This window comes from Enterovibrio gelatinilyticus (assembly GCF_028683095.1).
Classification (GTDB): domain Bacteria; phylum Pseudomonadota; class Gammaproteobacteria; order Enterobacterales; family Vibrionaceae; genus Enterovibrio; species Enterovibrio gelatinilyticus.
Genome location: NZ_JAJUBC010000028.1, coordinates 1 through 57,671, shown reverse-complemented (window position 1 = coordinate 57,671; position 57,671 = coordinate 1). Strand labels below are relative to the sequence as shown.

Below are 57,671 nucleotides of genomic sequence, written 5' to 3'. Positions count from 1 at the left end.
AGGGCGCGCGCGGCAATGTTCAACCCACAGACTAGCCCTGGAAGGTAGACCACCCATTCGGGCTGTATGTCCCAACCGTAGCGTTCTGCCATACGAGAAACAAAGATTTCTGTCAGTGACTCAGGGGCATGGGTATAACCAAATACGCCATGTGCAACACGTTCTTGTATGGCACTGATCACTTGAGGAGGCGATTGAAAGTCACTGTCGGCGACCCACATCGGCAGAATATCTTTGCCTTTGTATTTATCCCATTTGTCGCTGCTTGTGGCAGTGCGATCGACTTCTTTGTCAAAATCGAATACAGACTGATTGGCTTCCATGTCCCCGTCCTTACGTCTTAGTGTGCTCTTGGATTATTGAGCTTAATGAAAGTGATGCTTCAAGGTAAAGGTAAATCAGTTTTAAGATATTGACGTTTAGGATAAAAAAATCGGGCTTTCGCCCGATTTTTTACTTTTGATTTAGTGTGTCACTAAAATGTGCTCTGGCATACGCCACGCGCTCTTTTGGCGTTGTTGGTGTAGCAGACGTGCCGAGATGCTCAATGTGACGCAGTCTAGGCAGTAGACCACAACCATTGGCGATTTGAATCGCTAAGCCGGGTCTAGCATTTAGCTCCAACACCATAGGGCCTTGTTCTTTATCAAGCACCATGTCGGTACCGATGTAGCCAAGCCCTGTCATTTCCCACGCACTCGCGGCAAGCTCTAGAAGTTGTTCCCAATGAGGCACATTGAGTTCACTCAATAGGCGGCCTGTATCGGGATGGTGCTCAATAGGGCGATTGAATTGAACGGCGCGGACAGCTTTGCCTGTGCCAATATCAATGCCTACTCCCACAGCACCTTGGTGAAGGTTGGCTTTGCCGTCAGATGCTGCGGTAGACAAGCGCATCATTGCCATGACGGGATAACCTTTAAACACGATAACGCGAATATCTGGCACACCCTCGAAACTGAACCCCTCAAACACATCATCAAATTGAATGAGGTTTTCAACCACGGCGACATCGTTTTTACCGCCTAAGGAGAATAAGCCTGCCAAGGTGTTGGTGATGTGACGTTCCACTTCACTTTTGCTGACTTCTGCACCAGACGGTTTTTTATAAACACCGTCTTTGTTAGAAGTAACAACCAATATTCCTTTACCACCAGAACCTTGGGCGGGTTTGATAACAAAACCTGGCCAGTTTTCTACCATTTTGTGGATAGAAGGCACACTGTGCTGCGCGTTAATGACGCCTATCAACTCTGGAACCGTGGCCCCTGCTTGTTGGGCAAGGTGTTTGGTTTTTAGTTTGTTATCCACCAAAGGAAACAATCTGCGCTGATTGTAGCGGCCGATGTAACTGATGTTACGTCGGTTCATGCCCATGATGCCGGCACGTTCGAGCTTAAAGGGTGACGTGTATTTTTTTAACCATCCCAACATGCGCTTAGTCCTTCACGAGAGGCTTAAAGCGCTTCAATTCACTCAGTCGATAACCCGTGTAGTTACCTAGCATGAGTATTAACGCCAGAATCACGAGTTGAATCCCAATGAAATTGAAGGTGATGTGGCGTACGAAATCATTGGTCATGGCAAGGTAAACCAGAACGGCTGTTAGTAGAGAGCCACCGCCTTGCACCAAGACTTCTTTCGGGCCTTCTTCTTCCCAGATAATCGACATACGTTCGATGGTCCAAGAAAGGATAATCATAGGGAAGAAGGTAATGCTTAGGCCTTCAACCAATCCAATCTTAAATGCGACAACGGTAAATACGGAGATAATCAAAATAACCGTGATGATAACGGCAGATATCCTCGCAACTAACAGTAAGTTCAGCCGTGACAAGTAACTGCGAATAACCAGACCTGTGCCGACGATCAAAAGGAAGCCAACGATGCCGGGCACAAGCTGTGTTTGCACAAAGGCAACCGCGATCAAAACAGGCATGAAGGTGCCGGAAGTTTTAAGGCCAACCAACACGCGCAGCAGCACAACGATCAGTGCGCCAATAGGCACAAGCATGATGGTTTTGAACATGGCTTGCTCTTCGATAGGCAGGCTATGGATCGAAAAGTTTAAAAGGCTTTCTGCTTGAATCTTCTCGTCGGTGGCTTGTTTGGGGCTAATGTCTTGCGAAATGATAGAGAAACTAACTTGGCTGTTAGTACCTCCAGTGACTTCTAACATTGGTGTGCCTTTCTCATTCCACAGCAGCAGATCTTGGGATGTATCTTTTGCGCCAGTTTCGAGGTTAAACAACTGCCAGTGTTCGTTGTCCCATGTTTCGACCATAGGGATAATGCTCTGGCGACGGCGTCCATCTTCCAATTGCAGTGCGCCAACGACGCGAGCATGCACATTGTCGAGTGAAAGGATGGCGACAATAGCGTCAGCCTTGCTCATCTCTTTGGTAAGCAGAGCGGCATTTTGGCTTTCGTTATCATTGAACTGTTTGATGATTTCGCGGGTCAGCGTGCTGTTATCCGCCGAACGTTGGATAGCTTGCGCCAAAATTGCATCTGCCGCCGTTTTCACGGGGCCATCAAGGGCGATAGGGGCAACGTTGCTTAACGGCGGCTCATTGGGGAATTTCGCGTTTTCATCCACCAACATTTGGTTTTTGAAGTACAAGATCTGTTGGCCACTGGCTACGCGTTTCGTCCACTCAGCGCGGCGGCCATCTTCGGTGTTAACCAGTGCAAACCCGTAACCTGGAGAGCTGGTGTTTTCGTTAATAAGCGTAAAGCCAGACTGTGTGTCCGGCGTTGCTAAAGAGACTTTAACGGGGTCGCCTTTGGCTTCAAATTCAACGCGGGCCTCAACTTCCCACACTTGGTGTTTTTGACCAGCAGTCCACGGCACACCGTAGACGTCATGACGATACATACTCATGCCCATACCAACAACAATGAGCAGGCTGATAAGCATGTAAAACGGAGCGCGTGAAGTCATTTTTTCCTCTTTCGCTTAACTGACAATGTAAAGTCAGTGGCTATTTGTTTTCGGCGACAAACTTTGGATGAACATATGATTGACTGACATCAACCACAGCAATGTCTTTAAAAAACTCTCGACCTAGCAGTACCGGAAATTCCATTTGGGAACGGTCAGCAAGCGTAAATTGTGTTTTCTCATGCAGGTCTCCCAGTCTGACACGTAACTCTACGACAGGACGGCGTTCGAGTTCGTCTGCCGATGCTTGGCGTATTTTCACCCAACGTTTGACTTGAGCCTCAATGGTTACAGGATCTGCTTCCGTTGTATCTTCTGATTTTGCGTGCGCTAAATTAAAGCGTACCCATGTCTTTCCGTCACGCTCAAAGTCTTGAATGTCTGTGGCATTGATAGACGAGGTCGTTGCACCAGTATCAACACGGGCTTTGAAGTTCTCTCCAGCAGCATCAATCCAAACCCATTCTTGTTCACCTAATGTGGTTTTGTCTTGTGTTGCGGGCACCGGTACTTCTTTCTCAACGTAGACCACTTTAGGCTCGGGGCGGTTAGCCTCGGTACGAGCTTGAGTCTGTCTTAATACTTTGAGTGTGTCAGACATCGAAAGAAGCTGTTGTTCAAGGGTTGCGATTTGCGCTTGTTGGGCAACGGCATTTTGATTTATCGCGGTTAAATCGGTCTGTATATTGGTTTCGATATCGTTGATGGCGTCCAATGTCTGCTGATGCTGCTCTTGAGATGTCAGGCTACAGCCAGAAAGAACAGTGAGAATCAAAATCAGCAATCCGCTGCGAGTTAGCATGAGGAGCTCCGTGCTGGATAGTTAACGAGTTCAATTGAAGGTACTTAGTTTACATTGAAAAAAAGGACGCGAGAAGCGTCCTTTGTCATGGGTTAGTCAGGATTTTTTGCTACTAAAATCGCGCGCTTAGGTGCGGGGTAGCCTTCTATAGTTTTCGACGGGTCATTCGCATCCAAATATTCTGGCAGTGAATTATGCGTCATCCATTCGGTCGAACGTTGTTCGTCGGTGGTTGTCGTGCACTCATCAACAATACGCACATCAACAAAGCCAACTTTCTCTAGCCATACTTTGAGCGCTTTTGCTGATGGGAAGAAGTACACGTTGCGCATTTGTGCATAGCGATCAATCGGAACAAGAACGGCATTTTCGTCGCCTTCGATCACCAATGTTTCTAAAACCAATTCGCCATTTTTGACCAATTGGTTTTTCAATTGGATCAAGTGATCTAACGGAGAGCGACGGTGATACAGCACACCCATGCTAAATACCGTATCAAAAGATTTGAGTTCAGGAAGGCGCTCAATACCCAGTGGTAGCAAATGTGCACGTTGGTCGTTGCCCATTAGGCGTCGCATGGCTTCAAACTGCACCAAGAACAGTTCTGAAGGGTCAATACCGACAGTGAGTTCAGCACCTTCGCCGAGCATGCGCCACATGTGATAACCATTGCCACAGCCGACATCCAGAACATAACGTCCTTTAAGCGGGGAAATATGTGGAAGTACACGATCCCATTTCCAATCAGAGCGCCATTCGGTGTCAATATGAATGCCGTGAACTTTATACGGACCTTTACGCCATGGGTGGAACGTACGAAGTAGGTTTTCTAATTTCGCACGTTGGCCTTCTGGGAGTTCGTTTTCCGATCCAATTTCAACGCGATCTTTTAGTTCTACCGTTGATGGGGCATCGGTAGGGATCTTTTTCAGTACGCGCATCCATTTGGGCATATCGCCATGCGGTTGGTCTTGCCATTCCGCAAGTTGCGCCGGCAAGACGTTTAGCCAGTTTTGCAGGCGGTTCTTAGCAATCAATTGGTAGAAATCAGAAAAATCGAACATGGCTTATTGGTCTGTCTGTTATGAGTCTATTTAATGTTGTTTGCTCGTTGCGAGAAGAGCGAAACTTGCTTTACCTAGGTCCTAGGCTCTCAGCTACTTAATTACTTACTTGATTGCAAACATCGAGCCGAAGTTAAAGCATTGGAACCACACGGCGATGCTACTAAAGCCAATATCGCTTAAACGTTGCTTATGGCAATCAATGGTATCGGGTTTCATCACATTTTCTAATGCACTGCGCTTTTGGCTGATTTCCAATTCGCTGTAACCATTGGCACGTTTGAAATCATGGTGCAAATCGATAAGCAGTTCATGGGCAGTTTCATCAGCAAAGCTGTATTTCTCAGACAAAATCAGAATGCCACCAGGTTTCAAACCAGCGTAAATCTTTTTCAGTAGAGTCAGACGATCATCCGGATTCAAAAACTGCAGCGTGAAGTTTAGGACAACCACCGATGCATTTTGAATATCGACGTTGCGAATATCTTCCTCTATCACGTTGACGTCTGTGTCTGAACGATAGGCATTGACGTGCAGTTTGCAGCGCTCAACCATGGCTGGGGAGTTATCAACGGCCACAATGTTGCAGTTTTCAGCTTTGATATGGCGACGCATTGAAAGGGTTGCAGCACCCAGCGAGCAGCCAAGATCATAAACGGTTGAACCGTCAGATGCGTAGCGCTCAGCGAGCATTCCAATAGCGGATATGATGTTGCTGTAACCGGGTACAGAACGTTGGATCATATCGGGAAAAACTTCAGCCACGTTTTCATCGAACGTGAAATCACCCAGTTTTTCAATTGGCGCAGCAAAAATGTTATCGCGATTGGCCATCGGAACCTGCCTTGATAGTAACAACAACATGCACTTAATGCCTTGGCATGCTGTTTCTAAATCATCTTATGCGCGGAATTCCGTCCCGCACCGAGAGGGCGCGTATTGTAGAGAATTTTACCTGCGATGTCTCTATACGTGGTGCTTTCGTCTTACCACTCTTTATTTTCTTTGGGTAATGAATCTCGTGTGTATACACGGGGCATGCTGTTTCCTCTCATTTTTCAATTGTTTGATCCAAATTTGATACACGCTTCTATACTTTAATTCATGCATGTAAGGCCATTATTTTCGACTTCGCGCAAACGCGTTTTAAGTTGGTGAACTTTTATTGGAGAGCTACGGAATGCGCAAGATGAGGGAGGCGGTATATACATTTTTTGTTCGAACAGGTATTGCCAGAGCCCTTTCATATTTCCATCGAGATAAATTAATCATCCTTTGCTTTCATTCGATGGCGTTGAAAGATGAGCATCAATTCTGGCCGGGTGTTTTCATCTCAAAGGAGAAACTCCATGAGTTGTTGGATTATCTCGAACGCTCGCACTTTAACGTGATAAGTCTCGATGACGCGGAACGCCATTTAAACGGAGAGGCACATTTCAAATACCCCGTTGTTATCACGGTAGATGATGGCTGGCGATCCAGTATTACTGAACTTTTGCCCACCTTTCAGGCGTATCAGTTTCCGTCGACGGTATATGTGACGACTTATTACTGTGACCATCAGATCCCGGTAGTTAATGTCTTAATCCAATATTGGTTGTGGCAAAAACCGACAGAAGCGTTTGATGTTGAATTTCAAGGTCAACGCTATGGGTTCACAGGAAGTGTGTCTGACATAGTAAAATTGGTAGAAGCTGCAATGGTCTCTTTTGACGACGACCAAAAAACGGCGTTTTTGTCGGCGACAGCGAGTGCGTTAGGTGTAGGCGATGATGCGATACAAGCAAAGCGCTTTCATAACGCCAATTATCACGAGTTAAACACAGCGATGGCTTCACCATTGACCAACATTCAACTGCATACACATACCCACAAATTGCCGACAGATAGCGATGCCATTCATCACGAAATAGAAACCAATCGAGAGGTCTTAACTGCGCAGATTGCCTCTCCAAAAGCGCTGACGCATTTTTGCTACCCGAGTGGGATTTGGTCACCAGAACATCTTCCAGAATTGAACGCTCTTGGCATCAGAACGGCGACCACGTTGGATGAAGGGTTGAATGCTAGAACGGAACACCCGTTGAAGTTGAAGCGCAATTTAGTGATGGATAGCCGCTCGTTAAATCAGTTTATCGTCACCCTTTCAGGTGTGGTGGACACACTACGTTGGGCAATGGGGAAAACACGTTCTTAAGCGAGGGTAAGTATTCGTGATTGAGGAAAAACATGACTGAAACGACGAACGTAAGGATCGCATACCCTTTGGATGTGGCGTGGCTGCAGCGTCGTCAAAAGAAACTGCGCCGAACCCTGAAAGCCTCGCTGACTGCGCCGCCTTTACGTGTTGCGATCTTGGGCGGCTCCACAACCAGTGAAGTGGCCAATTACATTGAACTTTTTTTGCTGAACATGGGTGTGAATGTCGAAATCTATCAGTCTGACTACAACCAGTTCTATCAAGAATCGGTATTTGACAATGATGCGCTCGACGCTTTTGACCCTCAGGTTATTTATCTCCACACGACCTGTGTGAACCTAACGACATGGCCAGCGCCTACAGATAATAACGTCGACGTTAGTGATAAAGTTGCGGATACCTATGATTACTTTCATACCGTTTGGCAGGCGTTACACCGTAAGTATCAAGCCACCATTATTCAGAACAATTTTGAACTGCCGTTTTCCCGTCCTATGGGGAACATTGATGCGTCTGCCACCGCCGGGAAAACACGTTTCACCAATGCATTGAATACCAAATTTGCAGAATACGCCGAACAGCGTGCAAATTTCATTTTGCATGACCTTAACTATTTGTCTGCATGGTTTGGGTTAGAGCGTTGGTTCAACAAAACGCAGTGGTATGCCTACAAGTATGCGATGAGTAGCGATGCGTTCCCTGAATTGGGGCACAGTGTGGCTAACCAAATTCTCGCAGTGCTGGGGTTGAGCAAGAAAGCCATCGTCTGTGATTTAGATAATACGCTGTGGGGCGGTGTGATTGGTGATGATGGCTTAAGTGGCATCCAAATCGGGCATGAAAGCGCTGAGGCCGAAGCTTACACAGAATTGCAACAATACTTGAAGGCACTTCATCAGCGCGGTGTACTTTTAACGGTTTGCAGCAAAAATGACATTGAGAACGCGAAACAAGGGTTCTCGCACCCTGATTCAATACTCATGCTCTCTGACTTCAGCGAATTCAAAGCTAATTGGGAAAACAAAGACCAAAATATTGAACAGATTGCTGAGTCACTTAATATCGGTCTCGACTCCCTTGTGTTCCTTGATGATAACGCCAGTGAGCGTGAGCTGGTCGCGAGTAATCTTTCATCGGTTGCTGTGCCCAACATTGGGCAAGATGTCACGCAATACATCACGGCTTTGGACAAAGCGGGCTTATTTGAATTGGTATCCCTCAATCCAGAAGATGTTTCGCGAGCTGCCATGTATGCGCACAATCAAGAACGCCAGCAATTGCAGCGTGAATTTGCAAACTATGATGATTATCTAAAATCGTTAGACATGATGGCGATGATCGCGCCATTCGACGATGTATCGTTATCTCGCATTACGCAGCTCACCAATAAAACCAACCAATTTAACCTCACGACTCAACGCTATAGTGCACAGGAAATTTCGTCTTTCATGCACTCTCCGCAACACCTTTCGCTGTATGGCCGATTGAAAGATAAGTTTGGCGACAATGGTATTGTGTCCGTGATTGTCGGGACCGAGCATGAACACACTCTGACGATTGATCTATGGCTAATGAGCTGCCGAGTGTTCAAAAGAAAGATGGAAATGGCGATGTTTTCAGAATTGGTTCGCCATGCGAAAGCCCGGAATGTCAGTAAATTGGTTGGTCAATATGTGCCGAGTAAGAAGAACGGTTTGGTGAGTGGTCATTACGCATCACTTGGCTTTCAGTGTCTATCTGAGAACGAAGAGGGTAGCAGCCAGTGGGAATACGTCATCGACGAACATCACGCTGAACCTGACCTCCCGCTGATGATCATGCGCCAATGAAATTGTCAGATCGAATGCTAAATAAAGAACAAATACACAACCTCAAAATAGGTTCATTACGCGGCACGATAAAGGAGCTTGTATGGATATATTGAATGCGATTTCTGAGATCATTTCGGATGTGCTGGATGAAGATGATTTAGTGGTGACACGAGATACGACGGCAGACCATGCTGAAGACTGGGATTCACTGGCACAGATACAAATCATTGATGCTATTGAAAAAGAGTTGGCGATTAAATTTAGTTTGTCGGAAATTGAACAGTTGAATCAGGCGGGTAATGTGGGCGATACGGTTGATTTAATCACTCGAAAACTTCAAGCAGCATGATCGGGATCAGATGAATGAAGCAATACGGTATTGATGACATTGATGTGGGCTTAAAACACCAATTCTCTACTGATATTACCGAGGAGAAGCTGAATGCTTTCACTTTGGTGAGTGGTGATATTAACCCGCTTCATACCAATGCGGAGCATGCAAAACGGCGAGGGCATCCTGATGTCGTCGTGTACGGCATGATGACGGCATCGTTATATTCCACATTGGTCGGTGTGTATTTACCGGGTGAAAATGCATTGTTGCAGGATATTCAAACGCGTTTCAGTCGCCCCGTTTTTGTGGGTGATGTGCTCACCGTTGTTGGAGAAGTGGTGGATGTTCACACCCTTCTAAAACGTATCGAAATCAAAGCAGTTATCCGAAATCAACACGGGCAAGTGGTATCGAAAGCGCGGATACATTCAGGGATTGATGAAAGCGAGTCATCGGCATGAGTAAAACCAGTTTAATCGTGGGAGCGAGCTCGGACATTGGCAAAGCGGTCATGTCGATGCTCGATAGCGAAGGCAATCGTATTATCGCGCATGGGTGTAATAATCTTGCTGCGCTTGAAAGTATGCAATCAAGCATGCAAAACGAGCTTCATGTACTTGGCGCTGATTTAAGTGACCCTGACAGTTGCGAGGCATTTATTTCAAACGCAATGGCACTATGTTCAAAACCTGATCATCTTGTTTTTGCGCAAGCTCCGAGACTGAAATTGACGCGGTTTAAAAAAGTATCGCGCCATCAAGTCATGGAGCAGCTCGAAGTGCAAATGATGAGCAGTATGATGATTGCGAAAGCTTTCTTACCCTCGATGGCGCAACGTGGGGCAGGGCGAGTGGTCTTCATATTGAGCAGTGTTACTTTGGGTCTGCCACCTGCTGCAATGGCTGACTACAACATTGCCAAATACGCACAATTGGGCTTGATGCGTTCGTTAGCGGCCGAATTTGGTAGCAAAGGTATTCGTGTGAATGCGGTATCCCCCTCGATGGTCGACACGCCATTCTTGCAGGATATTCCCGACAATATGGTGATTCAGAACGCGGCATCTCACCCGATGAAGCGCAATGCAACCTCAACGGAGGTAGCATCATCTGTGGTCTTTTTGCTTTCTGATGGGGCGGAATACATCAATGGCGTTAATCTACCAGTGACTGGCGGAGAGTGTGTATGACGTTGCAAACCAAGCTGAATGATCTACACGAGATGATTGAAAGCAGGCTCAATAAGCAAGTCGATACGCTATCAACGGTTCGCGAACGATATCTGTCTTTTGTACAAGATGAAATGCCCGGCCGCGCCTATTCACACTTCCCTGATGAGATGAATCGTTGGCTTGAGCAGCTATCGAACACTCATAGCAAAGACGTAGAGGCAGATATTCATCAACTCGCGCTGGTGGCTTTAATGCAGCGGAGTCTTCGCTCATTGGATTCAAGCGATCAGACCGGCCTAGCTAGTCATGATGTGACGATGCCGACAATGGTGATTGACTCTATCAAAGAGTGGTTTGAGTATTTGGCAGATGACATTGCGACGGGCAGCTATGAGCCTGATGTTCACAGCGATCTGTTCAGAAAAGACATAGCCATTAGCGCGTTGAATATGTGGCCAAGCCGTTCAATTTGCCATTATGAACCCAGACCATTACCGCGTCGATTTCTTACCGCGAATGGCATTGCACAGTTTGTTAGTGCTGCGGATATGTTGCTGAGAAAGCTGAACAACAGACAAAACATGTATGAACTTCATATGGAAGACCGAAGAACTAATCCAGACTTCCTTGAACCGGGCTGGCGGGCGTTTTATCTGGAGATCGCACAACGGCTTGAGTCAGAACCACACGTTTCAGGCATATTTGCACAAAGCTGGTTCTGGGACCCTTCGGTAATACAAGCATCATCGAAAATGGCCTATTTACGCACGCTCCCAGAGTCTGGTGGCGCGTCGTTTTATCTGCTTGAATCATGTGATGATGCAGGGCATGTTGCTTTGCAGAACAAAAAGCGTCGACGGTTGTTTGATGAAGGGAAGTACACGCCTAAAAGCTATCTAATGATTTGGCCGCGAGATGACATCGTTCGTTGGGCCAAAGCACAATAACCTATCAAAATATACTCAGTGATTGTAATAAGTCCATCTGTTAAAAGTACGGCAGATGGCTTGATGACATTACTGAGTCATCCGGTTGAACATTCTTTTGTGGTTCCTGATTTTCGACAAAAAAGCATAATGAGTCATGAGTTCTTGGCTGAATCAAAGGCGTTGTCTAGCGGAGCAACGCTAGGCGAGTGACTTCAATTTACGTGAATATTCAATGGAATGAGTACGAGAGTGGTAGATGTGATCGCATCAAAAAGTGAGGACAAGCTGCCAATCTATTTCTTATTTGTGCTATAAAAGTAAGGATCTTCTAAGGATATTCACAATGTTAGAGCAAGCAGTATCAAATTTAATCAGTGATGACGCGACGTTGAGCCGCAAACAATTGGCAATGCGAGATCGTGAGAATGAGTTGTTGCTAATAGCATGTAGCATTGTTGAAAGGGAAGGTTTTGCACAACTCAATATGGATAAGCTTGCTGCAGCCAGCTCATATTCCAAAGGTACAATTTACAATCACTTCAACAGCAAGGAAGATTTGTTTGCTGCGCTTGCGATCCAAGCGCTGAGTAAAAAAATTCCCCTATTCACAAGCGCACTCAACTTTGAAGGTTCAAGCCGTGAAAAGTTGATTGCCATGCATGCTGGTATGCATCTTTTCTCGAAACTCTCGCCCATCCTAGCGATGTGTGCATTGGTTAGTCGTACGCCTGCGGTCACTGAAAAAAGCGCCCCTGAACGCCTTGAAAAACTGAACACTTTGGAAGACCTTGTGGTGTCATTTGGTGATAAGTTCATCGAGCTTGGCCAGAGTTCTGGAGATATCATCCTCGCACCTGGCATCACGAGCGATAGCATTGTGTTTGCAAATTGGGCGATGGCATTTGGTACCAGTTCATTGGTAAATAATGCGACGCAAAGTAGCTGTGTATCTCGTCAACATGATACCAATATCGTGCTTCAGAACCTCAACTTCCTCCTTGATGGGATGCGCTGGATGCCTTTGTCTTGTGATTTTGACTACCAAAAAACATGGGAGCGAGCCGAAAAAGACCTGTTTGGCGAAGAAGTTGCCCTTCTAGAAAATCAATCATAATTGCGACAACTGACTTATTTGTGACGATTCGTCAAAATAAGCTTTAATTTGTTACTTTTTTGTACTACATTGACGTTTCGTCATTAATTGACGGAACGTCAGTTTTTTTCTGGCGATGATTTGAATTTCTAACCATGTGAACGCGTAATTTTGTTTTGCTTGAACAGGGTGAGTGACATAACCCTATGTTTAGGAAGTACTAAGCCATATCAGTTGGCTTTTTAAAGCAGAGAATTTGACGAATCGTCACAAATGGAGTGTGTGATGAAAACTGAACTATATCGAATGCCTGCGGCACGTCCTTGGCTATTTTTGATCTTTAGTGTTTTGTTTGCCGTTGTTGCGGCGATGGGTAGTCAAAACTTGTATTTTCGAGGTGATTACCAAATCTTCTTTGATAAAGGGAACCCGCAGCTTCAATCGTTCAAAGAACTCGAAGCGACATTTAACAAAACGGACACGCTTGCCATTGTGGTTGCGCCACATAACAAAGACGTGTTTACCAAAGACAACCTTTCCTTGATTCAACAACTCACCGATGAAGCTTGGCTAACACCATACGCGAGTCGCGTGGACTCCATTACGAATTATCAACATACCTCTGCGGAAGAGGATGACTTGCTTGTTGAAGACCTCGCGCCAGATTATTACGAACTTGACGATGCACGAATCGACTATATTCGTGATGTCGCCCTCAATGAACCTCGTTTAGTTAACGCTATCGTCGGTCAAACCGCGCAAGCCGCCATTGTGAATATCACTTTTCAATTGCCGGATGGTGACCAAACGGCGCAAGTGCAGGAGGTGGTCAATTTTACAAAAGATGTTCTGGCTAAAGCGCACGAAACCTATCCTGACGTAGATTTCCATCTGGCGGGCATTATCGCCATGAATAAAGCTTTTGCTGACGCTGCGCAAGCAGACAGCCAAACGCTGGTACCAATGATGTTTCTTGTTGTACTGGTGTTCCTCGGCATTATGTTGCGATCTTGGAAGTTTGTCTTGGCGACGCTGATCGTGATTGTGCTGACCATTGCAGCCACCATGGGGATGCTGGGTTGGGTAGGACACTACCTGAATAACGGTACAGTGACAGTTCCGACGTTGGTGATGACTCTCGCCGTGGCGGATTGTGTCCACCTGATCACGTCCTATGTGCATGCTCTTCGTGAAGGCAAAGACAAAAATGAGGCCATTAATTATGCGCTTAAGCTTAATTTCCTCGCGCTATTGATCACGTCAGTTACAACGTCGATTGGCTTCTTAATGATGAATGCATCGGACTCTCCGGTATTGAGAGACATGGGGAATCTCGCTGCATTGGGCGTGATGATCGCGTTTGTCTTGTCTGTCACGCTATTACCAGCATTGCTTCAATTGATGCCGTTTAAGGTGAAGCCTGCCCGGAAAAACAGTAACAAAGCGATGGGATGGGTAGCGGATACCGTGATTGCAAATCATAGGAAGATTCTGCCAGTCAGTGTCATTGTCGTGGCATTGAGTGCGGTGTTGCTGATGCAAAACCATGCCAATGACAATGCCGTTGAATACTTCGATTCTGGCAATGTTTTCCGTCAAGCGGCTGATTATATGGAAGAAACGGTTAGCGGGACAACCGCGCTCAGTATTTCCATTAAATCGGGTCAACCACAAGGTATTACGCATCCTGAGTTTTTAAATGCAGTCGAAGATTTCACCGAGTGGTTAAGAACTCAACCAGAGACTGACCATGTCGCGTCAATCTCCGACACTTTCAAACGTTTGAACATGAACATGCATGGTGATGATGAATCATTCTACGCCTTGCCTCAAGATCCTGAACTTGCTGCGCAATATTTGCTGTTGTACGAAATGTCGTTGCCGTACGGATTAGATCTAAACAACGAAGTGAACATTGATAAGTCTGCGGTCAAATTAGTACTAACCACTGACAACCTAGGCAGTGTGGATTTGATTGCGTTGGAAAAACGTATGGATACATGGTTTAAGGCTAATGCCCCTCAGTACGAGATGGCATCGTCTGGTCCGAACCTGATGTTCGCTCACATTGGTGAAACCAACATTGCCAGTATGTTGAAAACCTTGCCGATTGCATTGGTGTTGATTTCTGGGTTGTTGGTATTCGCATTACGTTCATGGCGTCTTGGTGTGATTAGTCTAGTGCCAAATTTGGTGCCAGCCATTTTGGGCTTTGGTTTGTGGGCTGTTGTGTCAGGTGAAATCAACCTGGGGCTTTCAGTTGTTATCACCTTGACCTTGGGTGTGGTGGTGGATGACACGGTGCATTTCCTGACGAAATATCGCCATGCACGTTTGCAGGGTCGCAATGTTGAAGATGGTATCCGTTATGCGTTTGATTCAGTGGGTCGCGCACTATGGATTACAACCGTGGTGCTAGTTGCTGGTTTCAGCGTGTTAGCAACATCCGGCTTCCGTCTGAATAGTGACATGGGGCTGCTCAGTGCCATCGTTATATTCATTGCTCTCATCGTGGACTTTATTCTTCTACCTGCCGTGCTTCTAGTAGCAGATAGGAAAAACTATGCCAATGAATCCAAGTCGTTGGGCGGTAAATCTGAGCCTTTGGCTGATAAATCTAAGTCGTTTAGCAAAGAAGCAACGCAGTAACGAATTCAAGGAGAGAAGAATGAAAACAATAAGAACATTATCAAAAGCCGTTGTGATTGCGTTTAGCATGATGGCGATAGCAGCGCCTGTGGTTGCCGATGAAGTAAAGGGATTGGAAATCGCCAAAGAGCGTAAAGTGCGGGATCAAGGCTGGGGTGACAGTGTGGCTGAAATGACCATGCTGCTTGAAAACGCGAACGGTGATACCAGTGATCGCAAACTGCGTATCAAAACACTTGAAGTTGAAAGCGATGGCGATAAAGGCTTAACCATCTTTGATGAACCTCGTGATGTCCGTGGTACCGTCTTTCTTAACTACTCGCATATTACTGGCGCTGACGATCAGTGGCTTTACCTTCCTGCGCTAAAGCGCGTGAAACGTATTGCATCACGCAACAAGTCAGGCCCATTCATGGGCAGCGAATTTGCGTACGAAGATTTGAGCTCGTTTGAACTCGAGAAATATACCTTTGACTTGGTGGGTGAAGAAGAAATTGATGGGCAAAATACGTTTGTGATTGTGCAAACGCCAACCGATAAGTATTCAGGTTATACCAGCCAAAAAGTGTGGGTTGACCAAGAGCATTACCGACCGCTTAAAACTGAGTTCTACGATCGCCGTAAGTCTTTGCTTAAAACATTGACGTTCAGTGACTACAAACAGTATCTGGATCAGTACTGGCGCGCGCACACGATGATGATGGTGAACCACCAGACGGGTAAGTCGACCAAATTAACCACAACAGAACTAGCGTTTAACACGGGTTTGGATGAAGGTGACTTTTCTAAATCTAGCTTGAAGCGCGCGCGCTAGGAGTGAGAATGAAACCATGGACTTCATTGGCGGCGCTGTTAGCGCTGCCTCTTTTCCTCTCACCCGCTTATGCATTTGAATTTGAAGGTGAGCTGACCTTTCAACAGCGTCAGTTTTCACAGGCTGGCGCTCAAGGTCAGGACAAAAGCCAAACGTCTATCGCCATTGAACCTGAGCTTTATTGGGAAAGTGACGAAGGGAACACGAGCTTTACTTTTTCGCCGTTCTTCCGTTGGGACTCAATGGATGACGAGCGCACGCATGGCGATGTGCGTGAAGCGTTGTTGATGCACTACGAAGATAACTACGAACTGCGCTTTGGCTTCGGTATCGTCTTTTGGGGCGTGACAGAGTCACAACATCTTGTTGATGTGATCAATCAAACTGATGCGGTAGAAGCGATTGATGGCGAGGTGAAACTGGGTCAACCCATGATGAGCTTGGGGCTAGAACTCGAATCTGGCTTGCTTGATTTATACGTGCTGCCCTATTTTCGCGAACGTACCTTTGCAAGTTACGATGGTCGTTTAGCGGTTCCTGGTGCTGGCGATGCAGATGCACAGTACGAATCTCGTCATAAAGAGTTTTACCCTGATGTTGCTGCGCGTTATGGCACCATGTTTGATGAATGGGACGTAGGTTTGAGTGTGTTTCATGGTACTAACCGAGACCCATATTTCTTCAACACCTTATCGCCATACTATGCGCTCATGACGCAAGTGGGCCTTGATGTTCAAGCGATCTACGGTGACTGGCTCTGGAAAGCTGAGGCCATTCGTCGTTACAGCTTGGAATCAAATACGGCGTTTACGGGAGGTTTTGAATATACCTATGTAGGTGTGAACGAAGGCATCACCGATCTGGGTTTTCTGATGGAATATCTTTACGACAGTCGCGATGAAGATGCCCCCGTTGCTGGCCAAAATGACCTGTTTGCAGGACTTCGCTGGGTACTGAATGATCACGACGGCACTGAGTTCTTAGTCGGGGGTACGGTCGATTTAGACGATACAGATTCGATGACAGTGCGCTTAGAGTCGAGCGGTCGTTTCTCGAATGATTGGAGCTGGACGGTGACAGGTTGGATGTTCGACTCGGACAAGGCCACCGATCCAATTTACTCCCTAAAACGTGATGACTTTGTCGAAGCGGAGGTAAGTTGGTATTTTTAGGTGTTTGGAAAGCAAGGTCCTAGGAAGAGCAGGTCCTAGGGCTTAGGAAAAGCCTTCGCTGAGATTGACGTCACTATCTGTGCTTTCCACGATCTGCCAGTACCCAGTACCCAGTACCCAGTACCCAGTACCCAGTACCCAGTACCCAGTACCCAGTACTCCGTACCTGATCTAAAGCAAACTTATTTGACTAGAAATATCTTCCGGAAACAAAGGTGCCAGAGGCGGCAGCGCGATTTGCTGAGTGAGTAAATCATAAAAATGTGCTGCTAACTCTGGCGCTTGATCGTTGTTTGCTGTGTGAATCATCAAATACGGTGTTTTCCCTTCCTCAATCCACTGCGGGATCTTTTTCTGCCAATTCGCAAAGAATGCATCGTTTCGCTCAAGTGTTGGGTCGCCAATGAATCGCACCATCGGTGTATTGCTTGTTGAGATGGCGTGCACAGGAACCGCGGGCTTTTTCTGCTGGGCATCGAGCAGTGCGTCAGTGTCTGCAGGCACGGCAAAAACAGGACGACTGTCCATAATGATGCGGTCGGCGTTGTATTCCATCAATAAGCTATTGAACGCGCGTTCGTCGTCACCTTTGGCAAAAAAAGCAGGGTGGCGCACTTCAACACCCACGTTATACGCCGTTGGCATCGCGGTGAGAAAACGTTTGAGGTCTGGCAAAGACTGTGGGCCAAAGGCTGCCGGCAGTTGTATTTTCCATAACCCAATACGTTCATGTAGCGGCTGCATTAAGGTGATAAATTCAGACACCATGGCATCTGAGTGTCGCAACATCATTTGGTGAGTGATGGGCTGAGGGAATTTAAAGGTAAACCGGAATGCATCGCTGGTGGCTGCTTTCCAATTAGCAACGGTCGCGTGTGAAGGGCTGGCGTAAAATGTGGTGTTGCCTTCTACGGTATTAAATACTTCAGCATAACGCGCCAAGCGTTCTCCGCTTTTGGTGCCAGACGGGTAAAATTTGCGTTGCCATGCATTGTGCGACCACTGCGTCATACCTAGTCGAAGTGGCGGAGTGGCCAGTTGCGAAAGCGGTGCAAGTTTTGGAATCGATGGTTGCAACGGATAATCCCTCATGTCGTCGAGTCTCTATTGTGGGTGTGTTGCGCAGTCAGCGTCAATCCTTGCTGTTTTTTTGCGCGATTGCGGTTTTTTATGGCTTTCATCTCGCTACGATTTCCCGCAACGCAATTTTTTCCTTTATAATGCTGCGTCATTTTGAGGTATTTTTACTTTGGCGTGAGTGAATACTCAGGCGGAAGTTTGCAGAACAATCTGCACAACCATATTTGTAGCTTTGCGCTTGTCGGCGCAATAGGACAGTCAGTAACAGATCGGGAAATTCATATGCGCACCCAATATTGTGGTCACCTGAACAAAGCCCTAGTAGGGCAAACTGTAGAACTTTGCGGCTGGGTAAATCGCCGTCGTGATTTAGGCGGTCTTATCTTCATTGATATGCGTGACCGTGAAGGCGTGGTTCAGGTGGTGGTTGATCCGGATATGAAAGACGTATTCGAGATCGCTAACAAACTGCGTAACGAATTCTGTATCAAATTCACGGGTGAAGTGCGCGCTCGTCCTGAAAGCCAAATCAACAAAGACATGGCGACAGGCGAAGTAGAATTGCTAGCGACTGGTTTGGAAATTATCAACCGCGCTGAGCCATTGCCATTGGACTTCAACCAAAACAACTCTGAAGAACAACGTCTTAAGCACCGTTACCTTGACTTGCGTCGTCCGGAAATGAGCGATCGCATCAAGCTGCGTGCAAAAGCATCAAGCTTTGTTCGTCGTTTCCTTGATGATAACGGCTTCCTAGACATCGAAACGCCAGTACTAACAAAAGCAACGCCAGAAGGCGCACGTGACTACTTGGTACCAAGCCGTGTTCATAAAGGCAGCTTCTACGCATTGCCACAATCACCACAGCTGTTCAAACAGCTTCTGATGATGTCTGGTTTTGACCGTTACTACCAAATCGTTAAGTGCTTCCGCGATGAAGACTTGCGTGCTGACCGCCAGCCTGAATTTACCCAAATCGATATCGAAACTTCGTTCATGACCGCAGATCAAGTGCGTGAAGTGACTGAAAACATGGTTCGCGATATGTGGCAAGAATTGTTGAACGTGGATCTGGGCCAGTTCCCAATCATGACGTTTGAAGAAGCTGCGCGCCGTTTCGGTTCAGATAAACCAGACCTGCGTAACCCGCTAGAAATGGTTGATGTTGCCGACCTTCTAAAAGACGTTGAATTCAAAGTCTTCTCTGGCCCAGCGAATGACGAAAAAGGCCGTGTTGCTGTTATTCGTGTTCCGGGTGGTGCTGAGCTATCTCGTAAGCAAATCGATGAATACACCAAGTTTGTCGGCATCTACGGCGCGAAAGGTTTGGCATGGATGAAGGTTAACGACCGTGCAGCAGGCATGGAAGGTGTTCAATCACCGGTTGCTAAATTCCTGAACGAAGACGTTGTTAACGGTATTCTTGAGCGCACTGGCGCTGAAACTGGCGACATCATCCTGTTCGGCGCTGACAGCAAGAAAGTGGTTACTGAAGCGATGGGCGCACTGCGTCTGAAGCTAGGTACTGACTTGGGTCTGACTGACAAATCTAAGTGGGCGCCACTTTGGGTTGTTGATTTCCCAATGTTCGAAGAAGACGAAGAAGGTAACCTGCACGCGATGCACCACCCATTCACGTCTCCTTTGGGTATGACGGCAGAAGAGCTAAAAGCAAATCCTGCGTCTGCAATTTCTAACGCTTATGACATGGTACTAAACGGCTACGAAGTGGGCGGTGGTTCTGTGCGTATTCACAACTCTGACATGCAAACTGTTGTGTTTGACATTCTGGGTATTGAATCTGGCGAACAGAAAGAAAAATTTGGCTTCCTACTAGAAGCATTGAAGTACGGCACGCCGCCGCACGCGGGTCTAGCATTCGGTCTTGACCGTCTTGTTATGCTGCTGTGTGGTACTGACAACATCCGTGATGTTATCGCGTTCCCGAAAACTACCGCAGCAGCGTGTTTGCTAACGGATGCGCCAAGCCTTGCTAACCCAGCAGCACTTGAAGAACTAGCGATTGCGGTTACCGCGGCAGCGAAGAAGAACGAAGAAAACGACGCATAAGTCGAACACCTCTTCTAACAATAAGGCCAGATTATCTGGCCTTATTTGTTTCTATAATGGGTGCTGTCTCAGACATTTGCGTTCTGTTTTGCTATAAATCCAAGAACTAACGTAACAACTTCAGCGGCGTGTCGGCTGCTGACAAAAGGAGTGAGAAATGGCAGGTCACAGTAAATTCGCCAACATCAAACACCGCAAAGCTGCGCAAGATGCCAAGCGCGGCAAAATCTTCACCAAACTCATCCGTGAAATCACCGTAGCTGCCAAAGAAGGTGGCGCAGAGCCTGAGAACAATCCGCGCCTACGTGCAGCCATCGATAAAGCGCTGTCGAATAACATGACGCGTGACACCGTTAACCGCGCTGTAACCCGTGGCGCTGGTGGTGAAGGCGACGAAGGCATGGAAACTGTCATCTATGAAGGCTACGGTCCTGCAGGCACGGCAGTGATGGTTGAATGCATGACAGACAACCGTAACCGCACGGTATCTGGTGTTCGTCATGCGTTCTCTAAGTCAGGCGGAAACCTCGGTACTGACGGCAGTGTGAACTACTTGTTCGACAAGAAAGGGGTGATTTCTTACGCGCCGGGCTTGGATGAAGATGAAGTGATGGAAGCTGCGCTAGAAGGCGGTGCTGACGACGTTGAAACACACGAAGATGGCTCTATGGACGTTTACACCACGCCAGCTGAATTTGGTGCGGTGAAAGATGCGTTGGATGCTGCAGGCTTTGAAGCTCAGAACGCTGAAGTGACGCTTGTTCCTTCCACTAAAGCAGATTTAGACGAAACCACAGCACCTAAGCTGCTTCGTTTGATTGATGCCCTTGAAGATTTAGATGACGTGCAAGAGGTTTACCACAACGGTGATATTTCTGACGAAGTCGCAGCAACATTGGAATAAGTATTCGTGGCAATTATTCTCGGGATTGACCCGGGCTCGCGGATCACAGGCTACGGCGTGATCCGCCATCAAGGTAGACACCTTGAATACCTTGGCAGTGGTTGTATTCGTACAGATTCTGAAGATTTGGCAGGGCGACTTGGTCAAATCTATGCGGGTGTGAGTGAAGTTATCACCCAATTTCAGCCAGACACCTTCGCGATTGAGCAGGTGTTTATGGCTCGCAACGCGGATTCCGCTCTAAAGCTAGGTCAAGCGCGTGGTGCTGCCATGGTTGCCGCGGTTAACGCCAGCTTGCCTGTTAGCGAGTATGCGGCGCGTCTCATCAAACAATCAGTTGTCGGCAATGGTGGTGCTGATAAGAAGCAAGTTCAGCACATGGTTGTGCACATGCTGAAATTGCCTTCAACACCACAAGCCGACGCCGCCGATGCCTTGGCGGTTGCTATCTGTCATGCTCACACCAACCACACCCTGGTAGCAATGGCGGGAAAAGCGACGAGTGCTAGGCGCGGGCGTTATCGTTAGATCATTTCCGACATCCATTTAAAAAAAGCAGCTTTGGCTGCTTTTTTTATGCCCATCCAAATCTCAAGTACCTCAGTTTATCAGGCATTATTTGGTGTTAAAAAAGGTTCATTCATTCTCAATGATAAGTGCGTTCATAACATTTGTGTATGCCAGACTCGCATCGTTATGGTGGCGTTTGACACTGAAGTAACGTGCACTTTTCTATCTTCTAGTTGTGTGAAGATAAGTATAAATCCTGTTTGGCTTGTAATGTTTTAATGATAAAGAGGGTCTAGTTATGGGGCATGATTTGGAACAAATGAAACAGAGCGCGATTGCGTTCTATCAAACCGCTTACATGGGCGAGCCTGCAAAGGCAGTTGAGCAATATGTTGGGGATGAATACATCCAGCACAACCCGCTTGTAGGTGACGGTAAACAAGCATTTATCGACTACTTTGACGAAATGGCACGGGATTATCCTGATAAAGAGATTGAGTTTGTTCGGGCAATAGCACAGGGCGAATTAGTAGCGCTTCATACGCTACAAACATGGCCTGGAAGTGTTCAGTACGTCACCATGGATTTTTTCCGTTTTGATGACAATGGAAAAATTGTAGAGCACTGGGATGCAATCCAAGAAGTGCCATCAGAAACAAAAAATGGGAACACCATGTACTGAGTGCTGCCACGCGATATAGGGAAAAATATGGATGTTAGGAAGCACACTTCTCACTCGGAAAAGTGGCAAAACATGTGCTTTTTCCTATCGTTAAATGACTTGATTTCAGGGTGTTATAAGGCGGAGTGACAATGAAATATGTTAAATGGGGTTTGTGCATCTTTATCGCGTTTGTGTTTGTGCAATCGCTCTTCTTCAAGTTTACAGGTTCACCTGAAACCACATTTATCTTTGGCACATTGGGTGAGTGGTCTGGGCTGGCATGGTTTGGTCAGTACGGTGCTTACATGGTGGGCATTGCTGAACTTATCGCATCGATCTTACTGTTCACACGTCTTCATGCACTCGGCGCATTCATGGCGGTCGGCACCATGACTGGCGCTATCTTCTTCCACCTTTTCACGCCAATTGGCGTTGCGCAGCCTGTGTTTAATGAAGCGGGTGAAGTTGTCGGCAATGATGGTGGAATCTTGTTTGTGATGGCGTGTTTAGTGTGGGTGTCAGCGGCGTTTTTGCTTTATCAAACAAGAAAAGGCGATCTGGAACAGGTTGATTGAGTGAAGGAAAACGCTGTAACAACATCGAATTTTCAGTGATGTTGATAGCGAAGTTCTCCATCACAATCGGTTTTATGTAATAAACATGTTTCACTTGTCCCTTTGACGTTTGTTTACCTGCAGATACTTAGGGACAAGAAATATGTTCAAACACATCTCCGCTCTATTCATTGTCTTACTTTTCGCTGTTTTATCTGACGCTGTTCACGCGTTTGATGATGTGATGAATTACGATTCGGAATACAAAAATATAAAAGTCGGACAGTCGACGCTGCAGTCGTTAAAACATCATCATGGAAAAGCGGCTCGCGTAGTGGAATACGATAATTTTACGAAATATCGCTATAAAAAATTCGATGCCACGATTAATCATTTAGATGGCAAAGTAAGAACAATCATTATCTTTGACCGTAGTTATAAAGATGCAAATTACCTGTCGATTGGCGAGAGTAGAAGCAAGGTTGAACGTACTCTTAGAGCCAGCAAGTCGGCGAAGCATCTAGTGGATAACGAAAATGGCATCGTTTATTGGTTCTCCGACGACAAGGTGTCAAAAATCGTTCTTGCACATCAGTTGCGTCGTTAGCTGAAGCTAAATATTCTTACACAAAGGATAAATCGAAGGTTGAAGTGAGCAGGTGCACGGAGAGCTTATTCAGGTTTCTTGGGTATATTCAGGGAGTTTGGGTATAGTAAGCCAATCATTCGTAGAAAGGACTCGCCGTGCCAACGTCCACATTACCAGCATCTCAAAGTACGCGTTCTGTTTTGACATGGATTGCTAGCTTTCTTGCGCCTTATCGTTCGCGTGTGATTGGCGCGGTTATCTTCCTCATGCTGGGTTCACTCAGCTGGCTTGCTCTCGGCCAAGGCGTCAAACTCATCGTCGATGATGGGTTCCTGACGGGCAACGCATCGCGTCTTGATCAGATGATGTTAGTGATCCTCGCGATTACTTTTGTCAGCGGCATTGCCACTTTTTTCCGTTTCTACCTTATGAGTTGGCTAGGCGAACGCGTGAGCGCCGACATCCGCATTAAGGTCTACCAACAGCTTCTACATTTATCTCCAACGTTTTACGCCAAAGAGCGAACTGGCGAAGTGATCAGCCGTTTTACGGCGGATACGACGTTGCTGCAAACCGTGGTTGGGTCGAGTTTGTCGATGGCACTTCGATCTGCTGTGTCAGTCACAGGTGGCTTGATCATGATGGCGGTCACAAGCCTAACGTTAACGGGCTTGGTATTGCTCGCCGTGCCTGTTGTGTTGGTACCTATTGGCGTGTTGGGGCGCAAAGTGCGGCAGTTAGCCAGAGTGAGCCAAGACAAAGTGGCAGATCTTGGTTCGCACGTCGATGAAACACTACACGAGATCCGTACCGTTCAATCTTATGGTCATGAAGAGGCAGACTCTTTTCATTTCTCATCACGTGTTGAAGCAGTTATGGATGCAGCGAGACTGCGCATTCGTTACCGTGCGTCGTTAATGGCTTCTGTGGTATTGCTTAGTATTGTTGCGATTATTCTCGTGACATGGGTTGGCGCATTAAATGTGTTGGATGGCTCGTTGACAGCGGGTCAGTTATCCGCCTTTATGTTTTATGCCTTGTTAGTCGCAGGGGGAGTGGCAACCATCAGTGAAGTGATTGGCGACATTCAACGCGCAGCAGGTGCAACGGAGCGTTTGATAGAGCTTTCGCGTATGCAATCTGATATCCAAGATCCTGATTCACCTGTTGATTTTCCTTCCCATGCGAAAGGTAATGTGACGTTTTCTGATGTTTCATTTACTTATCCGGGTGATGAAAACCTGCCTGTTTTCTCGTCTTTATCGTTTGATGTAAAAGCGGGAGAGCGAGTCGCTTTAGTCGGGCCGAGTGGGGCAGGGAAAAGCTCAGTGTTTACCTTGCTTCAACGTTTTTTTGATATCCAAAACGGAAAAACATTGTTAGACGGTGTGCCGCTTAAAGACATGTCATTAAAAACGCTTCGTGACCAGTTTGCTTTGGTGCCACAAGAGTCGGTGATTTTTGCAACTAACGTATTGGAAAACGTACGGTATGGTGCGCCCGATGCGAGTGAAGAAAAAGTAATTGAAGCGTGTAAAGCAGCACGTGCTCATGAATTTATTGAAGCCTTACCACACGGCTACCTCACGGAATTGGGTGAACGCGGTGTGCGTTTGTCTGGTGGGCAAAAACAGCGCATTTCGATAGCTCGCGCTATCTTGGCAGACCGTCCTATTTTGCTGTTGGATGAAGCAACCAGCGCATTGGATGCTGTCAGTGAACATCAGGTCAAACAAGCATTGGATACCCTGATGGAAGGGAAAACCTCGTTAGTGATTGCTCACCGCCTTGCAACCGTAGTGAATGCTGACCGTATTTTGGTTCTTGATGATGGCCAGTTGGTAGCGAGTGGTTCCCATCAAGAATTAATGGAAACGAGCGCCTTGTATCGTGAGTTTGCATCATTGCAGCTTGTTGTCTCTGAATCCAATGAAGTGCTCTCCATCAAAAAGGGATAACACCGAGCATGGCGTCATTAAATTCGCCCAAAGGGAGGGACGCACTGATGGTCTCAGAAATCGAGCGTCTTCAGTTTGACTGGGTATAGTCTGCTAACTAATTGACCTGTGTAGGTACGTTTACGGTCACTGAGTTCACGAAACAATACAATATTGCTGATGACTCTTTCCTATTGAGATGTGCATTCAAGTGCATTGCTGTGACTTTGTTGTACTTTGCTGAGTCTGATGCACTTGCGAAGGGCGTGTAGCGTTGGTTTATTCTCCGACGTTGGTTGATAGCAATCAGATGGTAACGTGTGATTGCCTTTACCAAGTCGAGATGGTTGCCAGTTTTGCTAAGCGTAGGCTGTTCACGAAACGTTAAGATGAAGCACAAGGAAAGTAACATGAAGAAAATGTTCGCTATGTTAGCGGTCGTATTTTTTGTCGCGGGTTGTTCGCCAGAAGTTGGCAGTGATGATTGGTGCAAAGAGTTAAAAGAAAAGCCAAAAGGCGATTGGTCCGCCAATGAAGCAACAGATTTCGCTAAACACTGTGTGTTTTAAAGCTTGACGTTTCCGGCAATTAGGCAATTAAAAGGTAGGGTTTGCACCCTACTTTTTTTGCTATTTATAAGCCTCAGTATGTGGGTTCCAGTTTTACAGATAGGTCGGCACCGCACATGCTTCGTTGCCAGTTTCGATTTTCCCTAATGGATAAAGCGCGTCAATCACGCGGATCGCGCTGGCATTTCTGGTGGTGCTCAGGGATTAAAACTGGATATCTATCCAGTTGTTTATTATCCTAACGTCAATTAATACCAAAAAAACGAGTCCACACTGTGATTGGTCGATTACGCGGAACCCTGCTTGAAAAACAACCCCCTGAAATCCTTCTAGAAGTCAACGGTATTGGCTATGAAGTCAGTATGCCGATGAGTTGCTTCTATGAGCTTCCAGACGCTGGTGAAGAAGCCATTGTTTATACCCATTTTGTTGTGCGTGAAGATGCACAATTGCTTTATGGTTTTAACACCACGGTTGAGCGCGCGTTGTTCCGCGAAGTCATTAAAGCTAACGGTGTTGGGCCTAAATTGGGTCTCGCTATTTTGTCTGGCATGACAGCCACACAGTTTGTTGACAGTGTAGAGCGCGAAGATGTGTCGACGTTGGTGAAAATCCCAGGTGTTGGTAAGAAAACGGCGGAACGCTTGGTCATTGAAATGCGTGACCGTTTGAAGAACTGGCATGCCTTTGATTTGCTCACACCACATGCTGACGCGGCTGCCCGTCGTGAAAGCAGCACAAGTACGGTGGTGGCAGCGTCAACCAACCCTAAAGATGAAGCCATGAGCGCTCTGATTGCGCTTGGTTACAAAGCAGCACAAGCTGAGAAAGTGGTGAAGCAGGTAGCCCATGATGGCATGACCAGCGAAGCCATCATCCGCGACGCATTGCGTTCGATGGTGTAATGGAGCCGATGAGATGATTGAAGCAGATCGCCTGATAAGCTCAGTACCACCAATGAAAGAAGACGAGATCATTGACCGTGCGATTCGACCTAAGATGTTGGAAGACTACAAAGGTCAGGATCATGTGCGCAGCCAAATGGAAATCTTCATCCATGCAGCGAGAAAGCGCGAAGAAGCACTCGATCATTTGCTGATCTTCGGCCCACCTGGGCTGGGGAAAACTACCTTAGCAAACATTGTTGCCAATGAGATGGATGTGAATATCCGTACCACCTCTGGCCCCGTTCTCGAAAAAGCGGGTGATTTGGCCGCATTGCTGACCAACCTTGAACCTCACGACGTATTATTCATTGATGAAATCCACCGTCTAAGCCCTGTGGTTGAAGAAGTGTTGTATCCCGCGATGGAAGACTATCAGCTGGATATCATGATCGGTGAAGGTCCTGCGGCGCGTTCAATCAAAATTGATTTACCACCGTTTACGTTGGTAGGGGCGACCACCCGTGCAGGCTCACTAACGTCACCACTGCGTGACCGTTTTGGTATTACGCAGCGTCTTGAGTACTACAACGTTGCCGACTTGAAAGGCATTGTTCAGCGAAGTGCAAACTGTTTGAACTTAGTGATTGATGAAGAAGGGGCTTATGAGATTGCGAAACGTGCACGCGGCACACCGCGTATTGCAAACCGCCTTCTGCGCCGTGTACGTGATTACGCCGAAGTAAAAGCTGATGGCGAGATCAATGCTGATATCGCTTCTAAAGCCTTGGATATGCTAGACGTTGATAATCGTGGCTTCGACTATATGGACAGAAAGCTTCTAAAGTCGATCATTGAAAAGTTCGATGGTGGTCCAGTGGGCCTCGATAACCTTGCTGCAGCTATAGGTGAAGCAAAAGATACGATTGAAGACGTGCTGGAACCATACCTGATTCAACAAGGTTACCTGCAACGTACTCCGCGAGGACGTATTGCTAGTCAGCGTGCTTATCTGCACTTTGGGTTTGATTTACCCGAGTAGGTCATCGCTTACCTCGTCGAAAATGACGCATAAAGGCCAGCATTTCTGCTGGCCTTTTCTATTTTCAGATTACTACCTCATACTCTCTAGTGCGGAAATCACGTGCTAGATTCGTTCGTCTGTTGTCAATTTTGCGCATCGAAATTGATCAAGATCTAACAAAGGGTCGATTTGAGACAGTAAAAATTGATTAATTAGACAGCAATCAAAGAGTGAAACACCCAAATGCTTTGAAGCGGCTCCACATAATGATTAGTATTAGCTGTCACTATATTAGGTGTTGCTTAACAAAATCCTAACCAGTGAAAAACATACATGCAACATAAAAAAGGAGAGTCGTTCACACGGCTCCCGTAAGGAAGCTCTGTTAAGCGCGTCACGTAAGGCGCGCATGTGTTTAAGCATTTACTTATCGATACGAAAGTATCGCGCGTCAGTCAGCCTGACGAGGAAGGAGTTACTATGTTAACTGATATTGTGGATCTGTCGCGGTTCCAATTTGCTCTCACCGCGATGTATCACTTCTTATTTGTCCCACTGACTCTAGGTATGGCATTCCTGCTTGCCATTATGGAGTCGTTGTATGTGATGACGGACAAGCAAATCTACAAGGACATGACTAAGTTCTGGGGTAAGCTTTTCGGTATCAACTTCGCACTAGGCGTGGCAACAGGCCTAACAATGGAGTTCCAGTTCGGTACTAACTGGGCATATTACTCTCATTACGTCGGCGACATTTTTGGTGCACCTCTAGCGATTGAAGCCCTTATGGCTTTCTTCCTCGAATCGACGCTTGTGGGTATGTTCTTCTTCGGTTGGGACCGCCTAACCAAACGCCAACACCTTACCGTTACTTGGTTAATGGCAATTGGCTCAAACTTCTCTGCGCTTTGGATTTTGGTGGCGAATGGTTGGATGCAAAATCCGATCGGCGCTGAATTCAATTTCGAAAGCATGCGTATGGAAATGGTGAGCTTTGCGGAAGTGGTACTTAACCCAGTTGCTCAGGTTAAGTTTGTACACACGGTAGCTGCGGGCTACACCACGGGGGCAATGTTTGTCCTGGGTATCAGTGCTTACTACCTACTAAAAGGCCGCGACGTTGCATTTGCTCGTCGTTCATTTGCTATTGCCGCATCGTTTGGTATGGCGGGTATCCTGTCTACTATCGTGCTGGGTGATGAGTCTGGCTACGAGCTTGGTGACGTGCAGCGAGTGAAACTTGCCGCAATTGAAGCAGAGTGGCACACAGAACCCGCTCCTGCTGCGTTTACCCTGTTTGGCTTCCCAAACCAAGAGACCATGGAAACCGACTACGCCATCAAGATCCCTTATGTGATGGGTATTATCGCGACGCGTTCGTTTGATAAAGAAGTCACTGGTTTGCGTGATCTGATTGATGAACACGAAGTGCGTATTCGCAACGGTATGATTGCATATGGTTTGCTTGAGAAGCTTCGTTCTGGTGATAAATCTGCTGAAAACGTTGCTGCATTCGATGATGTGAAGGGCGACCTTGGTTACGGCCTATTGCTGAAAGAACACACAGACAACGTAGTCGATGCAACAGAAGCGCAAATCAAACAAGCAGCCAAAGATTCTATTCCGCAGGTGGCTCCGTTGTTCTGGAGTTTCCGCATCATGGTTGCGTGTGGCTTCGCGATGCTGTTCATCTTTGGTATGGCGTTCTTCCAAACATGCCGCCAGAAAATTGATCAGAAACCATGGATTCTGAAACTTGCTCTTATCGGTATCCCACTGCCTTGGATCGCGAGTGAAGCGGGTTGGTTCGTTGCAGAGTATGGTCGTCAGCCATGGGCTGTGGGTGAAATCCTACCGGTACACATGGCAGCATCTAACTTGCCAGCCTCTGAGATCATTACCTCACTGGTTGCGATTGTCCTGTTGTACACCGTGTTCCTTATTGCCGAAGTTTACCTGATGGTTAAGTTCGCGCGTAAAGGACCAAGCAGCTTGAAGACAGGCCGTTATCACTTTGAACAGCAAAAGTCTCCGGAAACGGATCTTGCGCGTCAACTTGAAGCATAAGGAGAGCTTGAGCGATGTTTGATTACGAAATTTTACGTTTAATCTGGTGGCTACTGATCGGTGTTCTACTGATCGGTTTCGCCGTGACAGATGGTTTTGATATGGGCGTTGGCGCACTCGTGCCAGTGATCGGTAAAACCGATAACGAACGCCGCGTTATGATTAACTCCATTGCACCTCACTGGGATGGTAACCAAGTTTGGTTAATCACCGCGGGTGGTGCATTGTTCGCAGCTTGGCCTTTGGTCTATGCCGTGTCTTTCTCAGGTTTCTATCTGGCGATGATCTTAACCCTAGCGGCACTTTGGTTCCGCCCAATTGGTTTCGATTACCGTTCTAAGATTGAAGACCCACGCTGGCGTAAAACGTGGGACTGGGGCATCTTCATTGGTAGCTTTGTTCCACCAATCATTTTTGGTGTGGCATTTGGTAACTTGCTTCAGGGCGTACCGTTTGAGCTGAGTGAATTCTTGGTTCCAACATACAAGGGCGGCTTCTTTGGTCTGCTAAACCCGTTTGCGATTCTGTGTGGCTTGGTTAGTTTGTTCATGATTCTGACCCAAGGCGCCGCGTACTTGCAGATGAAAACCACTGACGCACTGCACACCCGTGCGCGCACCGTGGCTCAGGTGACCTCTGTGCTAACCGCAGTTTGCTTTGCACTGGCTGGCTTCTGGGCTCAGAACATCGAGTTCTATGTGATCACGAGTGAAATCGTGACTCACGCGACGTCAAACCCACTGAACAAAGACGTGGTGACCCTAACGGGCGCGTTGTTCAATAACTATGAAACCTACCCAATGCTATGGGCTGCGCCAGCGTTAGCGGTGTTTATGCCACTTCTGGTTGCTGTTTGTGCGCGTTTCGAGCGTGATGGCTTTGCTTTCTTGTTTAACAGCCTTGCGATTGCGGGCGTTATTTTGACCGCAGGCTTTGCAATGTTCCCATTCGTAATGCCATCAAGCCTAGTGCCTTCGCACAGCTTGACCATGTGGGATGCAACCTCGAGTGAATTGACGCTGAATATCATGACAGTTGTTGCTTTCGTGATGGTGCCAATCATTCTTGCCTACACCGCTTGGTGTTACTACAAAATGTTTGGTCGTCTGGATGACAAGTTCATCGAAGACAACAAAACCTCACTGTACTAAGAGAAGGAGTTAACCATGTGGTATTTCGCTTGGATTCTAGGTGTATTGCTGGCGTGCTCGTTCGGTATCATCAATGCGCTTTGGCTGGAACACACCGAAGCCATGGATCACGACAGTGAAAAATAGATTCACAATGATGTTAGACGGTCTTCATGATCGTCTTCTTCAGCGTGTTTTGATGTTGTTTTCACTGGTGTTGGCGGTGACATGTGCGGGTCTTGTGATTTGGGACCCTCAGTCATTCGCGGATAAAATTGGTGGGTTTACTCTCACCAATGCCCCAGCATTGATTTGGGCAACGTGTACTGGGTTTATTCACGGTATGGGGTTTAAACCGCGTTTTTGGCTGTGGCAATTGGTGTTCTTCCCGCCATTTGCATGGATTGTGATGATTTATATCCTATCGAGTGCATTCATTTAAAGACGCAGTGACTGCTCACCTATGCATCAGCCTGAGTGCCATTGGCCTCAGGCTGTTTTATTTTGCGCCATTCGTGACCTGCTACGTTGCTTCGTGCTTTCAATATCTTGAGTAAGTCAGTTATAGTATTTCGTTAAACCTTAATATGGATTTCAGGTAATTATCCGGATGAGCACTAGCCCTCCATTCAGCTGGCCAATTCGCGTCTACTACGAAGACACAGACACGGGTGGACTTGTTTATCATGCGAACTATATCAAGTACTTCGAACGTGCGAGAACCGAACTATTACGTAGTATCGGTGTCAATCAACAGACACTCTTTGAAGAAAATACGGCATTTGTGGTTCGTCACATGGATATGGACTTTTTTAAAGGCGCAACACTTGATGAGGCGCTGACTGTTCAAACTATGGTGTCAGAGCTACGTCGAGTGAGCATGACATTCTGTCAAGATTTAGTGAATTCAAACGGTGATGTGTTGTGTCGAGCTACGGTTAAGGTAGCCTGTATCGACTCTGAGAAAAAGAAACCTAAATCTATTCCTACATCGATTCAATCGGAGATTTTAAGTGAGCGCTGAACTGTCAATTCTTGATCTGTTCTTACAGGCCAGTCTGTTAGTAAAAGCAGTGATGTTGGTGCTGCTGGGCATGTCTGTCATGTCTTGGGCGATGATCATCAAACGTTCTCAAGTGCTTTCCCAAGCTGTCACTAAAGCGGAACGCTTTGAAGACCGTTTTTGGTCTGGCATGGATTTATCGCAACTCTTTCAAGAAGTTCAAGCGCGTAAAGATTCGCTCTCAGGAAGCGAGCAAATTTTTTACTCTGGATTTAAAGAGTTCGCTCGTTTGCACCGTAGCAATGGCAAAGTGCCTGATGCGGTGATGGAGGGGACGTCACGCGCCATGCGAGTTTCGCTCTCGAAAGAAGTGGAATCACTGGAAACCAACCTGCCATTTCTTGCCACGGTCGGTTCGATTAGCCCATACATCGGCTTGTTTGGTACGGTTTGGGGCATCATGCACGCGTTTATTGCACTGGGTGCGGTTAAGCAAGCCACGCTCGCCATGGTGGCGCCTGGTATCGCAGAGGCACTTGTGGCAACGGCAATGGGCCTGTTCGCAGCAATACCCGCGGTAATGGCATACAACAAGCTGACATCTAAAGTTGGTAAACTCGAAAATAACTATGTGAACTTCATGGAAGAGTTTTCGAGCATTTTACACCGTCAGGCGTTTGCAGCACCTAAGGAGTAAGCCATGGCTTATCAACCTAAACGTAGGAAGATGACGGCGGAAATCAACGTCGTTCCTTACATTGATGTCATGTTGGTGTTGCTGATTATCTTCATGGTAACGGCCCCCTTTGTCACACAAGGCGTGGATGTTGAGTTACCACAGACATCGACGGCGAAAACTGCCGCAGAACTCGCGAAGGAAGAAGACAGTGGTGCTTTTATTATTGTTGAAGTCGATCAAAATGGCGGCTTAGGCTTGAGTGTCAATAACGGTGATATGGCTCGTGGTCTTTCTATGCAAGATATACTGGTACGCGTAAAAGCTGAATTGGAAATCAATCCTAAATCTCCCGTATTAGTGGGAGGCGACGGACGCGTACCTTATTCAGAAATCATTTTAACATTGGACGCATTGAGTAGTGCGGGAGTCTCATCCGTGGGGCTAATGACCGAACCGCATAATTCATGAAATGAGAAACTGAATGAAGAATAACGATAATAAAGGATATACGGGCGCTACGGTCATATCTGTATTGTTACATACCGCGCTTTTCGTGGGGCTTCTTTGGGGGGCTGATTTCACTAGAGTCTCGCATCAGCCATCAGGACAGAGTATTGAAGCGGTGGTGATTGACCCAAGTGTGGTCAGTGAACAAGCCCGTAAAATTCGACAGCAACGCGATGAAGCTAAGCGTCAGGAAGATGACCGCTTACGACGTTTAGAACAGCAAGCCGATTTACTAGAGAAGCAGCGTGAGCAAGAAGAAAAACGCTTGCGTGAACTAAGAGCCGAAAAGCTAACTGCAGAGAAAGCGGCACGCGAAGCAGAAACAGAGCGTAAACGAAATGCTGAAGCTCGCCAGAAAGCAGCCGAAGAGCAACGTAAGGCTGAAGAAGCAACACGTATCGCGCAAGAAAAATCTGCAGCTGCTGAAGCTGAACGTAAACGCCAAGTCGCGGAACAGCGTAAAGCCGAAGAGGCAGCGAAGAAAGCCGAAGCAGAACGTGTTCGAGCTGAGCAAGAACGCAAGAAAGCGGAAGAAGAACGCGAACGTCAAATAGCTGAGAAAAAACGCGCAGAAGAAGAAGCCCGCAAAGCTGAAGAGGCGCGTAAGCAAAAAATCGCTGAGCAGAAAAAAGCGGAAGAAGCAGCACGAAAAGCAGAGGCTGCTCGTGTAGAAGCTGAACGTAAGGCTGAAGCCGCACGTAAGAAGCAAGCAGAGCAGGAGGCTGCTCTTAACGAGCTTTTTAGCGGTCTCGAGTCCGAATCTGAAAACAGAGGTTCGGCTCGAGGGCGATTTGTCAGTGACGAAGTTTCAAGATATGGCGCAATTTACACGCAAATGATTCGCCAGAACTTATTGGTAGACAATAGTTTTCTGGGTCAAGAGTGTGTAGTGAAAATGCGGATAGCCGGCAGTGGCTTGTTGTTAGATGTGACAGAAGTAGGTGGAAACGCGTCACTGTGTCGGGCGACGAAAACCGCTGTATTGAAAGTGTCATCCTTCCCGATGCCGGAAGATAAAGATGTTGCGGCTCAGCTTCAAAATATTGAGCTGACTGTCAAACCAGAGTAAGAGGGATTCTTCATGTTGAAACGCGTATTCTTTGGTGTGATTACGCTAGTGCTTGCGGCCATTCAACCCGCGCAAGCTGAGCTAAAACTGGTCATCACTGAAGGGGTAAACTCAGCACGTCCTATCGCAATTATCCCGTTTAAATGGGAAGGCGAGGGTAAGCTACCCACCGATGTGTCGTCTGTGATTGCCTCAGACTTGCAGCGTAGTGGTAAATTTAGCCCCGTACCGACGGATAAAATGCCACAAACGCCGTATAGCGAAGCTAGCGTTGACTTTAATGATTGGACTGCGATGGGGGTTGATGCCTTAGTTACCGGGAAAATCAGCCCAACACCTGATGGCAAGTACCTGATTGAATACCAGCTTATTGATGTGGTTCGTGGGCAGCTTACTGGCGGGCAAAGCAAAGGGTTATCTACCTCGGGCGAGTTGGTTCTGACTAAAGATCATCTTCTTCTCAATAACCGCAAGACTGTTGCCGCTAACCAGCTTCGCCAATATGCACACCGTATTTCCGATTTGGTTTATGAGAAGCTAACAGGAGAGAAAGGCGCGTTTTTGACGCGAATCGCTTACGTTGTTATCGATGATAAAGCGGAGCATCCTTATCAACTTCGCATAGCTGACTATGATGGCTATAACGAACTATTGGTATTGCGCTCTAAGCAACCGTTAATGTCTCCTGCTTGGTCACCTGATGGCAAACAATTGGCTTACGTGAGTTTTGAGAACGGCCAAGCTCAAATATTTATCATGAACATCTACACCGGTGAGCGCGAAATGCTCTCGTCGTTCCCGCGTCACAATGGCTCACCGCGTTTTTCTCCTGATGGAAGCAAACTCGCTTTGGTGCTGTCAAAAACCGGTAGTTTGCAAATCTACGTGTTAGATCTGAAAACACGTAAAATGGAGCAAATTACCAAAGGACGAGCGAACAACACCGAGCCTTTCTGGGATCCGGACGGGAAGTCTTTGATCTTTACGTCAGACCGGGGTGGTAAACCACAGATTTATCGAGTAAATTTAGCCGATGGTTCTGCTAACCGAATCACTTGGCAAGGCAGCCAGAATCTCGGTGGTCAACTGACTCCGGATGGTAGATACCTTGTAATGGTGCACCGCTCGGACTCGGGCTACAACATTGCAAAACAAGATTTGCAGTCGGGTGCGGTAGAAATTCTAACTAAGACAATGTTGGATGAATCTCCAAGCCTTGCCCCAAATGGCAGCATGGTAATTTACAGCTCGGTTTACGGACGTAACAACGTACTTTCATTGGTTTCTATTGATGGACGATTTAAAGCACGTTTACCAGCTACAAATGGTCGGGTGAGAGCGCCTGCGTGGTCCCCATACCAATAATATTTGCGCTTATTTGATATAAAGGAAAACAAGATGCAACTTAACAAAGTACTTAAGGGTTTGGCTGTAGCGCTGCCTATGTTTACACTGGCAGCATGTAGCTCAAGCGATAGCTCTACTGATAGCACGGGTTCTGAAACTAACAAAGGTTCAGAAACCACCATTGTAACGCCAGTAGATGGCGGTCAAGGCAGCCTGACTGAGCAAGAGATTCGTAACAACGAATTGCGTCAGTCGCAAACTGTTTACTTTGGTTTTGATGACTACTCAGTGTTGCCACAATTTGAAGATATGCTAGATGCACACGCAGTATTCCTGCGCGCAAATGCAGAGATCAAAGTGGTTGTTGAAGGTCATGCCGATGAGCGCGGTACACCTGAGTACAACATCGCGTTGGGTGAGCGTCGTGCAAACGCAGTAGCTAAATACTTGCAAGCACTGGGTGTTCCATCTTCTCAAATTGCTATCGTGAGCTACGGCGAAGAAAAACCTTTGGTTCTTGGCCAAGGTGAAGAAGCTTACGCTAAGAACCGTCGTGCGGTTCTGGTTTACTAATTAGAAGGTAAATCCTATGAACAGTAACACTTTGCGTTCTCTTTCGCTGGCGTTACTGGTCAGTGTGGCGGCCCCTGTGGCTGCCGCACCTGCTCCGGTGACTGAGTTAGGCAGTAATAGCTCTGTAGAGCGGTTGGAGCGACTATTAGAAGCGCGCAATCAGATGCAGATTGACATGCAAAACCAGCTAGAGCTAATGGCTGGCGAGCTGGATGAGTTGCGCGGTAATGTCGAAAGAAATAGCTACGAATTACAACAGATGTTGGAGCGTCAGCGCGAGCTTTACCGAGAGGTAGACGCGGTGAGAAATGCTAAGCCAGCACCCGCTGTGGTTACCAAGCCTGAAGATACAGCATCGAAAGAGTCATATTCTTCAGATCAATCTGAAAACGCACAATACGACGCAGCCGTAAATCTCATTCTGAAAGAGAAAAACTACGCGGGTGCTACCGACGCTTTCAATGCGTTTCTTGCGAAATATCCTGAATCGATTTACAAGCCCAATGCCCATTATTGGCTAGGCCAATTGTATTTCTCCAAAAGCGATCTCGCAGCGGCTAAGACGCATTTCACTGCGGTGAGCCAAGTTGCTAAGTCAAGCAAGCGTGCAGATGCGATGTTGAAATTGGGGATGATCGCCGAGAAACAAGGTGATGTGGCTACTGCGAAAAGTCTATTTAGCGCAGTTGTTAAAGAATACCCTGGTACGACAACGGCAAATCAAGCTGAGAAGAAGCTTAAATAGCTTTCATTGATCAATATATTCTCGAGAACCGGCGTTAAGCCGGTTTCTTTTTTCTGCGGCTGAGAAATAACATTTACCCGTTCAAATGTTTATCCCAAGCAACCTTTCTTTGTCGCTAACGCGTTGGTTGTAAACATCTTGAAGTCGTGCAAGTTTAAAGGATGAAAATTTCACCTTAAGCTGGGTATAATACTCGAATTGCTAGTAAATCTGAGTAAGTCGATGAGCCAGATTATTAATACCGCCGAGACGGTATATCCTTTCCCTCCGAAACCAGAAGTGTTGTCTGCCCAGCAAAAAGCAGACTACATCGAAAACATCAAACAACTGCTAATTGAAAAAGACGCAGTGATGATTGCCCACTATTACACTGACCCTGAAATCCAAGCGCTGGCCGAAGAAACGGGCGGCTTTGTTGGTGACTCTCTTGAAATGGCGAAGTTTGGCAACAAACATCCAGCGAAAACACTGCTTATTGCGGGTGTTCGCTTTATGGGTGAAAGTGCGAAAATTTTGACGCCAGAAAAGAATGTGATCATGCCAACGCTGGAAGCCGAATGTTCGCTGGATCTCGGTTGTCCTGAGGACAGGTTCTCTGCGTTTTGCGATGCTCACCCTGATCATACGGTGGTGGTTTACGCCAATACATCGGCTGCGGTAAAAGCGCGTGCTGACTGGGTAGTAACGTCATCGATTGCATTAGAAATCGTCGAGCACCTCGACGAGCAAGACAAGAAAATTATTTGGGGGCCTGACCGCCACCTAGGCGCTTATATTGCGGAAAAAACTGGCGCTGATATGCTGTTGTGGCAAGGTGAATGTGTAGTACACGACGAATTTTCTGCAAAAGCACTACGTGATATGAAAGCGGTGTATCCTGACGCTGCGATTCTGGTTCATCCTGAGTCTCCAGCAAGTGTGGTACAACTGGCAGATGCTGTCGGCTCAACGAGTCAGCTTATCAAGGCGGCTAAAGAACTTCCTCAGCAGAAAATGATTGTCGCGACAGACAAAGGCATTTTCTTCAAAATGCAGCAAGTCGTGCCAGATAAAGAATTGATTGAAGCGCCAACCGCGGGAGCAGGGGCAACCTGTCGTAGTTGTGCTCACTGTCCTTGGATGGCAATGAACGGTTTGAAAGCGATTGAGACTGCGCTACGAGATGGCGGTCAAGACCACGAGATTTTTGTCGATGAAGCAATTCGCGTGAAATCTCTGATCCCACTGAATCGCATGTTAGATTTCGCTGCCGATCTGCAACTCCAAGTTAAGGGCAACGCATAAGTTTGATGCTCCCTCGAGTTTAAAGGCGAACACACTGTTCGCCTTTTTTGATCTGATAGATTGTTTTGATATTTCAGCCTGCCAAGTACAAGCAAAATGAAACAAAAGCAAAGGGTAGGCTGTTTCTACGTCAGTAAGGATATTTTATGAGCCAAACCATGCTCACCATTGGCTTGCCCGTTGCGCTTGCGTGGATGATGTTCTGTGTGGGGTTAACTCTCACTGTGGCGGATTTTAAGCGTGTTTCCCAATTCCCCGGTAAAGTGGCTGCAGGCTTGTCAGCGCAGCTCATTGGTTTACCCAGCATAGCGTATTGCTTGATTCAATTATTTAACCTGCCTGAGGTGGTCGCGGTAGGGCTTTGGATATTGGCGTTGGCGCCTGGCGGTGCATCGTCAAATGCTATCTGTCACCTTTGTGGCGGGGACTCTGCACTCTCCATAACGATGACGGCGATCAGTAGTTTGATCATTCCGTTTAGCTTGCCTTTAATGCTGCCATTTGTGTTGTCTGATGTTTCAGCCATTATTCCTTTGAAGACAGCTATCCTGCAGCTTATAGCGGTGACTTTATTGCCTGTGTTGCTTGGGATGGCGATTAAGCACTATTGTTCGTCGGCAGGCTTTGAGCGATTTGCTCAGTTTGCTGGTCGCACGGCGTTATGGGCACTCTTTTTTACTGTGGCAATTACCCTGGCAGCGAACACGAAAGTGTTTAATCAACTCTTTTCCGTCGCCTCTATCGCGGTGCTCCTTCTTTGTTTTCTCGGCATGGCGTTGGGAGTGGTCGTTGCGAAAGGGTTGGGCGGTGACACGACATTGTCGAAAACACTATCCATTGAAGTGGGTATTCAAAATGCTGGTACGGCGATATTCGTTGCTGTGGTTCAACTCAATCAGCCGCAATTGGCGCTGACGCCTCTCTTATACGGCATTTTGATGAACATCCCTGCGATTATCTTGATTGTGATGAGCCGCAGGAATACCTGCGCCGCTCGCTCCACCCGCTGATTTAGAGAATTACATGGGCGATGTGCTGGTACTCGCCCATGTATTTATTGCGACGTATTTCGTGTTAAACGAATCGTGAAGGTACTGCCTTTGCCGACTGTTGAATCAACCGTCAATTGCCCACCTAAACTTTCTGCAATAGCCATAGCATGGGCGAGCCCTAGACCGTAGCCCTCAGTTGTTCTGCTTTCATCGGCACGATAGAGTTTCTTGAAAATTAAAGCGTGTTTGTCTTCTTGAATGCCAATGCCAGAGTCCGTTACTGCAATACTGCCAAAGCCATTTCTCTCGTAATAAGCCAATTGAATCTTGCCACCTTTCGGTGTGAACTTTAGGGCGTTATCAATAAGGTTAACCAATATCTGGATGAGCTTTTCCTCATCGGTTAGTAAAGTTGAAGACGCGTTTTTTATAACATCTAATTGAATGCATTGGTCCTCCGCTGTTTCCTCGTACCAACCAGCAACTTTCGTCAACGTTGCATTGATATCCACTTGAGAAAGCTTGGGAGTAAGGCGTCCTGCGACTTCATCATTGATTTTCAGTAAGGTAGTAAGCATTTGATCGGTTTGATTGGATGATTCTAAACAGTCGGCTAAGGCGTCTTTCATTACTACAGCGCTATTCTCACTCTCTGTGTCTGTGAGTAATCCTTTCTCAGCAGACAGCCTCAGACGGGACAGTGGCGTTCTCAGGTCGTGTGCAATGGCATTTACCGTGTCATCCATGCTTTTGATTACTTTGTGCAGCCGAATTAGCAATAAATTCACGCTACGGTTGATACTGGAAAGATCGTTCTTGTTGGCCTGTTTCGCCAAGTTCAAGGTATCGCTCATACTCTCCAGAGGGCTTTGACTAGCGTCATCAAGTTGCCGTGCCAAGATAAACAACGGAGATAGCGTAGAATGGATAAGTCGCCAAACAAATAAAAGACTGATGGTGGCCAACACGAGTAGTGCAAGCCCTATTCGATACCATTCATTGATAACCGTATCTAAATTGGAAAAAGTGGGCTGCACCATAATGTAACCTTGGTCTTTGGCGACCAAAGGCACCGTTAGAAAGGACTCGGTTATCAGTTGCTGATACCAATTTTCAGTATCTGATAATTCATTGTTGGGTACAGAAGACTTAGCGTTGGAGATCTTAGTGGAAAAAGCAGTCAACGCTGATACGGTTGGGGTTAATTCCGCACCTGACACCGAGTGAAAAGTCGTGGTGTTTGGTACATCTTGTTTCAACACCGTTATGTTGTTTTCTTGAAGCCTTTCAGGGTTTGCTACTACCACATGGGTTAATTTTTCGGCGCCATTAAAGGTCAATATACGTTGGTATTCTGCACCCATAGAAGAAAGAATTTTGATGTCATTACTATGCATCCTATAGAGCAACAAGACTGCGATAACCATTTGTACGATGAGCAAGCAGGTCAGCAATACTGCGACAAAACGAAAAAAAAGCGCCTTTTGTGTTTGTGTCAGAGCGTTCCTAACACTCTTTTCTGAGGACATAGCCAACCCCTCTAATGGTGTGAATAAGAGGGAGCTTAAAATCTTTATCAACCTTAGATCGCAATCTACACACCAATACATCTACAACATTGGTTTGAGGGTCGAACTGATACCCCCAAATTTGTTCCAAGATAACGGTTTTCGACAGTACTCTTTCGGGGTTGCGTAGAAAGAGTTCTGTGAGAGCATATTCCCGTTTGTTGAGGGGGATAGCGAGGTTGGCCCTGATGAGTTCTCTCTTGATGATGTCTAATTGCAGGTCGTCGTAATGTAATTGGGTCGAAATGGCATTGTCAGGTTGCGCACGTCGAGTCACTGTGTGGCAGCGCGCGAGCAATTCGGTAAACGCAAAGGGCTTCACTAGATAGTCATCAGCACCACATTGGAGCCCGCTCACTCTTTCTTCCACTGAATGTTTGGCACTGAGAATAATGACAGGAACGATAAACCCTTGTCCTCTCAATTGGCGAAGCATTTCTAAGCCATCCATTTCTGGCAGCATGATGTCTAAAATGACCACATCAAATTGATCATGAGTGGCGTAATACAGCCCTTCATTGCCTGAACTTGCCAACGTCACCGTGCATCCTTCCTGCTCGAAACCTTGGGTTAAGAAGCGCTGAATGTGAACATCATCTTCCACGATCAGTAGATTCAATGGTTGTCTCCTTTGCTGTGTTCTCCGTAACTTACCAAAGTGAACATGGGATTTGGCGTTCATTACTAAGGTGTAATGTTTATGAAAGTATGGGGCAATTTGGGGGAGTTAGATTGTGTTGCGAGCAATATGATGAACTCATGGAGATTTAGGTATGAAATCAGCAACCCAAATGTGTACGTTCGTTCTTGGTACGGCGCTTTTTACCACTTTTTCTGCACAAGCAAAAATCGACACTGTTAGTGTCCCTTCTTTATCAACAGATTCAGCATTAGCGCTTGCTGTGAAAGCTGTTGAACAGTGTCAAAAAGAGGGTTACGCAGTGACAGCGACCGTTGTAGACCCGGCTGGGCGTGTGCTAGCGCAGTTACGTGACGATAAAGCAGGTTCACATACGCTTGAGAGCTCTCGTCAGAAAGCATTCACTGCGGCGAGTATGAAACAGCCAACAGGTAAACTGATGAAGCTCATTGACGAAAAGCCCATCTTACAACCTCTGCAGAACATGGATGACAACCTATTGCTACTTGCGGGTGGTTTGCCATTGACAGTGAAAGGTGCGGTTGTTGGTGCTATTGGTGTGGGAGGTGCCCCAGGCGGTCATTTAGACGTAGCATGTGCAGAAGCAGCAATTAAGAAAGTCAGCAAATAAGAAAGTCAGCTTGGACAAAAAACGAAAATGCCCTCATGCCATTTCTGGATGAGGGCATTTTTTACAGTGCGATATGGCGCACTATATAGCTTGTTCGATTAGCGTAATTGCCAAACGCGGTAAGTACGGCCTTTGATTTTGCCTGAAGACAGCTTATTCAAAGCGTGTTTTGCAACATTTCGTTTTACTGCAACATACGAACGATAATCGGTGACTTTAATCTTACCCACTTCGCTGCCCTGGATTCCATCATCACCGGTCAATGCACCGAGAATATCGCCTGGGCGAACTTTGTTTTTCTTACCTGCTTCGATGTGCAATGTTGTCATCAAAGGAGTGCGAGGCATGTTGTTCATGGCTGAATCGTCTGGAAGCGCTTCGCCTTTAATGTCATGGTTTAGGTAGTCTTGCAGTAATGCAATCTTATAACCATCTTCTTTGCCAAAGAAGGTATGTGCTGCACCTTCGCTTCCAGCTCGACCTGTACGACCGATACGGTGAATGTGTACTTCGGTATCAAATGCCATGTCGTAGTTGATTACCGCATCTAGCGCTTCAATATCTAGACCGCGTGCCGCGACGTCGGTAGCAACCATAACGGTGACACTTTTGTTAGCAAACTTGAGTAACATTTGGTCACGGTCGCGTTGCTCAAGATCACCATGCAGTGCAACTACAGAGAAACCTTCGTTATCGAGCACTGCAGCTACATCTTTAACGTCACGTTTGGTATTACAAAATACCACGGCGCTTTCTGGTTGGTGTTTGAGCAGCAATAGCTGTAGGGCACGCATTTTATCTTTGTTACTGTTGCACTCATAAAAGTGCTGAGAAATGCTGCTGCTATCGTGGTTTGACTCAACTTTAACCATCACTGGAGCGGTCATGATTTGACGGCTGATGCTTTGGATCTGCGTTGGGAAGGTCGCACTGAATAGCAGTGTTTGGCGGTTTGCTGGCATGTCTTGGAAAATAGCATCCAAAGCAGGTTGGAAACCCATCTCAAGCATTCTGTCAGCTTCATCAAGAACCAGTGTGTTCACTTCTTCTAGTGACAGACGGCCTTTATCAAGGTGATCAAGAATACGGCCTGGTGTGCCAACAATAATGTGAGCACCATGCTCAAGCGAGCCAATCTGTGGTCCCATTGGAACACCGCCACACAGCGTCAGTATTTTGATGTTGTGGATACCACGGGCTAATTTACGAAGCTCAATAGCAACTTGATCTGCCAGCTCGCGTGTTGGGCACAAAACCAGTGATTGAACGCGGAAGCGTTTTACATTTAGGCGATTGAGCAAGCCAAGGCCAAATGCCGCAGTTTTACCTGAGCCTGTTTTACCCTGACCAATGACATCTTTCCCATCGATAATGGCTGGAAGGCTTTGTGCTTGGATAGGCGTCATTTCCGTGTAGCCAATATCAGTAAGTGTAGAAAGCAATTCGGCTTTCAACGGCAGGGTAGAGAATGCTTGTGTGGTCACAGGAAAATTCCAGAATGTAATGCCAGGGTAATGGCGGATAAAAACAGGGGCAGGACTATATCAGGATTGTTGGCAAACTGCGCGAAAAGTTTGCGCAAAACAATACCAATCAGAACAAGTATTCAGTCACTTTTGCTGGGTAGAATCGGCAATAGCTGCGTCAGAGATTTGTAAACAGAATAGCTCGCTACACCAATCTCTTCTTTAGCTCTTGATGATTCTTCCTGCGTAAATGTATGACTGCAGGAAGAATCTGAATGGCATAAGCCGTTTAGGCCGCTTTATTATTGGTATTGCTTGTCAATGTCAGTCATTGCAGTGAGCGAGTTAGTTTAAGATTATTGCTGCTCTACCATTTGGTATCCGCGCATTGTTAAACCACATAGCATGACGGGCATACCGTTAAATATTTCCTCAAACTGCGCGAGTTCTGCCGCACCGAGTTCGTCCATCGTCGCGAGTGCGGACTCTGGGTCAAACAGCAAGCTAATAGAAAGGAGTACGCCGCCAAGCAATGCATTCTCTGGCGACTCCTCAGGCATAATGGTTTCCCAATCATCACGAGCTAGGGTCCAGCCTTGAAGCATACCTTCGCAGTATTCACGGGTTGCTTGGTTCACAATCTCGGCTTCGCTTAATGCGCAGGCTTCTGGCCATGTCCATTCATTAGCGAGCAGAGCTTGGCGTTGTGCGTTCCACATGTCGACGATGATACCTGCGTACGCTTCGAGTTGTTCTGGGTTATTGAACGGTGCTTCGTCTTCACCGCCCCACATAAATGCAAGCCACTCGCTTGGGTCGATAAGGTTAGGAGCCGCAGCCATGGCGGTGACAAACCCTTCCGTTTGTTCAGCGGACAGTACAAAAGGCTCTAATCCGTTTTCAGTGATAAATTGTGCTAGCGAGTTGGTCATGATTCGTTCTCTGTTCCAGTGTTGGGTAATATTCTATCAGCCAGAATGAGAATGCGAGAGCAAAATGCGTAACGCAGTGTAAAAACAACTCAAGCCGATGGAAACTTAAACACTTGCGCTCAAATTTGCGATTTATCGTTGACCTGACTAAAGCGCTTCCCTATAGTTACGCCCCGTTGAGACGATAAGTCCAACAAAACGGTGAGTTGTCCGAGTGGCTGAAGGAGCACGCCTGGAAAGTGTGTATACGGCAACGTATCGAGAGTTCGAATCTCTCACTCACCGCCACATTCAAAACCCAAGCAGAAATGCTTGGGTTTTCTCGTTTCTGGCTTATGAAAAACATAAGAAGCAGAAAGGTGAGAGTAGCAGAATGACGAGTCATGTCTCCCTCACCGCGATATTCGAAGCCCTAGCAGCAATGCTGGGGCTTTTTCGTTTCTGCGATGAGGCTCATTTCAACGAAAAATTTATCGTCATCGCAATGAAGAGCACTCAGTAATTGTCTCATTTCTTAATCATTGGCTGTAAGGTCGAGTTTGTGTCTTGTATAAGAATTTGGCGGCCTATTTTTTTGAACCGAATCATATAAGCCTGTTATATAGGTTTAAAACTGACCATTCTCAGTTAGTCTTGGACAGCTTTGTAAAAAGCTTAGACATCAAAACAACGATAAAACATAAAACTTTGTTTAGAGTAACGTTATATGGCAGTTGGTGAGTTTCTGGGCATGCTGATGGCATTTCCTACAAACGTATTTTTTATTCCGTTTGTAGTGTTTTTCCTCATTATGCTCATAGATCTGGTTTTTAATGTGGTGGAAGGCTTCACGGCTGATCTCGACATTTTTGACCTTGATAACATTCCGGGAGCAGGTCTGCTTTTGCCTCAAGTGTTATCAAAAGTCCCTCTTATGGTTGCGTTGTGTGTATCGTGTTTTATCGCAACCGTCATGTCGTTTTACTCCGCACAAATGAATATCAGCCTGTTTTCAGGCGTTACAAATCTTTTGATTGATCTCGCATCAATCCCAATCGTTGCTTACCTCTCCCTTGCAATATCTGCGTTGTTGTTAAAGCCACTCGCGCCATTGTTCGACCGTAAAAAGGCGTTTGCTCAGGTTGACTATATTGGCCTGAAAGCGCGGGTTCACAGCAACGTCGTTAACAAAGAAAGAGGGGAAGTCGTGGTATTGCATCAAGGTAATGAGTTTTTACTTGATGTCATGCTGCAAGACGAAAGCACGATTCAATACGGAGAAGAAGTGGTCATCGTCTTCAAAGATGACACTTCAAATCGCTACGTGGTAGCGAAAGCATAACGGAATATAAATCAGGAGTTGGAAATGGAAATTTCCCCTAGCATCATTTTTATCGGCATTGGCATCGGCGTTTTCCTTCTCGTCATGGTATTTCTCACCTCTCGTTATAAAAAAGTACGTGGTGAGGGTGACGCACTTATTGTGAACGGACTTCACCGTACACGCGCTTCGTTAACCGGCACATTCGTATGGCCGATTGTTAACCGATTCGAATATATGGACATTACACGTAAGAAAATCTCTGTTGTACGCAGTGGTCGTAAAGATCAGGAAGGCGAAGAATATGAAGGTCTTCACTGCCGAGACAACATCCGAGCGGACTTAAGAGTTGATTTTTATATCGGTGTAAATCATGAAGAAGAAGACATTGTTCGTGTAGCCAAACTCTTCACAGCACATGAAGCCTCGAATCTTGAACGTTTAAAAGAACACTTCCAACCTAAATTTTCAGAAGCATTGAAAACGGCGGTAAAGCAATTTGAGTTTGAAGAATTGCTGACCAATCGCCGAGCGTTCCGTGATGCGGTTGTTGAAGTTATCGGCAGCGAAATGGATGGTTTCAAAATCTACGATGTGGTTATCGATAAAGTTGACCAAACCGCGCTGGATGCTCATAGCCCGGACAACATTCTTGATGTTGAAGGTATTCGTAAAATCTCAGCAATTACTGCTCAAAAGAACACAGAAACGAATGCTATCCGTCAGGATGAACGCACAACGATGAAGAAGAAAAACGTTGAAGCGGAAGCAAACCGTCTGCAGTTAGATAAGCAAGAAAAAGAGAGTATTGCGCGTACTCAACGTGAAGTCGACATTATTACCGCGCAAGAAGAAGCGCTAGCGGCTGAGAAGCGACAGGAGTATTTGCGCGTCACTGAGTTGGCGAAATTAGAAACGGAAGAAGAAGTGTCCAAGAAGCGTGAAAGCGTGGAAATGGAAGTTGAAATGACCCGTATCGCCAATCAGCGCCAAGTGGCAATTCAGCAAGAAGAGCTGACCCGTTCTGTTGAAACAGAAAAAGTACGTACAGCGACGGAAGTGGCTGAGCGTGAAATGCAGAAAGAGACAACGGTTGAAGAAGCGCTTAAATCTGTTTCCGAAACACGCTCTCAGCGTGTTGAGATTGAACGTAAAATTGCGCGTGAAGAGGAAGAGACTGAAAACCTTCGTGTTAATGAGCGTGTAGGCCGTGAGAAACGCGTGAAGATGATTGAAGCAGAAGCGGCTGCAGAAGCCGCGCAGCTTGAATTATTGGTTGGTGCTCGCGCTGAGAAAGATGCAGCAAAAGAACGTGCAGAGCGTTTGCTGATTGAAAATGAAGCCGAACTTAAAGTGAAAACCCGTGATGCGGAAAATGACCTAGCCGTGAAGACACGCGAAGCGGAAGCGGAGCATATTGTCACGACCAAACGTGCTGAAGCAGGCTATGTGGCGAAAGAACGTGAAGCCGCAGCCAAAGAGCGTATGGCACATGCTGAGAAAGAAATGATCAGTGCAACGGGTCTTGCTGAAGTCGAAGTGGATCGTGAGCGCGCTCAGGCCATTAAAGAAACTGGCGAGGCAGAAGCGTTTGCCATGCAAAGTGCAGGTGAAGCAGAAGCGCAGGCACTTCGTGCTAAGGGCTTGGCAGAAGCAGAAGCACAAACTGCACGCTTTGAAGCGGCGCAACAATACGATGAGCATACGCGCGACCACGATAAGTGGGTGATGCAACTGCAACAAGATAAAGATCTGGAAATCGCGCGCATTGATGCACAGAAAACCGTGGTCAGTGAAAACGCGAAAGCATTGGCAGAGGCACTGTCAAAAGCTGATATCCGTCTGTTTGGTGGTGAAGGTATGGAACAGATTCGCCGTACCATCATGGATGCCTCTGCAATTGATGCCAAATTTGAGCAATCGAAAGTGCTGAACCCATTGGTGTCCGAGTATGTGGATGGAAACCGAAGCCTACCAGAAGATTTGAAAGCTATTTTGGAGAACACTGAACTGAAAAGCAGTGACTTGAGCAATGTTGCGTTAGCAAGTTTGTTGAACTCGCAAGGTGGGGCAACTGAGCTGTTAAAGAAAATTCAAAGCTCAATGGAACCGTCATCAGACGATAAATAACCCTTCATTTCTTCTCGCAGAATCCCGCTTCTTAAGAGGCGGGATTGATAGGTATTATTATGTCAGAGACGACTCAACAAGCTGTGAGTGAAGGCGGTGCGTACGAGGTTCTCAAATCCCGCCTGTCCCAACAGGGCAACCAGCTAAAAACCCTTTCTCAGTCTTTCAATCATCAACGTCAGGACGTATTTGGTGGCCAAGAGCTCTCGCTGATTGGTAAAGCCAATGTACAAACTGATGCCAAATGTATTCCCATCGATATGGCGCAGGTAAACCAACAATTGTTGTTTGGTTACCACGTGCAGGTAGGTATGAAGGCAGCGCCATCATTGGATGATGTGTTTGGCCTTTATCAACTTCATGAAAATGAAGGTACGTTTCGTGTCGAGTCTTTAACGTTAGAAAACAGCTTCTTGAATGATGCGCGCTTCGTGCATGAGTTTACCGAGCTGTTTACCTATTACCGGGACGCACGCTTATCTCAAATCTCGCGTCAGGAGAGTATTCTATATATCGCGTTTCAAATTGGCAGCCGACCCGAAGACCGTAAGGTGTTTCGCTTCCAGTTGAATGCCAATTCCGCTGAGTACATGGATTCTTACGGACATGCACCGCTCGAAAGCGCGACACAGCATGATTTTGATTGGATAGCTACGACGCGTGAAGATCATGTGTTGGGTGAACATCCGCATGTGTCTATTCGAGATAAGCTATTCGTTGAGTGTGTGGGTGGGGATTTGACCATCAAGGTTGAAGACAACACCTCAGAAGGAAAAGGCATTTATCGCGAAGATGTGGAAGATGCGCATCAGAGTATTGCCGATGCGCAAATCGACTATGCCTTTATTGGCGAGCTGATTGCATTGCGGGTGAAGCCAAACCGCGAAAAACATAGCCGCTACTTTCTTTACAACCCACTTAATCAATCCGTGACACGGGCAGATGCGCTGCGTGAAAGCGCAAAATCCTTGCCTGAAGATCATGGTGTGCTTTACGCAAACGGTTATGTGCTCGCCAATGGTGAAAGCAAGCAGTTCGATTTTCCTGCCAATAATCTCAAATTCTTCCAAAAAGTCATTTCACCCAACGGTGAAGACATTCTGTATTTCTTCTTCAATGCGGTGGACGGTTACTACATTGCCTTCACTTATAACCTGATTGAGAAAAAGTTCGAAGCACCCATGGAAAGCCATGGTTATAGCCTTTATCCCGATGGACGCTTCCTTGTTTTTCAATTGTCTGAAAATGCGGAAGCCTCCACTATCCACCCTTTGCGTATTTGGGATACGCCGTTTTCAACGCCAGAACACTATGCCCTCGAAAATGCCAAAGGTGATGGCAGCAGCCCGCTATTTAATCTTGGCAATACTGAACTGGTTCGCGCCTTATCGTCTGTTTTGTCAATTTGCCAATTAGCACAGACAGAGGAGGTGACGCAGGCGGCGTTTGAAATGCTTCTCAAGCAATGTCAATCAACGCTTGATCACTACACCTGGCTCGGCCACGAATACGCGTTAGGCATGGGAGGTGCCATTAGTGAACTGATGGGCACGGCGGACAAAATCATCGATGAATTCGCCAAGGTTCAGCAGCTTCAAAGTCATGCCGCACAAAGTATTGAAGATCAGAACAGGATCGTTTCTGACCTGATCGGAAAGATCAAACTTGCACCGAAAGAACAAGCCAACACTTTGCTTACCTTGCTTTCAGAAGTGAAAGGGCAGGTGGGTGCAGTGATGGCGTTGCGTCAGCAGCATTACATTGATGAAGAGCGGATTGATGCCTTACTGGAAACACTTCAGGAGCAGCGCGAAAGTCTGAATCTGCAGTTGCTAAACCTTCTGCAGGATGAAAAGGCTTACCTGCCTTTTAAAAAGCAAATCCAGACCATTGAAACGCAGCTTGAAGAGGTGGATAAAACCGCTGAAATTCAGATCCTGCAAGATCAGGTTGAAACGCTAAGAAGCGAACTTCAATTGGTGACGGAAGAAGTCACGGATATTGAAACGGATGACCCGACACAAGCGACACGGATTTTAGATTTGACGACGGAAGTGTCGTCAATGCTCAATACTGTCTCCGCGAAACTTCGTGGTAAGTCTAAAGGCCTTCAAAGTGAAGAAGCGCAAGCTGAATTCAGTGCGCAGTTTAAGTTGCTTAGTCAATCTGTTAGCAGTGCGATGGAGCAGGCAACAAGTCCTGACGACTGTGACAATCAGCTAGCGAAACTGGTTGGTCAATTGGACAAGCTTGAATCTCGTTTTGCTGACTTTGACCAGTTTCTCGCTGAAATTTATGCCAAACGAGATGAAATTCAATCAACGCTCGATAATCACAAACAGCAATTGATTGCGGCTCAACAGCGTCGTATTCAGAACCTTCTGCAAGCTGCTAACGTCACCATGTCGAGCATCGAAAAGCGCGTTGAACGCTTTGATGATGTGGCGGGGCTTAACAGCTACTTCGCAACAGATGCAATGGTGCTGAAACTGCATCAACTGTCGACAACGATTCGAGAGTTGGGTGACAGTGTGAAGGCTGACAGTGTCGATTCGAAGATCAAGTCACTGCAGGATCAGTCTTTGCGTTCGCTGCGTGACAATCAGGATATCTTCGAGCAGGGAGGTAAAGTCCTTCGTCTTGGTAAGCACCGTTTTAGTGTGAATCAACAGCCGCTCGATCTCAGTCTTGTTGACCATGACGGTCAATTGTCTACGCACATTTCGGGTACGGATTTTTACCAATCTGTTGAAGATGAAACCTTCCTAACGCTCCAATCTATGTCCCGTTTGGATGTGGCATCAGAAAGCGAAGACGTGTATCGCGCAGAATATTTGGCGTACTTGATCCTGCACGGTGCTGAACTCAATACCGATGGGTTGAGTCTCGATAAGCTCTATGCCGATCAAAAAGAAGGCACGTTGAGTGAGTGCATACAAAAATTCGCTGCACCTCGCTACAAAGAAGGTTATGTGAAAGGTATTCACGACAACGATGCCATTCGTATTTTGGACAAAGTGTTACCTATCTACCAGCAAGCGGGATTGCTACGATTCAGCCAATCAGCCCGTTCCTCTGCGTTGCTGTGGTTGCTCGCTCAAGATAGCCAAATAGTGGAACATTATCGTCAACAAGCCATCAATGCGCAGCTATTGCGTGAACATTTGAATTCGTCAGAGGCTTATCAACTGTTGCAAACTCAGCTGGTGGCGTTACTCGAGGCTGAACAAGCGAATGAGGCTGCAGAGTATCTGGTGAACTTACTGGGTCAGAGTGAACTCAACATTGAAGTCAGTCAGGATGCCCTAACACTTTGTGAAGACTACCTTCAGTTTCGTCGCAGCCTGGGTTGGCATCAAGCTGATGAAGCCATTGAAACAGCGTTTGCTGATCACAAACAATGGTTGACTGCTTATACGTCTCGTAAGCAGTATGGCGAAGCGTTTGTTCTGGAAGCCGCGACCATCACTGTGTTGAAATCATGTTCTAATTTCTCCATCGGCAGTGTCGACTTCTCGCTGCTTTGCAGCATTGACGGCTTATTGGGTGAGCATGATCGCATTGAAAAAGGTCAGTTAACACTGGTGTTAGATGATTTTATTCAGCGTAACGAGCATCACAGAACTGCGGTGGTTCCGCAGTTTGATGCTTACCTCAATCAACGCACAGAGCTCCTTAATACCGCGAAAGATGATTTCCGACTCGGGGAATTCAAACCTCGTCCTCTCACATCCTTTGTTCGAAACAAACTCATCAGCGAAAGCTATCTGCCATTGATTGGCGATAACTTTGCCAAACAGATGGGCACCATGGGTGATAAGAAACGCACCGATTTGATGGGGATGCTGCTACTGATTTCGCCGCCGGGTTACGGTAAAACCACCTTGATCGAATACGTAGCACACAAGCTTGGCTTGGTGTTTATGAAGATCAATGGCCCGTCTATTGGGCACCAAGCCACCTCACTTGATCCTGCTGATGCGCCTGATCAAAACGCCGCGCGCGAAATCGAAAAAATTAACCTCGCCTTTGAAATGGGTAACAACGTGCTCTTGTATCTTGATGATATTCAGCACACCCACCCTGAATTTCTTCAGAAATTCATTTCACTGTGTGATGGAACACGTCGCATTGAAGGTACGTGGAAAGGCAAAACCAAAACCTATGACATGCGTGGCAAGAAGTTCGCGGTTGTGATGGCGGGTAACCCGTATACCGAAACCGGTGAAGCGTTCCGAATTCCGGATATGTTGTCGAACCGTGCAGATATCTACAACCTTGGTGACATGCTGTCTGATCAGAAGCAAGCGTTCGAACTCAGCTTCATTGAGAACTCTCTGACGTCGAATTCTGTACTTGCACCGCTAGCGACCAGAGACTTGAATGACCTTTACCGCTTTGTTCGCATGGCAGAAGGGGAGAGCATTGCACTGAGTGACATGAGCCATTCGTATTCGGCGACCGAATCCAATGAGATTGTCTCTACGCTGCAAAAAATGATGATGGCACAGCAAACCGTGCTCAAGGTGAATCAGCAGTACATCAAATCCGCCGCTACGGCGGATCAGTATCGTGTTGAGCCACCGTTTAAGCTGCAGGGTTCTTATCGAAACATGAACAAACTTGCCGAGAAAATATCGTCAGTCATGACCGATGAAGAACTCAACACCATGCTGCAAGATCACTATCAAGGTGAAGCCCAGACATTGGCGGCGGGTACGGAAGAAAACCTGCTGAAACTTGCTGAACTGCGTGGTGATATGACACCGGAACAACAAGGACGTTGGCAGGAAATCACTGACGGATATCAACGCCAACAAATGATGGGTGATTCCGAAGACCGTGCAGGACAAGTAGTACAACAGCTCGCCATGCTGAACCAACATGTTGCCCGCTTTGGTGGTAACAGCCAAGGAGGCAATTAAATGAATCGACAAAAATGGTCGGCGTGGCTGGAAGCCTCGATTGAAGATTACCGCTTAGACGACAATGAACGCCGAGAGCTTCAAGCTGAGCTTGCTGAATCGGTGTTAGGCGATGAAGACCGTTCTTATCTGCGTAATTTGAGTTTCAAATTGGTGCAGAAAGAAATCGTAAACCAAGGCGATGCTGCAGCTCTGGTACGTTGGCTGGAACGCGTTGTGAAAGTGCTAGATAACATCATGAGCGCGAGTTCAGCGGAAACCGCAACGAGTTGGTTCTCGCCTGGGAGAACGTGTGCTGCGGGTATTATTGAACAGCTAAAACTCGCTCGTCATTCCATTGATATCTGCGTGTTTACCATTGCAGACAACGATTTGACCAAGCATATTCTTGATGCTCACAAGCGCGGGATTAAGGTGCGTATCGTGACGGACAACGACAAGATGTACGACAGAGGGAGTGACGTAGAGTACCTCGCCGAACAAGGCGTTGCCGTCAAAATTGATACGACTCAGTATCATATGCACCATAAGTTTGCGATATTTGACGAACAAAGACTGATTAACGGCAGTTTTAACTGGACGCGCAGTGCCTCCAAATATAATCAGGAAGATATTACGCTTACCGATGATCGCAGGTTTGTCACTGCGTTCTCAAGGCAGTTTGAAACGCTATGGCAGAAGTTTCCCTGCCATAAGCCGTCATAGAGACAGGGAGATCCAATGACTGAATTGACGAATCCTCAGAGTCAGGTGCTGGATGTTGAGGTGACACCTCAAATCGTGGCTTTGGCTGAACAGTTTGATGCGTTTGATACCGTTGCCACGATTACCTTTGGTAAAGGTGCGTTGGAAAAGATCACCGCATTCTCTGATGAAGTCTTAGAGCAAGTCCGTGTTCGTGACAGCGGTGAGGCAGGAGATATTCTGCACGCCATGGTGTCATCCATGGACAGTGCTGAGTTCGACAACCTTGGTAAGAAGAGCCTGTTATCGAGGCTTCCGTTGGTGGGCGAACTTTTTGATTCTTTCAAAAAATTCTCGGCGAGTTTTGATTCGGTGAAAGGTCAATTAGAGCAGTTATCAGGCAGCTTAGAAGCGCAGGAAGTAAAACTTGCGCATGATATTACGCAGCTAGATACGCTTTATGATCATAACTTAGAGTTGCTTGCGGGGTTAGATCAGTACATCGCGGCGGGTAAATACAAACTGAACGATCTCACACAGAACGTCCTGCCTGATTTGCTTGCGCAATCTGAGCAAAGTGGTGATGCCCTTGATGCGCAAAAGTACCGTGATGCTTCTCAAGCGATTGCACGTCTTGAAAAGCGTGTTCACAACCTTGAGTTGACGCGTCTTGCTGCTATTCAAACTGCGCCTCAAATTCGCCTCTCGCAGGAAGGCAATAAAATGTTGATGGAGGATATTCAAGATATCGTCCATAACACCTTCCCGCTATGGAAACGCCAGTTCTTGATTGCGATTTCCAATTATGAAAAAGAGAAAGCGTTGAAGGTGACGCGTGCGGTGAAAGACTACACCAACAAGCAGTATGTTCAGAATGCCGAGAAGCTCAAGGCGCTGGAAGAGCAAATTGCCGAGAACTATCAGCGTGGCATTCTTGATCTGGATTCATTGGAAACCGTGAATCAGCTGACGATTGAAACCTTGAATAACACCTTGTCTCGCGTCAAAGAGGGCAGAGCCCAGCGCGAGCATGCGCAGCAGGTGATAGAAAAGGCAGAGCTGGAGTTGAAGAAAGCGTTAGAGCAGACCTTGTCTTGATATAACGTTCTGTTGCGATACACATAGAGCCTCGGCAGCAATGCTGGGGTTTATTATTGGGGTTGTGAATTTGAGGGTCGCGTTGAATCTGTGACGTGATATTACGAAGGTTTGTGAGCATTGATTTGAGTTTCAATCCGCTGGTATCCGTGATTTTATCCACACCTGAGGTTCCTTCTTCAAACTGAAGGTAAGGTTCGGCTCTGAGCTCTACTAATTGAGATTGTTTAGTGATGCATGGGGCTGGCTAAATGCCGAGCAATTGAACGTTACGTGTTGTTCAAAGCATTGACCCTGAAAGAGTAAATACTTATAGTAGCGCCCGTTGAGACGACAAGTCTAACGACACAAGCACGGTGAGTTGTCCGAGTGGCTGAAGGAGCACGCCTGGAAAGTGTGTATACGGCAACGTATCGAGAGTTCGAATCTCTCACTCACCGCCATATTTAAGAAAAAAGACGCTAAGGCGTCTTTTTTCGTTTCTGAATCTATTTAATCCGCTGGCTGAAGTTTTTCGCCTTGCAAAGCTTAACTCTTTCACCGTCCGATAAATCGTTCTAATTTGTCCATCTGCGATAACTTTTTATCCCAAATATACAAAAACCCAAGCGATTGGCTTGGGTTTATTCATTCGGTTTACGTGCCGAGGGAAGTGCTCATTCACTTGAGCAAGAGCAGTGTCAATGATGACACCGCACCGTATCCTTATTAGAGTACTCCACCCCAGTACATTGCATTGATCATGGTAAATGCAATAGTGACACCCATCATTACGAAAAGTGGGGCGTACTTGGATAATTTGGCAGTAATCTTTTGTGACACAGTGTCTTCCTCTTGGCTAAATTTTGCACGATTATGCATTTTTTTGTGACACCCATCAATAGTGATTCGTCGAATATTTCACTAAAAAGTGGAAAGAGAAATGCACAATAAAAAACATCGTTCAAAATTAGGACGTTAAAAAAGGGCGAAGCCGCCCTTTATTATTTTTCAAAGGAAAAACTTAGTTGAAGCTGTCTTGAAGTGGCGGAACCACTTGCTTCTTACGGCTCAATACACCGTCAAGCCAAACTCGGCCATTTTCAGTTTCTAGGCCGTATGCACGTTCAACAATGGTCACGTCATCAGAAACAACAAGTAGCTCAGAGCCTTCTTTCATGATGTCCGTTAGAAGAAGCATGACTGAGTGGCGTTGGCCTTCTTCTTTAAGTGCTGCGATATCAGCTTCCAATTCTGCTTTGATTTCGTCAAAAACAGACAGGTCAACAACTTCTAGTTGGCCGATACCTACCAAGTTACCGTTCATGTTGAAGTCTTTGAAATCACGCATAACAAGGTCACGTGCAGGCGTACCAGCAACCGCAGATTTCACGTTGAACATATCCATGCCAAGTGCTTGTACGTCTTCAATGCCTGCGATCTTCGCAAGATCTTCAACGCAACGAATATCTGCAGTGGTGCAGGTCGGTGATTTGAAGATCACAGTATCGCTTAGGATCGCGCAAAGCATGATGCCAGCGATATCTTTAGGAATAGCGACGCCGTAGAAGTCGTACATCATTTTGATAACTGTGTTAGAACAGCCAACAGGACGAATCCAACACTCTAGAGGCGTAGACGTCGTCAGGTCACCCAGTTTGTGGTGATCAACGATACCGACAATGGTTGCTTCCGCAATATCATCCGGTGCTTGAGTCAGTTCAGAGTGGTCAACGATGTAAACCTCTTCTCCCGCGTAGCTGAGTTTCAGCTCTGGTGCTTCGAAGCCAAAGCGCTCTAGGATAAACGCGGTTTCAGGTGATAGTTCACCCAAACGTGCAGCGATAGCTGGCTCTTCGATTTGGTTTTTCAGGTACGCTAGTGCAATTGCACCGCAGATTGAATCTGAATCAGGGATTTTATGTCCCACAACATACATTGGCATAGTTGGCTCTCGTCATGCTCACATTTGAATTTTTGCGCATTTTACCAGAGTGTCTCTAAATGTACATTGGCCCTTTGGTATAGAAACATGGCAAAGGTGCGCTGTCCCTAAAAGGTTGAAGTTGGCGCACATTTATTATGTATATCCATTTATGGGTATAACACTCCCTAAAGGGGAAGGATAACGCCGACATTGATCTGAGGAGACAAACCACTTGGTAAGTAGGTCTCTTGGTGTCGGAAGTAATTCAACTCAAGCCCGTAACGTATTTTGATCGGTAAGTTGTAATCAAACACTAGTGCGGCGGCTACACTCGGCCCGTAGGCTTTGAGATCCTCGCGGTCTCTACCGTAGTAATTTCGGCTCCCTTTATACTCAGCGAGTCCTGCCTCCATTTGTACCGAGTATGCTTGATACTTTTTCTCTTCGTACTGCACACCGACTCGGTAGTGTTTGATAGACTCTTTGTCAGAAAACCAGTGAGAGTCGGATATACCAAAGCTGCCATAAACAGCCTCGAAACCCATCACATCTTGAACCCCCAGCTGCGCGCCAATACCCCACTGTAAGCCCATTTTTAGGTCAGGAGAAAAGTGAACATCCGCAGCGGCAAAGGAGCTAGTGAAAAGTGTCGCCGCACAGAGTAATTTTTTTATCATGAGATCTTTCCTAATAGCGGAGGGTTAGAATTTATAGCCAACAGTTAAAGAAAACTGATCGGTATATGCATCATCCATCAGGTAATCGAGTCGTAAATCGGCATAGAGACCTTGAGTTAAAGCCCCTCTAACGCCGATACCAAAGTAAGGCGCTGACTCTTTATAGGATCGAGACGAGGAGTTGGAATCGCCAAAGTGGATATCCAGTGTGTCTTTGTAATTCGCAAAACCGACTGCGCCATAAGGCTTAATGGAAAAATTGTTCTGTTGGAAGGTGTATCCGATGTCAGCGTCAAATTTGAACGTATTGGTACTGAGGTCTGCACCGAAACGTTGTGAGTTGAAATAGTACTGAACACTGTCACTGGTGTTGCTATAGGAAAGGTTTACACCGAAGATTCTGTTGATGTCGTAACCATACTCGAGTTTGAAGCCAGATCCCCAATCAACACGCTCACCTTGTGTGTTTTCAATATCAGTAGTGGTAAAACCAATACCCACCCGATGACCAGAAAAATCATTAGCGGCAACAGAGAATGGGAGGAGGAAA

General features: G+C 46.6%; 54 protein-coding genes and 2 tRNA genes (1 of these 56 running past the window's edge). 41 read left to right on the top strand and 15 right to left on the bottom strand.

The window, feature by feature from the left end; all coding sequences use genetic code 11:
- The 6 genes from LRP50_RS19815 to cmoA form a co-directional block, all read right to left on the bottom strand.
- Positions 1–323, bottom strand: the 5' end (the start) of a protein-coding gene (locus LRP50_RS19815; RefSeq protein ID WP_274166181.1) for a MalY/PatB family protein. It extends 841 nt beyond the left edge of the window; 323 of the gene's 1,164 nt are visible here — the first part of the coding sequence; its start codon is at positions 321–323; its stop codon lies off the left edge, out of view.
- Between the two features lie 130 nt (positions 324–453).
- Entirely contained in the window at positions 454–1,434 is a 981-nt protein-coding gene (locus tag LRP50_RS19810; protein WP_274166180.1) for an alpha-L-glutamate ligase-like protein, read from the bottom strand.
- 4 nt (positions 1,435–1,438) lie between these two features.
- Positions 1,439–2,944, bottom strand: coding sequence for an inactive transglutaminase family protein (locus LRP50_RS19805; RefSeq protein ID WP_274166179.1), 1,506 nt, complete (start codon positions 2,942–2,944; stop codon positions 1,439–1,441).
- A gap of 40 nt (positions 2,945–2,984) precedes the next feature.
- A complete protein-coding gene (locus LRP50_RS19800; protein WP_274166178.1) occupies positions 2,985–3,746 on the bottom strand; it encodes a putative ATP-dependent zinc protease in 762 nt (253 codons plus the stop codon).
- A 92-nt stretch (positions 3,747–3,838) separates the two neighbouring features.
- Positions 3,839–4,810 (bottom strand): tRNA 5-methoxyuridine(34)/uridine 5-oxyacetic acid(34) synthase CmoB, encoded by a 972-nt coding sequence (cmoB, locus tag LRP50_RS19795; RefSeq protein ID WP_274166177.1) that lies wholly within the window; start codon positions 4,808–4,810, stop codon positions 3,839–3,841.
- Between the two features lie 105 nt (positions 4,811–4,915).
- Complete coding sequence (cmoA, locus tag LRP50_RS19790; RefSeq protein ID WP_274166176.1) at positions 4,916–5,644, bottom strand: carboxy-S-adenosyl-L-methionine synthase CmoA; 729 nt, start codon at positions 5,642–5,644, stop codon at positions 4,916–4,918.
- Positions 5,645–5,990: 346 nt separating this feature from the next.
- On the opposite strand from cmoA, the gene LRP50_RS19785 reads away from it, so the two are divergent.
- From LRP50_RS19785 to LRP50_RS19740, 10 genes are all read left to right on the top strand, one after another.
- A complete protein-coding gene (locus tag LRP50_RS19785) occupies positions 5,991–7,007 on the top strand; it encodes a polysaccharide deacetylase family protein (RefSeq protein WP_274166175.1) in 1,017 nt (338 codons plus the stop codon).
- A gap of 32 nt (positions 7,008–7,039) precedes the next feature.
- Positions 7,040–8,839, top strand: coding sequence for an HAD-IIIC family phosphatase (locus tag LRP50_RS19780; protein ID WP_274166174.1), 1,800 nt, complete (start codon positions 7,040–7,042; stop codon positions 8,837–8,839).
- Between the two features lie 82 nt (positions 8,840–8,921).
- Positions 8,922–9,170 carry an acyl carrier protein gene (locus LRP50_RS19775; protein ID WP_274166173.1) on the top strand — a complete coding sequence of 83 codons (249 nt, stop codon included), beginning with the start codon at positions 8,922–8,924 and terminating at the stop codon, positions 9,168–9,170.
- Between the two features lie 14 nt (positions 9,171–9,184).
- On the top strand, positions 9,185–9,616 hold the full coding sequence (locus LRP50_RS19770; RefSeq protein ID WP_274166172.1) for a MaoC family dehydratase: 432 nt from the start codon (positions 9,185–9,187) through the stop codon (positions 9,614–9,616).
- A complete protein-coding gene (locus LRP50_RS19765) occupies positions 9,613–10,344 on the top strand; it encodes an SDR family NAD(P)-dependent oxidoreductase (RefSeq protein ID WP_274166171.1) in 732 nt (243 codons plus the stop codon). The genes LRP50_RS19770 and LRP50_RS19765 overlap by 4 nt, the downstream gene beginning before the upstream one ends.
- A complete protein-coding gene (locus LRP50_RS19760; protein WP_274166170.1) occupies positions 10,341–11,273 on the top strand; it encodes a hypothetical protein in 933 nt (310 codons plus the stop codon). The genes LRP50_RS19765 and LRP50_RS19760 overlap by 4 nt, the downstream gene beginning before the upstream one ends.
- 325 nt (positions 11,274–11,598) lie before the next feature.
- Entirely contained in the window at positions 11,599–12,369 is a 771-nt protein-coding gene (locus LRP50_RS19755) for a TetR/AcrR family transcriptional regulator (RefSeq protein ID WP_274166169.1), read from the top strand.
- 264 nt (positions 12,370–12,633) lie between these two features.
- Entirely contained in the window at positions 12,634–14,997 is a 2,364-nt protein-coding gene (locus tag LRP50_RS19750; RefSeq protein ID WP_274166168.1) for an efflux RND transporter permease subunit, read from the top strand.
- Between the two features lie 19 nt (positions 14,998–15,016).
- Positions 15,017–15,811, top strand: a complete 795-nt coding sequence (locus LRP50_RS19745; protein ID WP_274166167.1) for an outer membrane lipoprotein-sorting protein — start codon at positions 15,017–15,019, stop codon at positions 15,809–15,811.
- 8 nt (positions 15,812–15,819) lie between these two features.
- Positions 15,820–16,983 carry a hypothetical protein gene (locus LRP50_RS19740; protein ID WP_274166166.1) on the top strand — a complete coding sequence of 388 codons (1,164 nt, stop codon included), beginning with the start codon at positions 15,820–15,822 and terminating at the stop codon, positions 16,981–16,983.
- A gap of 171 nt (positions 16,984–17,154) precedes the next feature.
- Here LRP50_RS19740 and LRP50_RS19735 read toward each other — a convergent pair whose 3' ends face one another.
- Positions 17,155–18,075 carry a DUF72 domain-containing protein gene (locus tag LRP50_RS19735; RefSeq protein WP_274166165.1) on the bottom strand — a complete coding sequence of 307 codons (921 nt, stop codon included), beginning with the start codon at positions 18,073–18,075 and terminating at the stop codon, positions 17,155–17,157.
- A 270-nt stretch (positions 18,076–18,345) separates the two neighbouring features.
- Between LRP50_RS19735 and aspS the strand changes: the two genes are divergently transcribed.
- The 23 genes from aspS to LRP50_RS19620 all read left to right on the top strand — a co-directional run bounded on the left by aspS (position 18,346) and on the right by LRP50_RS19620 (position 39,182).
- On the top strand, positions 18,346–20,133 hold the full coding sequence (gene aspS / locus LRP50_RS19730; RefSeq protein WP_274166164.1) for an aspartate--tRNA ligase: 1,788 nt from the start codon (positions 18,346–18,348) through the stop codon (positions 20,131–20,133).
- A gap of 157 nt (positions 20,134–20,290) precedes the next feature.
- A complete protein-coding gene (locus LRP50_RS19725) occupies positions 20,291–21,037 on the top strand; it encodes a YebC/PmpR family DNA-binding transcriptional regulator (RefSeq protein WP_274166163.1) in 747 nt (248 codons plus the stop codon).
- Between the two features lie 6 nt (positions 21,038–21,043).
- On the top strand, positions 21,044–21,565 hold the full coding sequence (gene ruvC / locus LRP50_RS19720) for a crossover junction endodeoxyribonuclease RuvC (protein WP_017008265.1): 522 nt from the start codon (positions 21,044–21,046) through the stop codon (positions 21,563–21,565).
- 280 nt (positions 21,566–21,845) lie between these two features.
- Positions 21,846–22,229, top strand: a complete 384-nt coding sequence (locus LRP50_RS19715; RefSeq protein WP_274166162.1) for a nuclear transport factor 2 family protein — start codon at positions 21,846–21,848, stop codon at positions 22,227–22,229.
- Positions 22,230–22,360: 131 nt separating this feature from the next.
- Positions 22,361–22,786, top strand: coding sequence for a hypothetical protein (locus LRP50_RS19710; RefSeq protein WP_274166161.1), 426 nt, complete (start codon positions 22,361–22,363; stop codon positions 22,784–22,786).
- Positions 22,787–22,928: 142 nt separating this feature from the next.
- On the top strand, positions 22,929–23,372 hold the full coding sequence (locus LRP50_RS19705) for a hypothetical protein (RefSeq protein ID WP_274166160.1): 444 nt from the start codon (positions 22,929–22,931) through the stop codon (positions 23,370–23,372).
- A gap of 137 nt (positions 23,373–23,509) precedes the next feature.
- Complete coding sequence (locus tag LRP50_RS19700; protein ID WP_274166159.1) at positions 23,510–25,312, top strand: ABC transporter transmembrane domain-containing protein; 1,803 nt, start codon at positions 23,510–23,512, stop codon at positions 25,310–25,312.
- Between the two features lie 389 nt (positions 25,313–25,701).
- Positions 25,702–25,860 (top strand): DUF3012 domain-containing protein, encoded by a 159-nt coding sequence (locus LRP50_RS19695; protein ID WP_016961277.1) that lies wholly within the window; start codon positions 25,702–25,704, stop codon positions 25,858–25,860.
- 275 nt (positions 25,861–26,135) lie between these two features.
- Positions 26,136–26,765 (top strand): Holliday junction branch migration protein RuvA, encoded by a 630-nt coding sequence (gene ruvA, locus LRP50_RS19690; RefSeq protein ID WP_274166158.1) that lies wholly within the window; start codon positions 26,136–26,138, stop codon positions 26,763–26,765.
- A 13-nt stretch (positions 26,766–26,778) separates the two neighbouring features.
- Positions 26,779–27,786, top strand: a complete 1,008-nt coding sequence (gene ruvB, locus LRP50_RS19685) for a Holliday junction branch migration DNA helicase RuvB (protein WP_028025168.1) — start codon at positions 26,779–26,781, stop codon at positions 27,784–27,786.
- A 462-nt stretch (positions 27,787–28,248) separates the two neighbouring features.
- Entirely contained in the window at positions 28,249–29,835 is a 1,587-nt protein-coding gene (cydA, locus tag LRP50_RS19680) for a cytochrome ubiquinol oxidase subunit I (RefSeq protein ID WP_274166157.1), read from the top strand.
- 14 nt (positions 29,836–29,849) lie between these two features.
- On the top strand, positions 29,850–30,986 hold the full coding sequence (gene cydB, locus LRP50_RS19675) for a cytochrome d ubiquinol oxidase subunit II (protein WP_274166156.1): 1,137 nt from the start codon (positions 29,850–29,852) through the stop codon (positions 30,984–30,986).
- 15 nt (positions 30,987–31,001) lie between these two features.
- On the top strand, positions 31,002–31,112 hold the full coding sequence (gene cydX, locus LRP50_RS19670) for a cytochrome bd-I oxidase subunit CydX (RefSeq protein ID WP_028025171.1): 111 nt from the start codon (positions 31,002–31,004) through the stop codon (positions 31,110–31,112).
- A gap of 10 nt (positions 31,113–31,122) precedes the next feature.
- Complete coding sequence (ybgE, locus tag LRP50_RS19665) at positions 31,123–31,407, top strand: cyd operon protein YbgE (RefSeq protein WP_274166201.1); 285 nt, start codon at positions 31,123–31,125, stop codon at positions 31,405–31,407.
- 168 nt (positions 31,408–31,575) lie between these two features.
- Positions 31,576–31,989, top strand: a complete 414-nt coding sequence (gene ybgC, locus LRP50_RS19660; RefSeq protein ID WP_274166155.1) for a tol-pal system-associated acyl-CoA thioesterase — start codon at positions 31,576–31,578, stop codon at positions 31,987–31,989.
- The gene (tolQ, locus tag LRP50_RS19655) at positions 31,979–32,665 is read left to right on the top strand and encodes a protein TolQ (protein ID WP_274166154.1); all 687 of its coding nucleotides are present in this window, start codon (positions 31,979–31,981) and stop codon (positions 32,663–32,665) included. The genes ybgC and tolQ overlap by 11 nt, the downstream gene beginning before the upstream one ends.
- A 3-nt stretch (positions 32,666–32,668) precedes the next feature.
- Positions 32,669–33,115: a protein TolR gene (tolR, locus tag LRP50_RS19650; protein ID WP_274166153.1), complete on the top strand. Its 447-nt coding sequence runs from the start codon at positions 32,669–32,671 to the stop codon at positions 33,113–33,115.
- Between the two features lie 13 nt (positions 33,116–33,128).
- Complete coding sequence (gene tolA, locus LRP50_RS19645; RefSeq protein WP_274166152.1) at positions 33,129–34,223, top strand: cell envelope integrity protein TolA; 1,095 nt, start codon at positions 33,129–33,131, stop codon at positions 34,221–34,223.
- A gap of 12 nt (positions 34,224–34,235) precedes the next feature.
- Positions 34,236–35,588: a Tol-Pal system beta propeller repeat protein TolB gene (tolB, locus tag LRP50_RS19640; protein ID WP_274166151.1), complete on the top strand. Its 1,353-nt coding sequence runs from the start codon at positions 34,236–34,238 to the stop codon at positions 35,586–35,588.
- 33 nt (positions 35,589–35,621) lie between these two features.
- Positions 35,622–36,143, top strand: a complete 522-nt coding sequence (gene pal / locus LRP50_RS19635) for a peptidoglycan-associated lipoprotein Pal (protein ID WP_274166150.1) — start codon at positions 35,622–35,624, stop codon at positions 36,141–36,143.
- 16 nt (positions 36,144–36,159) lie between these two features.
- Complete coding sequence (ybgF, locus tag LRP50_RS19630) at positions 36,160–36,888, top strand: tol-pal system protein YbgF (protein ID WP_274166149.1); 729 nt, start codon at positions 36,160–36,162, stop codon at positions 36,886–36,888.
- Positions 36,889–37,110: 222 nt separating this feature from the next.
- Positions 37,111–38,172, top strand: a complete 1,062-nt coding sequence (gene nadA, locus LRP50_RS19625) for a quinolinate synthase NadA (protein ID WP_274166148.1) — start codon at positions 37,111–37,113, stop codon at positions 38,170–38,172.
- Between the two features lie 146 nt (positions 38,173–38,318).
- The gene (locus LRP50_RS19620; protein WP_274166147.1) at positions 38,319–39,182 is read left to right on the top strand and encodes a bile acid:sodium symporter family protein; all 864 of its coding nucleotides are present in this window, start codon (positions 38,319–38,321) and stop codon (positions 39,180–39,182) included.
- A gap of 44 nt (positions 39,183–39,226) precedes the next feature.
- Here LRP50_RS19620 and LRP50_RS19615 read toward each other — a convergent pair whose 3' ends face one another.
- Positions 39,227–40,693, bottom strand: a complete 1,467-nt coding sequence (locus LRP50_RS19615; protein WP_274166146.1) for a sensor histidine kinase — start codon at positions 40,691–40,693, stop codon at positions 39,227–39,229.
- Positions 40,671–41,351, bottom strand: coding sequence for a response regulator (locus LRP50_RS19610; protein WP_274166145.1), 681 nt, complete (start codon positions 41,349–41,351; stop codon positions 40,671–40,673). Before LRP50_RS19610 ends, LRP50_RS19615 begins: the two co-directional genes overlap by 23 nt.
- Positions 41,352–41,505: 154 nt before the next feature.
- Here LRP50_RS19610 and LRP50_RS19605 point away from each other — a divergent pair, with 154 nt between their 5' ends.
- The gene (locus LRP50_RS19605) at positions 41,506–42,003 is read left to right on the top strand and encodes a GlcG/HbpS family heme-binding protein (protein ID WP_274166144.1); all 498 of its coding nucleotides are present in this window, start codon (positions 41,506–41,508) and stop codon (positions 42,001–42,003) included.
- 98 nt (positions 42,004–42,101) lie between these two features.
- On the opposite strand, the gene dbpA is transcribed toward LRP50_RS19605, so the two are convergent.
- The gene (gene dbpA, locus LRP50_RS19600) at positions 42,102–43,487 is read right to left on the bottom strand and encodes an ATP-dependent RNA helicase DbpA (protein WP_274166143.1); all 1,386 of its coding nucleotides are present in this window, start codon (positions 43,485–43,487) and stop codon (positions 42,102–42,104) included.
- A 338-nt stretch (positions 43,488–43,825) separates the two neighbouring features.
- Complete coding sequence (locus LRP50_RS19595; RefSeq protein ID WP_274166142.1) at positions 43,826–44,401, bottom strand: UPF0149 family protein; 576 nt, start codon at positions 44,399–44,401, stop codon at positions 43,826–43,828.
- Between the two features lie 200 nt (positions 44,402–44,601).
- Here LRP50_RS19595 and LRP50_RS19590 point away from each other — a divergent pair.
- The 7 genes from LRP50_RS19590 (at position 44,602) to LRP50_RS19560 (ending at position 54,981) form a co-directional block, all read left to right on the top strand.
- Positions 44,602–44,689: transfer RNA gene (locus LRP50_RS19590), tRNA-Ser, on the top strand.
- 418 nt (positions 44,690–45,107) lie between these two features.
- The gene (locus tag LRP50_RS19585; RefSeq protein WP_274166141.1) at positions 45,108–45,722 is read left to right on the top strand and encodes a DUF1449 domain-containing protein; all 615 of its coding nucleotides are present in this window, start codon (positions 45,108–45,110) and stop codon (positions 45,720–45,722) included.
- 24 nt (positions 45,723–45,746) lie between these two features.
- Entirely contained in the window at positions 45,747–47,831 is a 2,085-nt protein-coding gene (locus LRP50_RS19580; RefSeq protein WP_274166140.1) for a flotillin family protein, read from the top strand.
- Between the two features lie 59 nt (positions 47,832–47,890).
- Entirely contained in the window at positions 47,891–52,756 is a 4,866-nt protein-coding gene (locus tag LRP50_RS19575; protein ID WP_274166139.1) for a DNA repair ATPase, read from the top strand.
- On the top strand, positions 52,757–53,461 hold the full coding sequence (locus tag LRP50_RS19570) for a phospholipase D-like domain-containing protein (protein ID WP_274166138.1): 705 nt from the start codon (positions 52,757–52,759) through the stop codon (positions 53,459–53,461). It begins immediately after the preceding gene.
- A 15-nt stretch (positions 53,462–53,476) separates the two neighbouring features.
- A complete protein-coding gene (locus tag LRP50_RS19565) occupies positions 53,477–54,538 on the top strand; it encodes a toxic anion resistance protein (protein ID WP_017016515.1) in 1,062 nt (353 codons plus the stop codon).
- A gap of 355 nt (positions 54,539–54,893) precedes the next feature.
- A tRNA-Ser gene (locus tag LRP50_RS19560) sits at positions 54,894–54,981 on the top strand.
- A 265-nt stretch (positions 54,982–55,246) separates the two neighbouring features.
- Here LRP50_RS19560 and LRP50_RS19555 read toward each other — a convergent pair.
- The 4 genes from LRP50_RS19555 to LRP50_RS19540 all read right to left on the bottom strand — a co-directional run.
- Positions 55,247–55,399, bottom strand: coding sequence for a hypothetical protein (locus LRP50_RS19555; RefSeq protein ID WP_274166137.1), 153 nt, complete (start codon positions 55,397–55,399; stop codon positions 55,247–55,249).
- A 142-nt stretch (positions 55,400–55,541) separates the two neighbouring features.
- Positions 55,542–56,462 carry a manganese-dependent inorganic pyrophosphatase gene (locus LRP50_RS19550; protein WP_274166136.1) on the bottom strand — a complete coding sequence of 307 codons (921 nt, stop codon included), beginning with the start codon at positions 56,460–56,462 and terminating at the stop codon, positions 55,542–55,544.
- Between the two features lie 167 nt (positions 56,463–56,629).
- Positions 56,630–57,121: a hypothetical protein gene (locus tag LRP50_RS19545; RefSeq protein ID WP_274166135.1), complete on the bottom strand. Its 492-nt coding sequence runs from the start codon at positions 57,119–57,121 to the stop codon at positions 56,630–56,632.
- A gap of 24 nt (positions 57,122–57,145) precedes the next feature.
- Positions 57,146–57,671, bottom strand: a 526-nt coding sequence (locus tag LRP50_RS19540; protein ID WP_274166134.1) for a porin family protein, incomplete at its 5' end; no start/stop codon positions are given.

Bases quoted from the DNA above. Each gene is read 5' to 3' on its own strand.
- LRP50_RS19810 (WP_274166180.1), bottom strand. From the start codon at position 1,434: ATGTTGGGATGGTTAAAAAAATACACGTCACCCTTTAAGCTCGAACGT.
- LRP50_RS19805 (WP_274166179.1), bottom strand. From the start codon at position 2,944: ATGACTTCACGCGCTCCGTTTTACATGCTTATCAGCCTGCTCATTGTT.
- LRP50_RS19800 (WP_274166178.1), bottom strand. From the start codon at position 3,746: ATGCTAACTCGCAGCGGATTGCTGATTTTGATTCTCACTGTTCTTTCT.
- cmoB (WP_274166177.1), bottom strand. From the start codon at position 4,810: ATGTTCGATTTTTCTGATTTCTACCAATTGATTGCTAAGAACCGCCTG.
- cmoA (WP_274166176.1), bottom strand. From the start codon at position 5,644: ATGGCCAATCGCGATAACATTTTTGCTGCGCCAATTGAAAAACTGGGT.
- LRP50_RS19785 (WP_274166175.1), top strand. From the start codon at position 5,991: ATGCGCAAGATGAGGGAGGCGGTATATACATTTTTTGTTCGAACAGGT.
- LRP50_RS19780 (WP_274166174.1), top strand. From the start codon at position 7,040: ATGACTGAAACGACGAACGTAAGGATCGCATACCCTTTGGATGTGGCG.
- LRP50_RS19775 (WP_274166173.1), top strand. From the start codon at position 8,922: ATGGATATATTGAATGCGATTTCTGAGATCATTTCGGATGTGCTGGAT.
- LRP50_RS19770 (WP_274166172.1), top strand. From the start codon at position 9,185: ATGAAGCAATACGGTATTGATGACATTGATGTGGGCTTAAAACACCAA.
- LRP50_RS19765 (WP_274166171.1), top strand. From the start codon at position 9,613: ATGAGTAAAACCAGTTTAATCGTGGGAGCGAGCTCGGACATTGGCAAA.
- LRP50_RS19760 (WP_274166170.1), top strand. From the start codon at position 10,341: ATGACGTTGCAAACCAAGCTGAATGATCTACACGAGATGATTGAAAGC.
- LRP50_RS19755 (WP_274166169.1), top strand. From the start codon at position 11,599: ATGTTAGAGCAAGCAGTATCAAATTTAATCAGTGATGACGCGACGTTG.
- LRP50_RS19750 (WP_274166168.1), top strand. From the start codon at position 12,634: ATGAAAACTGAACTATATCGAATGCCTGCGGCACGTCCTTGGCTATTT.
- LRP50_RS19745 (WP_274166167.1), top strand. From the start codon at position 15,017: ATGAAAACAATAAGAACATTATCAAAAGCCGTTGTGATTGCGTTTAGC.
- LRP50_RS19740 (WP_274166166.1), top strand. From the start codon at position 15,820: ATGAAACCATGGACTTCATTGGCGGCGCTGTTAGCGCTGCCTCTTTTC.
- LRP50_RS19735 (WP_274166165.1), bottom strand. From the start codon at position 18,075: ATGAGGGATTATCCGTTGCAACCATCGATTCCAAAACTTGCACCGCTT.
- aspS (WP_274166164.1), top strand. From the start codon at position 18,346: ATGCGCACCCAATATTGTGGTCACCTGAACAAAGCCCTAGTAGGGCAA.
- LRP50_RS19725 (WP_274166163.1), top strand. From the start codon at position 20,291: ATGGCAGGTCACAGTAAATTCGCCAACATCAAACACCGCAAAGCTGCG.
- LRP50_RS19715 (WP_274166162.1), top strand. From the start codon at position 21,846: ATGGGGCATGATTTGGAACAAATGAAACAGAGCGCGATTGCGTTCTAT.
- LRP50_RS19710 (WP_274166161.1), top strand. From the start codon at position 22,361: ATGAAATATGTTAAATGGGGTTTGTGCATCTTTATCGCGTTTGTGTTT.
- LRP50_RS19705 (WP_274166160.1), top strand. From the start codon at position 22,929: ATGTTCAAACACATCTCCGCTCTATTCATTGTCTTACTTTTCGCTGTT.
- LRP50_RS19695 (WP_016961277.1), top strand. From the start codon at position 25,702: ATGAAGAAAATGTTCGCTATGTTAGCGGTCGTATTTTTTGTCGCGGGT.
- ruvB (WP_028025168.1), top strand. From the start codon at position 26,779: ATGATTGAAGCAGATCGCCTGATAAGCTCAGTACCACCAATGAAAGAA.
- cydA (WP_274166157.1), top strand. From the start codon at position 28,249: ATGTTAACTGATATTGTGGATCTGTCGCGGTTCCAATTTGCTCTCACC.
- cydB (WP_274166156.1), top strand. From the start codon at position 29,850: ATGTTTGATTACGAAATTTTACGTTTAATCTGGTGGCTACTGATCGGT.
- cydX (WP_028025171.1), top strand. From the start codon at position 31,002: ATGTGGTATTTCGCTTGGATTCTAGGTGTATTGCTGGCGTGCTCGTTC.
- ybgE (WP_274166201.1), top strand. From the start codon at position 31,123: ATGTTAGACGGTCTTCATGATCGTCTTCTTCAGCGTGTTTTGATGTTG.
- ybgC (WP_274166155.1), top strand. From the start codon at position 31,576: ATGAGCACTAGCCCTCCATTCAGCTGGCCAATTCGCGTCTACTACGAA.
- tolR (WP_274166153.1), top strand. From the start codon at position 32,669: ATGGCTTATCAACCTAAACGTAGGAAGATGACGGCGGAAATCAACGTC.
- tolA (WP_274166152.1), top strand. From the start codon at position 33,129: ATGAAGAATAACGATAATAAAGGATATACGGGCGCTACGGTCATATCT.
- tolB (WP_274166151.1), top strand. From the start codon at position 34,236: ATGTTGAAACGCGTATTCTTTGGTGTGATTACGCTAGTGCTTGCGGCC.
- pal (WP_274166150.1), top strand. From the start codon at position 35,622: ATGCAACTTAACAAAGTACTTAAGGGTTTGGCTGTAGCGCTGCCTATG.
- ybgF (WP_274166149.1), top strand. From the start codon at position 36,160: ATGAACAGTAACACTTTGCGTTCTCTTTCGCTGGCGTTACTGGTCAGT.
- nadA (WP_274166148.1), top strand. From the start codon at position 37,111: ATGAGCCAGATTATTAATACCGCCGAGACGGTATATCCTTTCCCTCCG.
- LRP50_RS19620 (WP_274166147.1), top strand. From the start codon at position 38,319: ATGAGCCAAACCATGCTCACCATTGGCTTGCCCGTTGCGCTTGCGTGG.
- LRP50_RS19615 (WP_274166146.1), bottom strand. From the start codon at position 40,693: ATGTCCTCAGAAAAGAGTGTTAGGAACGCTCTGACACAAACACAAAAG.
- LRP50_RS19605 (WP_274166144.1), top strand. From the start codon at position 41,506: ATGAAATCAGCAACCCAAATGTGTACGTTCGTTCTTGGTACGGCGCTT.
- LRP50_RS19595 (WP_274166142.1), bottom strand. From the start codon at position 44,401: ATGACCAACTCGCTAGCACAATTTATCACTGAAAACGGATTAGAGCCT.
- LRP50_RS19585 (WP_274166141.1), top strand. From the start codon at position 45,108: ATGGCAGTTGGTGAGTTTCTGGGCATGCTGATGGCATTTCCTACAAAC.
- LRP50_RS19580 (WP_274166140.1), top strand. From the start codon at position 45,747: ATGGAAATTTCCCCTAGCATCATTTTTATCGGCATTGGCATCGGCGTT.
- LRP50_RS19575 (WP_274166139.1), top strand. From the start codon at position 47,891: ATGTCAGAGACGACTCAACAAGCTGTGAGTGAAGGCGGTGCGTACGAG.
- LRP50_RS19570 (WP_274166138.1), top strand. From the start codon at position 52,757: ATGAATCGACAAAAATGGTCGGCGTGGCTGGAAGCCTCGATTGAAGAT.
- LRP50_RS19565 (WP_017016515.1), top strand. From the start codon at position 53,477: ATGACTGAATTGACGAATCCTCAGAGTCAGGTGCTGGATGTTGAGGTG.
- LRP50_RS19555 (WP_274166137.1), bottom strand. From the start codon at position 55,399: ATGCATAATCGTGCAAAATTTAGCCAAGAGGAAGACACTGTGTCACAA.
- LRP50_RS19550 (WP_274166136.1), bottom strand. From the start codon at position 56,462: ATGCCAATGTATGTTGTGGGACATAAAATCCCTGATTCAGATTCAATC.
- LRP50_RS19545 (WP_274166135.1), bottom strand. From the start codon at position 57,121: ATGATAAAAAAATTACTCTGTGCGGCGACACTTTTCACTAGCTCCTTT.